Origin of the sequence: Nocardioides scoriae (genome assembly GCF_900104965.1) — a bacterium.
In the GTDB taxonomy this organism is placed as follows: Bacteria; Actinomycetota; Actinomycetes; order Propionibacteriales; family Nocardioidaceae; genus Marmoricola; species Marmoricola scoriae.
The window spans coordinates 1534944-1592614 of sequence record NZ_LT629757.1 but is presented as its reverse complement, the minus strand read 5'-3'; the positions used below and the strand labels follow the sequence as shown (position 1 = coordinate 1592614).

Here is a 57671-nt window from a genome sequence, read left to right as displayed (position 1 = left end):
GGGGTCGCCCCGGCGGTCCGGGACGCCCCCCGGCCCGACGCCCCGACCGCCCAGCAGCCCGCGCAGCCCCAGGCCCCGGCCGCGAGCCCCACCGCCCCGGCGCCCGCGCCGCGGACCTCGGGACGCAGCGTGCAGCCGGATGCCCAGGAGGAGGAGCAGCCGGCGCGGCTCGTGGCCCGCTCGGCGCCCCAGCCGGTCAAGGGCTACGCCACCGTCGGCGTGACCTGGAAGCACGGCGTGGAGTACGACGAGGACCAGATCTCCGTGCAGGTCCGCACCGAGACCGACGGCCGCTGGTCGGGCTGGACGACGGCGGAGTACCACGACGAGCACGGCCCCGACGGGGCCGAGGCCGAGACCGCGCGCGACCGCCCGGGGACCGACGCGGTCGTGGTCGGCGACGTCGACCAGGTCCAGATGCGGGCCTCCACCACCGACGGCTCGACGCCGCCCGACCTCGAGCTGGCCGTCATCGACCCGGGCACCGGCCCCACGACCGAGGCCGGGCCCGCGATCGACACCGCGACCCTCCCCGACCCCGCGGGGACCACCGGGGACCAGGGCGGCGCCCGCCCGACGCCGGCGACCACCTCGGGCGACACCGCGACCACCTCGAGCAGCGACACCGTCGCGCTGAGCGCCATGAAGGTCAGCACCAAGCCCACGATCTACTCCCGCGCCCAGTGGGGCGCCAACGAGAGCCTGCGCGACGGCTCGCCCAGCTACGGCACCGTCAAGGCCGGGTTCATCCACCACACGGTCAACGCCAACACCTACACCGAGGCCCAGGTGCCGTCCCTGCTGCGCGGCATCTACGCGTACCACACGCAGTCCCGCGGCTGGAGCGACATCGGCTACAACTTCCTCGTCGACCGCTTCGGCCGGATCTGGGAGGGCCGCTACGGCGGGGTCGGCAAGGCCGTCGTCGGGGCCCACACCCTGGGCTACAACGAGGTCTCCTTCGCGATGTCGGCGATCGGCAACTACGACGTCGTGGCGCCGCCCCAGGCCGTCCTCGACGCGTACGCCGCGCTGTTCGCGTGGAAGCTGTCGTCCTACGACATCCGCGCCGACAGCACCAGGCTCTACGTCAAGGACCGCTACCTGCAGGCCATCAACGGCCACCGCGACGTCGGCCAGACCGCCTGCCCGGGCAAGTACCTCTACGCCAAGATCCCCGCGATCCGCGCGGCGGCGCAGAAGCTGCAGACGGCGGCCCAGAACGGCAACCCGGCGCCGACCCCGACCCCCACCCCCACCCCGACGCCGCCGAGCGACAACGGCGCGGTGTTCACCTCGCCGACGCAGAAGCCGCGCGCCTGGGCCAAGCAGCCCGCCGACATCGACCTGCCGGCCGCCCGCGTGCTCACGACCGGCCGCTTCCCCGACCTGGTGACCCAGAAGACCAACGGCACCGTCCAGGTGCTGCCCACGGCCGGCCAGACCGACTTCACGGGCAGCGTCAGCACCACCGCCAACTGGAAGCGCTTCGACCTGGTGGTCGCCGTGGGCGACGTCACCGGCGACAAGCGCGGCGACGTGCTCGCCCGGGCCGTCTCCGACGGCACCACCCGGGTGTACGCCGGCGACGGCACCGGCAAGGTGGCCACCACGGGCACCGCCCCCACCACGGCGTTCGCCCCGGCCCGCACGGTCATCGCCGCGGGGGACTGGGACCGTGACGGCCGCAACGACGTCATCTCGGTCGGCAGCGCCGGCAAGCTGCGCCTGTTCACCGGTCGGGGCGACGGCACCTTCACGCGGTCCACGCTGCTGAGCAGCGCGTGGTCGTCGTACACCTCGACGGCCGCCGTGGGCGACGTCAACGGCGACGGTCGCGTCGACCTGGCCGCCCGCCGCTCCGACGGCTACCTCTACCTGGTGCCGGCCACCTCCAGGGGCACGCTGGGCACCCCGGTGCGCGACCGGGCCCTCAACACCGGCTTCGACACCTTCGCCGGCAGCGCCGCCGACCTGACCGGAGACGCGGTCGGGGACCTGGTGCTCCGCTCGGCCTCGACCCGGGAGACCAAGATCGTGGCCGGTCTGCCGGGCTCGAAGCCGGCCCTGAGCACCTCCTCGATGGGGCCCTACGACGCCGCCGCCTCGCTGGTCGACCTCTCCGTCGCCCCGATGACGGGCACCCGCGGCGACCTGGTCGGCCTCAACGCGGCCCGCACCGCCCTCGTCGTGGTGCCCAACAACGGCCGCCTCAACCTGTGGGAGACCATGGCCACCACGCTGCGCATCAGCGGCGTCAGCCAGGTGCTCTCGGTCGGCGACTGGAACGACGACGGCCACGCCGACCTGGTCACCCGCGAGGACGACGGCGACCGGCTCGTGCTGCGCCGGGGCAACGGCAAGGGCGGCTTCGGCTCGCCGACGACGATGGCCGACGGCTGGAAGCCGGTCGTGCGCCTGGCCGCCGTCGGCGACGTCACCGGCGACGGCGACCCGGACCTGGCGGGCAAGACCCGCACCGGCGACATGGTCGTCTACCCGGGCAACGGCAAGGCCGGCTTCGAGGCGCCGCGCACCGCTCCGGCGACGCTGCGGACCTTCAACCAGATCGGCTCGGGCAGCTGGGCGCCGGCGGCCAAGGGCTCGCGCTACAACGGCCCCGGCGGCGGCTTCGTCCCGGCCGCCGGTGGCGCCGGGGTCGACCTGTCGAAGTTCGCCTGGGTGATCGGACCGGGTGACGTCGACGGCGACGGCCGCGCCGACCTGGTCGTGCGCGACAAGCTCGGCAAGGTCTGGGTGCTGCCCGGCACCGGCCGTGGAGTCGGCACCAAGCGGCTGATGGGCGAGGGCTTCACCGACCACGTCCGCGCGGACTGACCCGCAGCGGGCACCCCCGCCGGCACTCGCGGGCACCCGTCGGCGCGGGTGGCCGGGGCGGGGCTCAGGCCCGCAGCACCAGGCTGGCCTGCTCCTGCTCGGCCCGGTGCTCCCAGCCCTCGGCGTCGGGGTGGCGGACCAGCACGAGCGAGCCGCCGGCCAGCAGCGGGGCGAGGAGCAGCGGGACGCCGCGCCCGCTCGCGGGGTGGCGGTCGGTCAGCACCCGGGTCCGGCCCGCCAGGGCCGCCTCGGCGGCCGCCTCGACGAGCAGGGCGTGGCCGGGTGCGCCGTCGGCGTCGACCCACGCCGGGGTGTCGGGCGTGACCGGGTCGAGCCCGAGGAAGACGTCGCTCTGGCCGGGCCAGGCGGTGCCGTGGTCGACGACCCCGGGCGGCAGCGGCTCGGCGAAGGGCGTGGCGAAGGGGCGCAGCGAGCAGGCCAGCACGGTGCCGCCGGCCGCGGCGTACGACGCGACGGAGTCGGGCCCGCAGACCACCGCGTCGTGCCCCTGGTCGGGGTCGGTCGTGACGGCGACGCCGGCGCTCCAGGCGGCCCCCAGCAGCACCGGCACCAGCCAGTGGGCGGGCAGGTCGACGAGCAGCAGGTCGCCCGCCGCGAGGTCGAGCTCCTCGACCAGCAGGTTGGCGTTCTTGGCCAGCCAGTTGGCGTAGGTGGTGGCGGACAGCTCGGTGCGCTCGCTGCTGGCGTCGTCGTAGAACGTGACGAGCGGACCACCGGGGTCCTCGGCGAGGCGGCGTGCGAGCAGGTCGGGGATCGTGGTGGTCATCACCGCGAACGGTAGTCGGGTCGGGGGCGTGCCCCGTGGCAGGATGCCCGCGTGAGCGCACCCGTGCCGTCCAGCCCGCCTGCCGGGGACCCGCTCGGACGCCTGTGGGCGGTGGTCCCGGCCGGTGGCGCGGGCACCCGGCTGTGGCCGCTGTCGCGCGCCGGCAACCCCAAGTTCCTGCTCGACCTCACCGGCTCGGGGCGCAGCCTGCTGCAGTCGACCGTCGACCGGCTGGTGCCGCTGGTGGGGGAGCGCGTCGTGGTGGTCACGGGCGCGGTCCACGAGCGCGCCGTGCGCCGCCAGCTCCCGGCCGTCGACCGGGTGCTGGCCGAGCCGGCCCCCCGCGACTCGATGGCCGCCATCGGCTGGGCCGCGGCCGTGCTCGAGCGCGAGGACCCCGAGGCGCTGATCGGCTCGTTCGCCGCCGACCACGTCATCCTCCAGGAGGAGGAGTTCCGGGCCTGCGTGCGCGAGGCCGCGGAGGTCGCCGCCACCGGCCTGGTCGTCACCATCGGCATCGAGCCGACCGGCCCCTCCACCGCCTTCGGCTACGTCCGCGGCGAGGAGGCCGTCGAGGGGTTCCCCACGGCCAGGCGGGTGGGCGAGTTCGTCGAGAAGCCCGACGCCGAGCGGGCGGCGGCGTACGTCGCGAGCGGTGACTACCGCTGGAACGCCGGCATGTTCATCGTCCGGGCCGCCACGCTGCTCGACCTGCTGGCCGAGCAGCACCCCGACCTGGCCGCCGGGCTGCGCGAGGTGGCCGCCGACCCGTCGACGCTGGAGCGGCGCTGGCCCGGCCTGACCCGGATCGCGATCGACCACGCGGTGGCCGAGCCGGCCGCCGCCGCCGGTCGCGTCGCGATGGTGCCGGGCCCCTTCGCGTGGGAGGACCTCGGCGACTTCGCGGCCCTGGGCGCCATGACGCCGCGGTCGACCCCGGGCGTCACCGTCCTCGGCGACGAGGCGCTCGTGCAGGCCCCCGGCAGCACCGGCCTCGTGGTGCCGGCCGCCGGTCGCACGGTAGCGGTGGTGGGGCTGCAGGACGTCGTCGTGGTCGACACCGGCGACGCCGTGCTGGTCACGACGTACGCGCACGCGCAGGAGGTCAAGGCCGTGGTCGAGGAGCTCAAGCGGGCCGGGCGCACCGACCTGACCTGAGCCCGCCCCCTACGGCGCGTTCGGCTCCGGGGCGTCCGTGGCGGGGAAGTCCTCCATGAACTTCTCCAGGACGGCTCCGCTGGGCTGGCCGCAGTACTGCGTGACGCCCTTCTGGTCCTCGGGGCCGGTCCAGTGCGTCAGCGCGACGTGCTTGCCGCTGGGGAAGTCGCCGCCGTCCTCGGAGGTCCACGGGGCCACGATCAGCTTGTCGGTCGGGCCGTCGAACTTCTTCCCGATCGCGCGCAGCTGCTGGTAGGCCTCGGTGCCCGGCTCGACGGTGTCGTCGTACCAGACCAGGGTGTGGCCGTGCTCCAGGCTGTGGACCAGCCGCTCCTTCTCGGGGCGGTCCTCGGTCGTGTAGAACGACCGGATCTCCGAGCCCTGGAGGAAGTTGCCCCAGTGGGGTCCCGAGGCGGGGGGCGCGTCCGGGTAGTCGATCGGCTTGCCGATCGTCAGGTGCTCGTTGTTGCCGGTGGCGGCCTTCTCCTCGACGGGGTCGCAGGAGGCCGCGGAGGCGGAGACGCCGAGCTCGGCGAGCGGGGCGCCGGCGGCCGCGGCCTGCTGGCGCTGGTCGCGGACGTAGTAGAAGACCGCGGACCCGAGCAGGCCGACGACCACCAGCAGGCAGACGCCGAGGATGCCGAAGCTGCGCATCCGCTCCTTGCGCTGCTGCTCCTTGCGGAGCTGCTCGGCCCTGGCACGGCGCTCGTTGTCACGGACGTTCTTCTTGGCCACTCTTCCGCCTTCGCTCGGGTGTGGTCGAGGTGCGCAGTCTACGGAGCGGTCGGTGAGAACCAGACGGAGTCCCCGGGTCCGTCCCCGGGTCCGCCCCCGGTGTCGCTGAAGGGACCCCACGCGTGGGCGTGCGCCACCAGCCGGGCGCGCTCCAGGGCGACCACCTGGTCGCGCACCCCGGAGCCGTGCGGCAGGTCCACCCGCACGACCGGGGTGCCGAGGCCGTCGGTGGCAGGGCCGTCGGTGGCGCGGGCGTCGATGCCGCAGGAGGCGAGCGCCTCGACCAGCTCCTCGGGGGCGGCCGGGGCGCCGAAGCACGCCTGCTCGCGCCCGCGCACGGCGGCCACGACGGCCTCCCGGGCGCCGAGGGCGAACATGTCCTGCTCGCGGGGTCGCAGCAGCGGCCGGGCGCCGGGGCCGTGCTCGCCGGCCGGCAGCACGCGGGCGCCCAGGCCCCGCACCACGGTGACGGGGCGGCCGCCGAGCTTGCCGGTGACCAGCTCGGCGAGGGAGGCGACCTCGTCGGCGACCGCGGGGGCCGTGACGACCAGCGGGTTGCCGTAGCCGTCGGTGCGCCCCGAGAGGTCCTCCAGCGGCAGCAGGCCCGCGAGGCCGAGGGCGAGGTCGGTCTGGCCGGTGCGCCAGGCGCGGCCGGCCGTGTCGGTGACCACCACGGCGACGTTGGTGCCGCGCTCGCGCGCGAGGTCCTCGCGCAGCCGGCGGGCCGACCCGTCGGGGTCGAGCGGCAGCAGCACCACGTGGTCGGCCGCGACGTTCGAGGCGTCGACCCCGGCGGCGGCCATCACCAGGCCGAGGCGGTTCTCCACGATCCGCGTCGGGCCGCGCCTCGCGACGACCCGCACGGTCTCCTCGGTGATCGCCTCGTCGCGGTCCTGCCGGCGCACGCGTCCCTCGGCCTTGCTCACCACCTTGCTGGTCACCACGACGACGTCGCCGTCGTCGAGCTCGACGCCCGCCAGCAGGTCGGGCAGCGGCGTGCCCTCGCCGACCTCGCCGATGCCCTCGACCGGCCAGGCCCGCAGGCCCTGGCTCACGCGTCGGTGCCGGCGCGCCCGGCTGCGGTCCCGGTGGCGACCTGGCTCGCGAGGCCCAGGGCCTCGCCGACGAGGTCGGCCGTGGCGTCGGCGTCGGTCATCCACAGCGGCACCGCGCGGGCGGCGATGCCGGCGGCCTCGATGCGGGGCAGGGCGGGGGCGTCGACCTCGTCGACCAGCCACCCGTCCAGCACGCCGGGGCGACCGGGCTCGGCGGGTCGCGACCGCGCGCCGTAGTGCTCCGCGACCCCTGCCGCCGACACCTCGACGCCGACGACGCCGAGGAGCTGGCGGGCCATGCCGCGCACGTGGTCCTTGCCGATGATCCCCGAGACCCCGACGACGGGGGCCGGCGTCGAGGCCAGCGCCTCGCGGATGCCGGGCACGCCGAGGATGGTGCCGACCGAGACGACCGGGTTGGACGGAGGCACGAGCACCACGTCGGCCTGCGCGATCGCGTCGAGCACGCCGGGGGCGGGGGTGGCGTCCTCGATGCCGATCGGCACGACCGCGTGGGCGGGCACCTCGGCGTGGTGGCGCACCCAGTACTCCTGGAAGTGCACCGCCCGCTGCTCCCCGGTGTCGGGGTCGTCGACCACCACGTGGGTCTCGACGCGGTCGTCGGTCATGGGCAGCAGCTCCACGCCGGGCTCCCAGCGGCGGCACAGCGCGGTCGTGACGGCCGAGAGCGGGTAGCCGGCGTCGAGCATCTGGGTGCGGACGAGGTGGGTGGCCAGGTCGCGGTCGCCGAGGCCGAACCACGCCGGCCCCACGCCGTACGCCGCCAGCTCGTCGCGGGCGTTCCAGGTCTCGTCGCGGCGGCCCCAGCCGCGCTCGACGTCGATGCCGTCGCCGAGGGTGTACATCACGGTGTCGAGGTCGGGGCAGACCTTGAGGCCGTGCAGCCACCAGTCGTCGGCGGTGTTGGTCACGACGCTGATGCGGGGGCTCGCGCCGTGGCGCGCGGCGAGGTGGAGCAGGCCCTGCAGGAAGCGGGCGCCGCCGACCCCGCCGGAGAGCACGGTGACGTGGGTGGGGAAGGTGTCGGGAAAATCGAGACCGGATCGGCGCGGGCGTTCCGCTCCAGAGGCGGGCGTGTCGGGCGAAGAGGACATGTCCACAGTGTGTACCAGTAGGGCCCTCTACCACTGTTCCGCTTGACGGCACGTGCGCGACAGGCATGTAATCACACCAGTGTGGTTATCAACTCGGTCCGTCAGGATCGCAGGGTCGAAGGGGCGGAAACGTGCGCGAACTGTATGTGCTGGACGGCGACGGAGTCGGTGAGGACGCCGGGTGGCAGGAGCGGGGTCTGTGCGCTCAGACCGACCCCGAGGCCTTCTTCCCGGAGAAGGGCGGGTCCACGCGTGAGGCCAAGAAGGTCTGCCTCACCTGCGAGGTCCGCCAGGAGTGCCTGGAGTACGCCCTGGGCAACGACGAGCGTTTCGGCATCTGGGGCGGCCTGTCGGAGCGCGAGCGGCGCAAGCTGAAGAAGCGCGCGGTCTGATCCCACGCCCCGTGGCGGCGGGGCAGGGGAGGAGCGGCGTCGGCCGGGCTCAGGGCTCGTAGTCGGGGTGGACGTCCTCGGGCGGCACGCCGAGGTAGTCGGCGAGCTGCTCGACCACGACGGTGAGCACCAGCGCCTCGAGCTCGACCAGCGTCTCGACGCGGTGCTCGAGCGGACGGCGGTAGAGCACCAGCCGCGGCGGCGTGGCGGCGGTGCCGCCGACGAACGACGTGAGCGGCACCCGCGGTGCGACCCAGCTCGGCGGCACGACCGGCGCGTCCTCGACGGCGAGCTCGACGCGGGACAGCTCCTCGGTCCAGCGCGACTCCACGTCGGCCATCACCGAGACCGCCACCCGGTCGAAGCGCTCGCGACGGCTCAGGGCGGCCGGCACCGGTCCCCGAGGAGCGCCCGGGCCGTACGCCGGTCCCCGCATCCCGCGTCCGCGCCGGTCCCGTGTCGTCACGACCGCGAGCCTAAGGGCGCCGAGGTCCGCCACCGGGTAGCGTCGCCGCCGTGGGTCTCCTCCGTCGTTGTTCGCGCACCGCGTGCGGTCGTCCCGCCACCACCACGCTGACCTACGTGTACGCCGACCAGACCGCCGTCGTCGGCCCGCTGGCGACCTACGCCGAGCCGCACGCCTACGACCTGTGCGACGCCCACAGCGAGCGCCTCTCGGCGCCCAGGGGCTGGGAGGTGCTGCGGCTGCAGCGCGACGACCGGCCCGGTCCGAGCTCCGACGACCTGCTCGCCCTGGCCGACGCCGTGCGCGAGGCGGCCCAGCCCCGGCCGGCCGCGCCGGTCGAGACGGCCCCCTCGCCGCAGCGCGAGGGCGTGCGCCGCGGCCACCTGCGCTCGCTGCGTCCCGAGGCCTGAGCGTCGGGGGTCCGGCCCGACGCCGATAGGCTCGGGCCATGTCGAGCCAGCCGCCCGTCCCGTCCCCGCCGTCCTCGCAGCAGCCGGGGGGCGCCGCGCGCCCGACCCGGACGGTCGCCGAGCTCGACCGGGTCTTCAAGGCCTACGACGTGCGTGGCCTCGTGCCCGAGGAGGTCGACGAGGACCTCGCCCGCGCGGTCGGCAACGCCTTCGTCACCGTGCTCGGCACCGACGCGGTCGTGGTGGGTCACGACATGCGGCCCTCCTCGCCCGGGATGGCACGCGCCTTCGCCGAGGGGGCGGCCCTCGCCGGGGCCGACGTCACGCTCATCGGCCTGGCCAGCACCGACCAGCTCTACTTCGCCTCGGGCCACCTCGACCGGCCGGGCGCGATGTTCACCGCCAGCCACAACCCGGCGCAGTACAACGGCATCAAGCTCTGCAAGGCCGAGGCCGCGCCCGTCGGCCGCGAGACCGGCCTGGTGGAGATCCGCGACCTCGTCGCCGCGGGCGACCTGCAGCAGGCGGCGACGCCCGGCACGGTCGACGAGCAGGACCTGCTGACGGCGTACGCCGACCACGTGCTGGCGCTCGCGCCGGTGCGCGGACGTCGCCTGAAGGTGGTCGTGGACGCCGGCAACGGCATGGCCGGGCTCACGGCCCCCGCCGTGCTGGACCGCCTCGACGTCGAGGTGCTGCCGCTCTACTTCGAGCTCGACGGCAGCTTCCCCAACCACGAGGCCAACCCGATCGAGCCGGACAACCTGCGCGACCTGCAGGCGGCGGTGCGCGAGTCCGGCGCCGACATCGGCCTGGCCTTCGACGGCGACGCCGACCGCTGCTTCCTGGTCGACGAGCGCGGCGAGCTGGTCAGCCCCAGCACCCTCACGGCGCTGATCGCCAGCCGCGAGCTCGCCAAGGAGCCGGGCGCCACGATCATCCACAACCTCATCACCTCGCGCGGGGTGCCCGAGATCGTCGAGGAGCTCGGCGGCGTGCCGGTGCGCACCCGGGTCGGGCACTCCTACATCAAGGCGGAGATGGCCCGCACCGGCGCCATCTTCGGCGGCGAGCACTCCGGCCACTTCTACTTCCGCGACTTCTGGCGCGCCGACTCCGGGATGCTCGCCGGGCTGCACGCCCTCGCGGCGCTGGCCGAGGCCGACGGGCCGCTCTCGCAGGTGCTGGCCCCGTGGGCCCGCCACGTCGCGAGCGGCGAGATCAACTCCACGGTCGCCGACCAGGCGGCCGTCGTCGCCGAGATCGAGCAGACCTGGGGAGCGCTCCCGGGGACCTCGGTCGACCACCTCGACGGCCTCAGCGTCGTCCACGACGACTGGTGGTTCAATGTGCGCGCGTCCAACACCGAGCCGCTGCTGCGGCTCAACGCCGAGGGACGCGACCAGGCCACCATGGAGCGGCTGCGGGACGACGTCCTCGCCGTGATCAGGAGATGAGCATGAACCTCGACCCCCGCCTGCTCGACGTGGTCGTCTGCCCGGCCTGCCGGTCCTCGCTGGCGGCCGACGAGGCCGCCTCGGAGCTCGTCTGTGCCGGCTGCGGCCGGGCCTACCCGGTCCGCGACGACATCCCGGTGCTGCTGGTCGACGAGGCCCGCACCCCCTCCTGACCCACCCACGCGATCCCGAGGACCGGCTGTGACCTTCGACGACGGACTGCTCGACGACGACCAGGCGCTGGCCCGGGTGGACGCCCGCCTGCGGCACCTGGCCGAGGGCGGTGCCCGCGTGCGCCGCGAGGCCGCCGCGGCCGAGGAGGCGCTCGCCGAGGCGCTCTCCTCGCTCTCGGAGAGCCAGCCCCGCGCCGTCGTGGCGGCCGGGCCCGACTCCCGGCTGCTGCGGGCCGTGCTGGAGCCGGTGTGCCCGGTGCCCTTCGTGGCCTGGCCCGCCCCCGGCCTCCCCGGCTGGACCGGCAGCCTCGACCTGGTGGTCGTGCTGGCGCCGGTCGGCGACGACCCCGGCACGGCGGCCGCGGTCGCCGAGGCGGTGCGTCGCGGGGCCCAGGTGGTGGTCGCCGCCCCGACCGGCTCGCTGGTGGCCGACCACGCGGCGGGCCGCTACTCGGTGCACCTGCCGACCCAGACCACCGACCAGCTCGCCGTCGCCGTCTCGGTGCTCGACCTGCTCGACCGGGTGCACCTGGGTCCCCAGACCGACCCGGGCGTGGTGGCCGACGCCCTCGACGAGGTCGCCGTGGCGTGCAGCCCGCACCGCGACCTGGCCACCAACCCGGCCAAGATCCTGGCCATCGGCATCGCCGAAGCCGACCCGGTGCTGTGGGGCGGCACCGTCCTGGCCGCGCGCGCCGCGCGTCGCGTCGCGGAGTCGGTGCGCCGGGCCACCGGCCGCACCGCCCTGGCCGCCGACGCGGAGCAGCTGCTCGCCGTCCTCGAGGCGGCGGCGCCCGCCGACGTCTTCGCCGACCCCTTCGCCGACCCGACCCACGAGCCCCGGCCGGCCCTCGTCCTGCTGGACGACGGGTCGCAGGACCCCGCCGTCGCGGCCACCCGCGACACCCTGGTCCGCGCCGCCCAGGACCACGGGGTCCGCGTCGAGCGGATCACCTCCGAGGCCCCCAGCGACGTCGCGCGGTACGCCGCGATGCTCTCGACCGGCACCTACGCCGCGACCTACCTCCAGGTGGGCCTCGACGGCTGAGCGGGTCTACGCTCCGGTCATGTCGACCGAAGGCGGCACCAAGGCCGTCCTGGCGGCGCTGCTGGCCAACACCGGCATCGCCCTGACCAAGTTCCTGGCCTGGGCCCTGACCCAGTCCTCCTCGATGCTGGCGGAGGCGATCCACTCGGTCGCCGACTCCGGCAACCAGCTGCTCCTGCTGCTCGGCGGGCGCAAGGCCCGCAAGCACGCGGACGCCGAGCACCCCTTCGGCTACGGCCGCGAGCGCTACGTCTACGGCTTCATCGTCGCGGTCGTGCTGTTCAGCGTCGGCGGCCTGTTCGCGCTCTACGAGGCCTACCACAAGTGGCACGAGGTGCAGCAGGACCCGGGCGACCTGGGCCAGCTCGACGGCCGGTGGTGGTGGGTGCCGCTCGTGGTGCTCGGCGTGGCCATCGTGATGGAGGGCTTCAGCCTGCGCACCGCCGTGCGCGAGGCCAACCACGCCCGGGGGGAGGCGACCCTGGTCCAGTTCGTGCGACGGGCCAAGGCCCCGGAGCTGCCCGTCATCCTGCTCGAGGACTTCGCCGCCATCACGGGCCTGAGCTTCGCGCTGCTGGGGGTCGGCCTGACCCTGGTGACCCGCAACCCCGTCTTCGACGTCCTCGGGACCGCGCTCATCGGCCTGCTGCTCGTCGTGGTGGCCGTGGTGCTGGCGCTGGAGACCAAGAGCCTGCTGCTGGGGGAGGCGGCCAGCCCCGAGGCCCAGCGCACCATCCGACGGGCCCTGGAGGAGACCGACGGCATCGACGGCGTCATCCACATGAAGACGCTGCACCTGGGGCCCGACGAGCTGCTGGTGGCGGTGAAGATCGCGGTCACGGCCAGCGACACGGCGGCCGAGGTCGCCGACGCCATCGACCGGGCCGAGGCCGCGGTGCGCGCCGCGGAGCCGACGGCCCGTGCGATCTACCTCGAGCCGGACCTGCGGCGTCCGGCTTTGGGCTCCGACACCGGGGTTGCGTAGACTCCTGCCTGCGCCTTTCGCACGAGATCGTGGTCTGACGCCTCGACGGGTCGCCCCACCCCGCCCGCAGTGCTGCTGCGGGCCGCGTCACCCGACGCGGGCGGTCGTCCGAGACCCGACCCACACCCTCTCCTGACAAGGACCCCCCATGGACTTCAAGGTCGCCGACCTGACCCTGGCCGACTACGGCCGGACCGAGATCGAGCTCGCCGAGCACGAGATGCCCGGCCTGATGGCGATGCGCGAGCGCTACGGCAAGGACAAGCCCCTCGCCGGCGCCAAGATCGCGGGATCGCTGCACATGACGATCCAGACCGCCGTGCTCATCGAGACCCTCGTGGACCTCGGCGCGGAGGTCCGCTGGGCCTCCTGCAACATCTTCTCCACCCAGGACCACGCCGCGGCCGCGGTCGTCGTGGGCCGCGACGGCACCCCCGACGCCCCCGCCGGCGTCCCGGTCTTCGCCTGGAAGGGCGAGTCGCTGGAGGAATACTGGTGGTGCACCCAGCAGATCCTCGACTGGTCCTCGCAGGGCGCCGACGAGCTGCCCAACATGATCCTCGACGACGGTGGCGACGCCACCCTGCTGCTGCACCTCGGCGTCCAGGCCGAGAAGACCGGCCAGGCACCCGACCCCGCCACCGCCGGCAGCAACGAGCAGCGGATCATCTTCGAGGTCCTCGGCGCGCAGCTCGCGAAGAGCACCGACCACTGGGGCCCGATCGCCAACTCGGTCAAGGGCGTCACCGAGGAGACGACCACCGGGGTGCACCGTCTCTACGAGATGATGCGCGACGGCAAGCTGCTCTTCCCGGCGATCAACGTCAACGACTCGGTCACCAAGTCCAAGTTCGACAACAAGTACGGCTGCCGCCACTCGCTCATCGACGGCATCAACCGCGCCACCGACGTCCTCATCGGCGGCAAGGTCGCGGTCGTGGCCGGCTACGGCGACGTCGGCAAGGGCTGCGCCGAGTCGCTGCGCGGCCAGGGCGCGCGCGTGATCGTCACCGAGATCGACCCCATCTGCGCGCTCCAGGCGGCGATGGACGGCTACCAGGTCGACACCCTCGAGAACGCCCTGCCGCACGCCGACATCATCATCACCTCGACCGGCAACAAGGACGTCGTGACGCTCGAGCACATGCGGGCGATGAAGCACAACGCGATCGTCGGCAACATCGGTCACTTCGACAACGAGATCGACATGGCCGGCCTCGAGGCCGACGGCGTCGCGCAGCGCAAGAACGTCAAGCCGCAGGTCGACCTGTGGACGTTCCCCGACGGCAAGGCGATCATCATCCTGTCCGAGGGGCGCCTGATGAACCTCGGCAACGCGACCGGCCACCCGTCGTTCGTGATGTCGAACTCGTTCACCAACCAGGTCCTCGCGCAGATCGAGATCTTCACCAGGACCGAGGACTACCCGGTCGGCGTCTACGTGCTGCCCAAGCACCTCGACGAGGAGGTCGCGCGGCTCCACCTCGGTGCGCTGGGGGTCAACCTCACCACGCTCACCGACGACCAGGCCGCCTACCTGGGGATCCCCGCCGAGGGTCCCTACAAGTCCGAGCAGTACCGCTACTGACGTCGTGGCGCAGCACGAGGTGGTCGAGCGCCCCCGGGTCCTCGTCGTCGACGACGACGCGGCCCTGGCGGAGATGCTGACCCTCGTGCTGCGCACCGAGGGGTTCGTGAGCGAGGTCGTCACCCGTGGCGACCTCGCGCTCGACGCGTTCCGGTCCTTCCGCCCCGACGTGGTGCTGCTGGACCTGATGCTGCCGGGCAAGGACGGCGTCGACGTCTGCCGCGAGATCCGCGCCGAGTCCGGCGTCCCGATCGTGATGCTCACCGCCCGCAGCGACACCGTCGACGTCGTCGTGGGGCTGGAGTCCGGCGCCGACGACTACGTCGCCAAGCCGTTCAAGCCCAAGGAGCTCGTGGCGCGGATCCGCGCCCGGGTCCGCCGCTTCGAGGTGCCGGCGCCCGCGACCCTGCAGATCGGCGACCTGTCCATCGACGTGGTCGGCCACGAGGTCACCCGGGCGGGCGCCCCCATCGGGCTGACGCCCCTGGAGTTCGACCTGCTGGTCTGCCTGGCCCAGAACCCCCGCAAGGTCTTCACCCGCGAGGTGCTGCTCGAGCAGGTGTGGGGCTACCGCCACGCCGCCGACACCCGCCTGGTCAACGTGCACGTGCAGCGCCTGCGCGCCAAGATCGAGAGCGACCCCGAGAACCCCACCATCGTGGTGACGGTGCGCGGCGTCGGCTACAAGGCAGGCTCGACCGATGACCCCGCCGGCGAGGCCTGAGACCCGGCTCGACCGGGCGCTCGCGGCCGGTCGGCGCCTGCCCCGCGCCACCCTGGGGTTCTGGCGCCGCTCGCTGCGCACCCGCGTCGTCACCGCCATCGTGGTGCTCAGCGCCCTGGTGGTCGGCTCCGTCGGGGTGATGGTGACCCGCCAGATCTCCGACGGCCTGGTCCAGGGCCGCGTCGACTCGTCGGTGGCCGAGGCCCGCACCGAGACCGCCATCGTGCGCGAGCGGCTCGGCTCCGCGGGAGGCAACGACTTCGACCCCGAGACCCAGCTGCGGCTGCTGGTCGAGACGCTGGTGGCCCGCGGCGACGCCAAGGGCTTCGAGGTCGTGGTCGAGGGCCCGGTCGGCGACGGGGCGGCGCCGTCGGGCGTGCGGACCACGCCGGAGGTCGACCCGGTCAGCGTGCCGGAGTCGCTCGGGTCGGTCGTCGAGCAGGGCCGCGACGAGCTGGCCTGGACCTTCACCCGGATCCGCTACCTCGGGCTGGACGCGCCCGAGTCGCAGCCCGGCGTCGTGGTCGGCTCGACCGTGGTGCTGCCCTCGGACGGCGGCAGCTACGCGCTCTACTACCTGTTCCCGATGGGGGAGGAGCAGCAGACCCTGACGCTGCTGCGCCAGGTGCTCCTCGTGGCGGGGCTGGTGCTGCTGCTGCTCATCGCCGGGGTGGCGCTGCTGGTCACCCGGCAGGTGATCACGCCCGTGCGGCTCGCGCGGCGCGTGGCCGAGCGGATCGCCTCGGGCCGGCTCGAGGAGCGGATGCAGGTCAGCGGCGAGGACGACATCGCCCGCCTGGCGACCTCGTTCAACCAGATGGCCGAGGCCCTGCAGTCGCAGATCCGCAAGCTGGTCGAGCTCTCCCGGGTGCAGCGCACCTTCGTCTCCGACGTGTCCCACGAGCTGCGCACCCCGCTGACGACCGTGCGGATGGCCGGCGACATCATCCACGACGCCCGCCACGACTTCGACCCCGTGACGGCCCGGGCCGCCGAGCTGCTCCAGGGCGAGCTCGACCGCTTCGAGAACCTGCTCGCCGACCTGCTCGAGATCAGCCGCTTCGACGCCGGGGCGGCCGTACTCGAGGTCGAGGACGTCAACCTCGGCGACATCGCCCACCGCGTCGTCGGGGCGACCAGCCCGATGGCCCGCCAGCGCGGGGTCCCCCTCGAGGTGGTCGACGAGGGCGTGTTCATGGTCGAGGCCGACGTGCGCCGGGTCGAGCGGATCGTGCGCAACCTGGTCACCAACGCCATCGACCACGCGGACGCCGAGGGCGTGCAGCTGCGGCTGGCCACCGACGGCACCACCACGGCGCTGACCGTGCGCGACCACGGCGTGGGCCTGGAGCCCGGGCAGTCGGCCATGGTCTTCAACCGGTTCTGGCGCGCCGACCCCGCCCGCGCCCGCACCACCGGCGGCACCGGCCTCGGCCTGGCGATCGCGCTCGAGGACGCCCGCCTCCACGGGGGCTGGCTGCAGGCCTGGGGCACGCCCGGCGGCGGTGCCCACTTCCGGCTGACGCTGCCCCGGCGCGCCGGTGACGCCGTCACCCACAGCCCGCTGCCCCTGGTGCCCGACGACCTGCGGATCTCGCCCCGGCGCGCGCCCGTGGCCCCGGGGAGCCCGACCGTCCCCGCGACGGGACCCGCGACCGGTCCTGCGACCGGTCCCGCGACCGGCCCCGGCGCCGCCGACCCGGCCGCCGCCGGCCCGTCCCCGCGGAGGCCGACGTGACCCGCCGCGGCCCGGTCCTGCTGACGGTGCTGGTCGCCGTGCTGCTGCTCCTCGCCGGCTGCTCGACGCTGCCCGAGTCGGGGCCGGTGCGACGCCAGGCCGCCGACCGGCCCGACCAGCGCCTGGACGCGCCGTACTTCAACCCGCCGGGGCCCGCCGAGGACGGCTCGCCCGCGGCGATCGTCTCGGGCTTCCTGGTGGCGATGCAGGCCAACCCGCTGTCCACCAAGGTGGCCCGGGAGTTCCTCTCCGAACGGGCCTCGGCGTCGTGGCGGCCCAACCGCGGGACCATGGTCTACGAGGCCTCCACGGTGACCCCGTCCGCCGGCGGCGCCGACGTGCGCCTGTCCGACGTGCGCCGGCTGGACTCGCGCGGCGGGTGGCGCAACGACCCGCCGGGCCGCTCCACCACCCTGGGCCTCGACCTGGTCTCCGAGGGCGGCCAGTGGCGCATCGACAACCCGGTCGACGCGCTGGTCGTGCCCACGTCGTTCTTCAACCGCAGCTTCGAGCGCTTCGACCTCTACTTCTTCGACCAGACCGGTCGCACCCTGCTGCCGGACCCCGTCTTCATCCCGCGGGGGGAGCAGTCGGCCACCAACCTGGTGCGCGGCGTGCTCGCCGGCCCGGGCCCGGCCCTGTCCGAGGTCACCCGCTCCGCCTTCCCGCGCGGCACCGGTCTCGACCTGTCGGTCGTGGTCACCGAGAGCGGCGTGGCCGAGGTGCCGCTGACCCGCGACGTGCTGCGGGCACCCCCCGAGGACCTCGAGCGGGCCGTCGACCAGCTGGCCTGGACGCTGCGGCAGGTGCCGGGCATCGAGCGGGTCCGGCTGACCGTCGGCGGGGCCGCGGTGCCGCTGCCGGGCGGCAGCATCGACGCCTCGGTGCTCAGCGGCGACGACTACGACGCCGCGGGCACCACGGAGCCCGTGCTGCACGGGCTGCGCAACGGCCGCGTCGTGGAGTTCTCCACCGGGTCGGCGCGCTCGGTGCCGGGTCCGCTGGGCAAGCCCGGCTACGCGATGCGCTCCCTGGCCGTCAGCGAGGCCCCGGCACAGGTCTCGGCCGTCTCGGCGGACGGCACGACCGTGTTCCAGGCGCTGCTCGACGGCGCCACCGACGACACCCCGGTCACCCGGGTGGTCGACGGCACCGACCTGCTGCGGCCGTCGTACGACCTGTTCGGCGACCTGTGGATCGTCGATCGGAGCCGCAGCGGCGCGCGGGTGCTGGTGGTCTCCTCGGGCCGGGCCCGGGCGCTGGACGTGCCCGGCGTCAGCGGTCGCGACGTCGTGGCCGCCACCGTGTCGCGCGACGGCACCCGGCTCGCGGTCGTCCTCGGCGGGGACCGGCCCGGCGAGGTGCGGGTCGTCGACGTGCTGCGCACCGACGAGGGCCAGGTCGCCGGCACCGGTCGGACGCGGGTGTTCCGGGCGAGCACCGACGGCGCGGCCGTCGTCGACGTCGGGTGGCGCGACCCCGGCACCCTGGCCGTCCTGACCCGTCCCTCGCGCGAGACCAGCCGGGTCGCCTTCCTCTCCTCCGACGGCTCGCCCGTCGAGCCGGGGCTGGTGGAGCCGAGCCTGTTCCGCGGTGTCGGCACCGCCCTGGCCGTCTCGCCGCAGCTGGAGGTGCCGCTGCGGCTCGTCGACTCCCGGCAGCAGCTGTTCACGCTCAGCGACACCGGCACCTGGCCGCTGACCAGCAGCAAGATCTCGGCCGCCGACTACGCGCCCTAGCCGCCCGCACCACCGTCGTGCCTGCCGCCCCGGCCGTCCACAGCCCCGGGCGGACCGGCTGGTGCGGCCCGGTGCCGCGCCCCACCCTGGTGGGGTGCGCGACGCCTGGCTCGACCTGGTCCAGGGCGGCTGCTGCGTGGGCTGCGGCCACCCGGGCCGCTCGCTGTGCCGGACCTGTCGCGACGCCCTGCCCGACGTCGCGCGCGCGGTGCGCCCGACCCCTTGCCCCGACGGGCTGGCGCCCTGCCTCGCCGCGGGGGAGTACGCCGACCTGCTGCGCGCGCTGGTGGTCGCCCACAAGGAGCGCTCGGTCTACGCCCTGGTCGACCCGCTGGCGCACTGCCTGGCCACGGCGCTGGAGCCGGTCGTGGCGACCGGCGCGACCGGGCCTGCCACCACCGTGCTGGTCCCGGTGCCCTCGACCCCTTCCGTGGTCCGCGCCCGCGGCCACGACCCGGTGCTGCGGATGGCCCGGCTGGCGTCGCGGCGGCTGCGACGGCGCACGGGCGCGGCCGTCGAGGTCCACCGGCTGCTGGTGCAGCGGCTCCCGGTCGCCGACCAGGCCGGCCTGGGGTCGGCCGAGCGGGCGCGCAACCGCGACGGGTCGATGGCGGTCCGGGCCTCCGCCCGGGCCCGGTTGGCCGCCCGCCGCACGCCCGTGACGGTGGTGCTGGTCGACGACGTGCTCACCACGGGCACCACCGCCCGAGAGGCGCAGCGGGCCCTCGAGGAGGGGGGAGTGCCGGTCCGGGCGGTGGCGGTCGTGGCCGCCACGCGCCGGCGTCGGGCGCCGCGGCCGGGCCCCGCGTGAGCCCCCTCCCGCCCGTCCGCCCACCTCCGGGACGACCCGCCGGACCACCCGCCGGACCACCCGCCGGACCACCCGCCGGACCACCCGCGCGTGCCCTACCGAAATGTGGACAGGACGGCTAGCGTCGGTGCATGGAGCCCAGGCGGACACTCCGACTCGTCGCAGTGGTCCGCCCGGGGGCTCCGCTCGTCCCCCCTGGGGCGGGTGTCATCGGGTAACCGACTCATCGAGGCGCACGCCGCCCGCTGGTCGGCTTGCGCCCGAGGACAGGAGGTCAGCGTGGATGTCGTGGTCAGCAGTCGTCACTGCGAGGTGTCGGACCGGTTTCGCGAGCACGTCGAGGACAAGTTGTCGCGCCTGGAGAAGCACGACCACCGGATCATCCGGGTGGACGTGCTCCTCGAGAAGGAGGTGCGGGCCCGCGAGCCCGAGCGCGCCGTCCGGATCGAGCTGACGGCCCGGTCCAAGGGGCCCATCGTGCGCGCCGAGGCCTGTGCCGAGGACAAGATGGCCGCCCTCGACCTGGCCCTGGACAAGATGGCCTCGCAGATGCGCAAGGCCGCCGACCGCCGCAAGGTCCACCGCGGGCAGCACAGCCCCGAGTCGCTGCGCCACGCGATGTCGCGCAGCCTGCCGCCCGAGGCGGAGGAGGTCGAGGACGACGCCACCGGCACCCGCAAGGTCGGGCCCGTGACGGTCACCGGCGACGGGCCGCTGGTGGTGCGGGAGAAGTCCCACGCGGCCTCGCCGATGACCCTGGAGACGGCGCTCTACGAGATGGAGCTCGTGGGCCACGACTTCTACCTGTTCGTCGACAAGGAGTCGGAGCAGCCCTCGGTGGTCTACCGCCGCCGGGGCTACGACTACGGCGTGATCGCCCTCGAGGTGAGCTAGCAGCACCGCTGAGGAGGCGGCGTGGTCCTGCGGGACCACGCCGCCTCGCTGCGCACGGGGTGCCGGTGGCGCCCGGCTCTGCCATGATGGGACACATGGGACAGGGGCCGGCCGGCGAGCAGGAGCGCGACGAGCCGATCCGGGTGGTCGTGGTCGACGACCAGGAGCTCTTCCGCCGCGGCCTGACGATGCTGCTCGGCGTCGAGGACGGCATCGAGGTCGTCGGCGAGGCCGGTGACGGCATCGCCGCCACCGACATCGTGGTCAGCAGCGCCCCCGACGTGGTGCTGCTCGACGTCCGGATGCCCAAGCGCTCGGGGCTGCAGGCCTGCATGAAGATCAAGGAGCTGGTCCCGACCGTCAAGATCATCATGCTCACGGTCAGCGACGAGGAGGGCGACCTCTACGAGTCGGTCAAGAACGGCGCCTCGGGCTACCTGCTCAAGGACTCCTCCATCGACGAGGTCGCCCAGGCCGTGCGCGTGGTCGCCGAGGGCCAGTCGCTCATCAGCCCCTCGATGGCGGTCAAGCTGATCGACGAGTTCAAGGAGATGTCGCGCGCCGAGCGCGACCAGGTGCCCACCCCGCGCCTGACCGACCGCGAGCTCGAGGTGCTGCGCCTGGTGGCCCAGGGCCTCAACAACCGCGACGCGGCACGACAGCTGTTCATCAGCGAGAACACCGTGAAGAACCACGTGCGCAACATCTTGGAGAAGCTCCAGCTCCACTCGCGCATGGAGGCCGTCATGTACGCCGTGCGCGAGAAGCTGCTCGACATCACGTGAGGCGCGGCGCCGAGCTCAGCCGCCCGCAGGCCCGTCGGATCGCGCTCGCGGCCCAGGGCTTCCGGGACCCGCGCCACTCCGTGCCGACGCTGCGCACCTTCTCCCGCACGCTGGCCCGCACGGGGGTGCTCCAGGTCGACTCGGTCAACGTGCTCCAGCGCGCCCACTACGTGCCGCTGTTCTCCCGGATGGGTCCCTACGACACCACCCTGCTGACCCGGGCCGCCGAGCAGCGCCCGCGCCGGGTGGTGGAGTACTGGGCCCACGTCCAGGCGTTCATGCCCGTCGAGCTGTGGCCGGTGATGCAGCACCGGATGGAGGAGTTCCGGGCCAGCCCCCGGTGGGGGGAGTGGCAGCGCCGCAACCACGAGGTCGTGGCCCGGGTGCTGCGCGAGGTCGGTGACCGGGGGGCCGCGACCGCCCGGCAGCTCGACGACGGCGCGCCCCGCAGCCGCGAGCACTGGGGGTGGAACTGGTCCGAGGCCCGCAAGGCGCTCGACTACCTGTTCGTCTCGGGCCAGCTCGCCATCGCCGGCCGCACGTCGCAGTTCGAGCCGGTCTACGACCTGCCCGAGCGGGTGCTGCCGGCCCACGTGCTGGCGCTGCCGGTGCCCTCGCGCGAGGACGCCGTGGTCGAGCTGGTCCGGCGGGCGGCGCGCAGCCACGGGGTGGCCACGCTGCGCTGCCTCACCGACTACTACCGGTTGCAGCTGCAGCGGGGGGCCGGCCAGGCGGCGGCCAGACGCGCCGTCGACGTGCTCGTCGAGTCCGGCGAGCTGGAGCCGGTGACGATCGAGGGCTGGGGGCGGCCGGCGTACCTCCACCACGAGGCGGCGCTGCCCCGCGCGGTGCGTGCCCGCGCGCTGCTCAGCCCCTTCGACCCGGTGGTGTGGGAGCGCGAGCGCACCGAGCGGCTCTTCGACTTCAGCTACCGCATCGAGATCTACGTGCCGGCCGACCAGCGCCGCTACGGCTACTACGTGCTGCCGTTCCTGCTCGACGACCGGATCGTGGCGCGCGTCGACCTCAAGGCCGACCGGGCGGGCCGGCGGCTGCTGGTGCAGGCGGCCTTCGCCGAGCCCGGCGCGCCGTCGGACACCGCGCCCGAGCTGGCCGCCGAGCTGCGCGACCTGGCCCGCTGGCTCGACCTCGACGACGTGGTCGTGCGCGAGCGCGGCGACCTCGCCGGGCCGCTCGCGGCGGAGCTCGCGCTCGGCCCCGCCTGAGCGTCGCCCCCACCCCGGCGCCGGGCGCCGACGCACCCGATGTGCCGGTTGCGAAACTCAACGGCGCGCCCGGCCGTTACGATGGACGACGGGCTCGGGCCGCGTGGGCGGCGCCGGTCCCACCACCCCCGCGTCCACCCATGGGAGAAGTCCGCGTGTCGATCATCGACAAGGTCCTGCGCATCGGCGAAGGCAAGATCCTGCGACAGCTGGAGGCCATCGCCAAGGCCGTCAACGCCATCGAGGACGACTTCGTCGCGATGTCCGACGACGAGCTGCGCGGGATGACCGAGGAGTTCAAGAAGCGGCTCGAGGACGGCGAGACCCTCGACGACCTGATGCCGGAGGCCTTCGCCACCGTCCGCGAGGCCGCGAAGCGGGTCCTCGGCCAGCGCCACTTCGACGTCCAGATCATGGGCGGCGCGGCGCTGCACCTCGGCAACATCGCCGAGATGAAGACCGGTGAGGGCAAGACCCTGGTCTCGACGCTGCCGGCGTACCTCAACGCGCTGGCCGGCAAGGGCGTCCACGTCGTCACGGTCAACGACTACCTCGCCAAGTACCACGCCGAGTGGATGGGCCGCGTCCACCACTTCCTGGGCCTCACCACCGGTGTCATCACCCCGGACATGCGCCCCGACGAGCGCCGCGAGGCCTACGCCCGCGACATCACCTACGCCACCAACAACGAGCTCGGGTTCGACTACCTGCGCGACAACATGGCGACCTCGCTGGACAACTGCGTCCAGCGCGCGCCGTTCTTCGCCGTCGTGGACGAGGTCGACTCGATCCTCATCGACGAGGCCCGCACGCCGCTCATCATCTCGGGTCCCACGCAGGACGAGGTGCACTGGTACGCCGAGTTCGCCAAGCTCTCGCGCAGGCTGACCATCGACGTCGACTACGAGGTCGACGAGAAGAAGCGCACCGTCTCCATCCTCGAGCCGGGCATCACCAAGGTCGAGGACTACCTCGGCATCGAGAACCTCTACGAGTCGGCCAACACGCCGCTCATCTCGTTCCTCAACAACTCGATCAAGGCCAAGGAGCTGTTCCGCAACGACAAGGAGTACGTCGTCATCCAGGACGAGGTCCTCATCGTCGACGAGCACACCGGTCGCATCCTGTCCGGCCGGCGCTACAACGACGGCCTGCACCAGGCCATCGAGGCCAAGGAGGGCGTGACCGTCCGCGAGGAGTACCAGACCCTCGCCACGATCACGCTGCAGAACTACTTCCGGCTCTACGAGAAGCTCTCCGGCATGACCGGCACGGCCATGACCGAGGCCAGCGAGTTCGACAAGATCTACAAGCTCGGCGTGGTGCCGATCCGCACCAACAAGCCGATGGAGCGCATCGACCAGAAGGACCTCGTCTACCGCACCGAGGAGGCGAAGTTCGCCGCCGTCGTGGAGGACATCGCCGAGCGCCACGCCACCGGCCAGCCGATCCTGGTGGGCACCACCTCGGTCGAGAAGTCCGAGCTGCTGGGTCGCGAGCTGAAGAAGCGCGGCGTCCCGCACTCGGTCCTCAACGCCAAGCAGCACGCCGACGAGGCCAAGGTCGTCGCCATGGCCGGGCACCGCGGTGCGGTCACCGTGGCGACCAACATGGCCGGTCGCGGCACCGACATCATGCTCGGCGGCTCGGTGGAGTTCCTCGCCGACCAGGAGCTGCGCGAGAAGGGCCTCGACCCGGTCGAGGACATCGAGGCCTACGACGCGGCCTGGCCCGAGGCCGTGGAGCGGATCACCGCCCAGGTCAAGGCCGAGCACGACGAGGTCAAGGAGCTAGGCGGCCTCTACGTCCTGGGCACCGAGCGCCACGAGTCGCGCCGCATCGACAACCAGCTGCGCGGTCGCTCCGGCCGCCAGGGCGACCCGGGGGAGTCCCGGTTCTACCTCTCCCTCGGCGACGACCTGATGCGGCTGTTCAAGTCCGACTGGGTCGAGCGGGTGCTGATCGCCCTCAAGGTCCCCGACGACGTGCCGATCGAGAACAAGTCGGTCACCAAGTCCATCGCCTCGGCGCAGGCGCAGGTCGAGGGCCAGAACTTCGAGTCCCGCAAGAACGTCCTCAAGTACGACGACGTGATGAGCCGCCAGCGCGAGGTCATCTACGCCGAGCGGCGTGCGGTGCTCGAGGGCACCGACCTGTCCGAGCACGTGCGCGGCATGGTCGACGAGGTGGTCGCGGCGTACGTCACCGCGGCGACCGAGAGCTTCCCCGAGGAGTGGGACCTCGACGCGCTGTGGACCGCGCTGCGCACCATCTACCCCGTCGGCCTCAAGGTCGCCGAGCTCGAGCGCGAGGCCGGGGGCCGTGACGGCCTCGACCGCGACGTGCTGGTCTCGGACCTGCAGGCCGACGCGCAGAAGGCCTACGACGCCCGCGAGGCGTCCATCGGCAGCGACAACATGCGCGAGCTGGAGCGCCAGGTGCTGCTCTCGGTGCTGGACCGCAAGTGGCGCGAGCACCTCTACGAGATGGACTACCTGCGCGAGGGCATCGGGCTGCGTGCCTACTCCCAGCGCGACCCGCTCGTGGAGTACCAGCGCGAGGGCTTCGACATGTTCAACGCGATGAAGGAGGGGATCCGCGAGGAGACCGTCGGCTTCGTGTTCAACCTCGAGGTGCAGGTCGACGAGCCCGCGGCCGACGAGGAGGGCGAGGTCGTCGACGCCGAGACCGGCGAGGCCCGCCCGGTCCACGCCACCGACGAGCACACCCCGCACCTGCGGGCCAAGGGTCTCGGCGAGCCGCAGCAGCCGGCCCACCTGACGTACTCCGCGCCCACCGAGGACGGCGACGTCGAGGTCCGCGGTGAGACGGTGCCCCAGGAGGAGGACCCCTACCTGGGGATGAGCCGCAACGCCGAGTGCCCCTGCGGGTCGGGCAAGAAGTACAAGAAGTGCCACGGCGCCCCCAACGGCCCCACCGGCCAGGTGGCGCGCGCCAACGGCTGAGGCCGTCGCGAGCACGACGGGCCGCCCGGTGACCTGGTCACCGGGCGGCCTCGTGCGTGGGGAGCGGCGTCAGGAGCGGGTGGGCAGCTTCTCGGCGGCGGAGCGGGTGAGCGCGTCGGCCAGCAGGCCCAGGCCGATGCCGAGCATCCAGACGTCCTTGCTGATGCCCAGGCCGTCGGGGGTGGGCCACACGCTGCCCGGCTTGGTGAGGCCGGGGGTGCGCAGGTAGGTCGCCAGCAGGCTGCCCGAGAACCCCGTCAGGGCGGCGCCGGCCACGCCCGTCGACACGGTGGGGGACAGCAGCGCGGCGCCCAGGGCGATCTCGCCGACCGAGAGGGTCCGCAGGAACTCGGTGGGCCTGAGCCCCTTCAGCACCGGGAAGGTGCCGGAGGCCATGCCGTGCAGCGCCTGGGCGGTGGCCTCGTCGCCCCGCCACTTCTCGAGGCCGGAGTGCAGGATGAAGGCGCCCGTCGCGAGGCGGGTCGGCAGGTTGCGCAGCTTCACGGGTCGCTCCTGGAGCAATCGGGGATGGTGGCACCGACCCTACGGCTCAGCCGAACTCCAGGGCGGTGCAGCACCACCGGCCGTCGCGCAGCTCGAGCCGCACCGCCAGGGCGCTGGACCGCTCGCCGCGCCGGACGTGGACGCTCATCTCGGCGGCTCCCGGCGCCGGGCAGCTGACGTGGACGCTGCGCACCTGGCTGCGCAGGCGTCGCACGCGGCGGTCGCCGGGCACGGTCCGGGCGACCAGGGCGGCCCGGCGCTGGAGGTCGGCGTACACAGTCGGGCTGGTCCAGCGCAGCAGCTGGCTGGGCCCGCGGTCGCCGCCGACGACCTCGACGACCGCGTGGGCGAACCGGTGGGCCAGGACGTCGAGCTCGGTGCGGCCGCCGGCGACGAGCCGGAGCAGGGGCGCGGGTCCGGGGTCGGCCGGGGAGAAGTCGAGCGCCAGCGTGCCCTGGAGGCTGGCCACCGGGGCGGCACGGCGCACGTGAGCGGTCCGGGGTCGGGGGGACCGCGGGGCGCGGTGGGGGGTGACGGTCATGACGTCTCTCCTCGTGACGGGGTGGTGGGGTGGTGGGGACGGGGGGAATGAGGTCCGGCCTCCGGCCAGCGGAGCAGCTGCCCCGGCCGGAGCAGGTCGGGGTCGGGGCCGACGACGCTGCGGTTGGCGTGGTGCAGCGCCCGCACGGCCCCGACGAGCCGGGCGGCGTCGGCCGCCGGCAGCCGCTCGTGGGCCAGGGACCACAGGGAGTCACCGGGGCGGACGACGAGCACCGGGCCGTCCGGGGCCCGGGCGGGCCCGAGGTCCGCGGGGCGGGTGTCCGGGCGGTGGGCGTCGAGGGGGCGGGCGTCGAGGGGTCGGGCGGGGACGGGCAGCCACGAGCCGCGGACCGGACCCGAGCGCGTGTCGGTGGTGCGGACGCCCCGCCCCGGGTCGGGCGGGGCGCCGGCGCTGGCCGGCGGGCCGGGCAGCCCGGGTGCCAGCACGGCCACGCCGACGGCGGCGAGCAGCCCGCGGCGCAGCACGGGTGGGCAGCCCACCCACCGCAGGGCGGGCAGATGGCCGCGGCTGGTGGCCTCGACCAGGGCGGCGAGCACCAGCACGACCACCCACGCCACGCACGCGGCAAGGACGACCTCGGCCGCCTGCTGGACCAGGGCGTCGAAGCGGGTGGTGGTCGGGTCTACCGGTGGCTGCTGGGAGTGGTTCACGGTGTGATGCCTTCGTTTGCTTGCGTTTGCATCAGACAACGCCCAGGATCGTGAGGTGTCAACCACGGTGTCCACACCCTGAGGACGCCGGTTTCACCCGGAGGGGGAGCGGGCATGGCTCGTGGACGCGGATCGGGCCGCGGTGATCGGGCGGCCCACGGACGGGGGTCACCATGAGCTGGGAGAGCGCGCTGCTCGACGTCTTCGAGGACCTCGAGCAGCAGGCGGCGGGCCTCCGGCTCGGCGAGCGCGACCTCGAGGTCGCCGACCTGGCCCGCAGCGAGTACGCCCGCGTCGCGCTGGCCGAGCGCTGCCACGCCTCCCGCGGCCGCCGGGTCAGCCTGCGGCTCGTCGGCGGGACCCGCCTGGAGGCGGAGCTGGTGCGGGTGGGCGGCGACTGGCTGCTGCTGGACGACGGGCCCTCGCAGTGGCTCGTGCCGCAGCGCGCGGTCGCCGTCGCGGGTGGTCTCTCCCCGCGCGCCGACGCGCAGGAGGCCTGGTCAGTGGTGGATCGGCTGCCGCTGAGGTCGCTGCTGCGGCGCCTGGGGGAGTCCGGCGAGGCGTGCGTCGTGCACCTGCGTGACGACCACCGGGTCGAGGGCCTCGTGGGTCGCGTGGGCCAGGACTTCCTCGAGGTGCTGGTCGGCGAGGCGGGGGCGCGCGGGGTCCAGGTCGTCGCCGTGGACCAGGTCGCAGCCGTCCGCGGGAGGCTCGGATGAGCCGGGGGTCACTCGGGGGAGACCGAGGACCCCTCGACGAACGGGTGCTCCCTGACGAACTGCTCGGCGTCGGCGTACGCGCGCTGGATGTAGGCCTCGAGCTCGCTGGCCTCCACGCGCCACTGGCCCCGGCCGCCGATCTTGATGGCCCGCAGGTCGTTGCGCCGGACCAGGGCGTAGACCTGCGCCCCGGAGATGTTGAGGATCTCGGCGACGTCGGCCAGCTGCAGGAACCGCGGCGTTGCGCTCATGTGCCTCAGTGTGCCACCGGTGACGTGCGGTGGCGATCGTTCGCCACGCCCGGGCTGTGGACGGCCGCGCGCGACCCGGTCCGCGGGCCCGCCCGTCCCGTCAGCCCCTGCCCCCTGGGAGGAACCGTCCGATGAGCTCCACCACCGTCCGCGGCCGCGCCGACCACGCGCCCACCCCCGACGTGCCCGTCCCGCCCGCCGCCGCCCGCAGCCGGCGCCCCGGGTGGCGCAACCCGCGCCTGGTCCTCGGGCTGCTCCTCGTGGCCGCCTCGGTGGTCGCCGGCGCCCGGGTGGTGGGGGCGGCCGACGACTCGGTCCCCGTCTGGGCCCTGGCCCGCGACCTGCCGGCCGGCGCCACCGTCGCCGACGGCGACCTGGAGCAGCGCCGGGTGCGCTTCCCCGACGCTGCCTCGGCTGCCGGCTACCTGTCCGGCGAGCAGCCCGTCCCGGCCGGCACGGTGCTCAACCGCCCGGTCGCGGCCGGCGACCTGCTGCCGCGCGCCGCCGTGGCGCCCGAGGCGGGCTCGGACCTGCTAGAGGTGCCGATCAGCGTGGTCTCCGACGACCTCCCGGCCACCGTGGAGCAGGGGTCGGTGGTCGACGTGTGGGTGACGCCGCAGGTCGCCGCCGTCGAGGACGCCAGCCGGGTCCGTGCCGAGCGGGTGCTCGCCGACGTCACCGTCGTGGCCGTCCCCGGCGTCGCCGACACCCTGGCCCCGCAGACCACCCGCCAGGTCATCGTCGGGGTCCCGAGCGACCGCGCGGCCGACCTGCCGGCTGCCCTCGGGGGGATCTCCGAGGGCCGCGTCGTCATCGCGCGGAAGGGCTGAGCATGCTGACGGAGCGGGTCCCGGCCCTCGTGGCCGCCGGTGGCGCGGAGTGGGAGGCCCGGGCACTGCGGTCCCTGGAGGCCGACGGCATTGTGGTGGTCAAGCGCTGCGTCGACCTCGCCGACCTGCTGGGCAGTGCCAGCACCCAGACCGCCGGGGTGGCGGTCGTCGACGGTGAGCTGCCCGGGCTCGACGCCGACGCGGTGATGCGGCTGCTGCGCGACGACGTGCGGTGCGTGGCCGTCGGGGGCGAGACCGAGCAGCTGCTGCGCCTCGGCGTGGTGCACGTGCATCCCTCCGGGGAGGCCGACGGGCTGGGAGCGGCCGTGCGTGCGGCCGCCAGCCACGACCTCGTGCTCGACCCGGAGCCCGAGGTCACCGGCGGTCTCGAGGTCAGGGGCGTCGCCGGCCGCGTCGTGGCCGTCCACGGTCCCGCGGGTGCGCCGGGACGCACCACGCTGGCGATCGCCCTGGCCGCCGAGCACGCGCGGCGGGGCAGCCCGGCCGTGCTGCTGGACGCAGATCCCCACGGCGGCACGGTCGCCCAGCACCTGGGCGTCCTCGACGAGGTGAGCGGCCTGCTGGCCGCCGCGCGGCTGGTCAACGCGGGCGCCCTCGACGCCGCGGGGTTCGCCCGCTGCCGGCGGGTCGTCTCGGACCACCTCGAGGTGCTCACCGGCCTGCCGCGCCCCGACCGCTGGGTGGAGGCGCGGCCGGGCGTGCTCGACGCCGTCCTCGAGCGCGCCGCGGAGGTGGGCGACGTCGTGGTCGACACCGGGTTCAGCCTCGAGGACGAGACCGAGCTCGGGCGCAGCCTCTCGCGCAACCAGCTCACCCTGGACGCCGTGGCGGCGGCCGACCACGTCGTCGCCGTGGGCTCCGCCGAGCCGCCGGGCCTGGCCCGGCTCGCCCGCACGCTGGTGGAGCTGCGCGACCTCGCGCCCGTGCCGGTGACGGTGGTCGTCAACCGGATGCGCGACTCCCTGGGGTGGAGCCGGCGCGACATCGTCGGCATGGTCGAGGGCTACGTGCGACCGGCCGGCGTGGTGTTCGTGCCCGAGGACCGCGCCACGACCGACCGGGCCCTGGTCACGGGCCGCTCGGTGGTCGAGCTCGGGGACTCCCCGCTGCGCCAGGCGGTCGCGGAGCTCCGTGCCCTGGTGCTGCCCGACCCGCCGGCCGCGGCGGGGTCCGGGAGCAGGGTCAGGAGGCCATCAGCAGGTAGAGGCCGGTGGCGGTGTAGACGACCATGACGACCAGCATCGCGAGCTGGCCGGTCACGTGGTGCCGCGCGGGCAGCAGCGACAGCGCCCGGTCGTGGGCCGCGACCACGCCCACGACGTGGCCGAGCACGATGGCCAGCACCTTCACCACCGCCAGCAGGGTGGGGTGGAAGGACAGCCAGTAGCTGACCGACCAGTCGGCGGTGCCGAGCAGGTCGTCGCCCCGCACCAGCGGGTCGCTCAGCTGCATCAGCGTGGTCTGGCCCTGCTCGACGAAGTAGGTCAGGTAGTGCGCCGTCAGGTAGCCCACCGCGATCGGCACCACGGAGTGCGCGAGCAGCAGCGGCAGCTCGCGACGGCTCGCCACCCGGGCGGAGCCGCGGCCGGTGCGGGCTCCGGTCTCGACGCCGGTGAGCCGCGCCGCCACGGTGAAGCTGCCGCCCACCACCAGGCAGAACACCAGCAGGGCTGCGGTGTCGACCGGCACCGCGGGCAGGCCGGAGTCGGCCACCAGCCGCTGCCAGAACAGGGTGTCCTTGTAGCTGTCGAACGCCGTCGACCCGAACAGCACCGCCACGACGGCGAGCAGGCCCGGTCGCGGCACGACGGTGGCCAGGTTCGACAGCGGGCTGCGCACCACGAGCCGGCCGGCGTCGTCACGGCCCCAGGGCGACAGGTGCGCGAGCAGGTCGGACCAGACCTCGAAGGGGTCGGCGCGCGAGAGCCAGGTGTCCCCGAAGACGAGGGCACCGACGACCATGGCGGCCAGGTAGACCGCCAGCCACACCCGCACCGAGCCGACGTACGCGCTCTGCGGGTTGACCAGCTCCTGCCACACGAAGGCGAACAGCCCCAGCGCGGCGGGCCACAGGCCCAGCCGCTCGGGGTACGCCGCCAGGCCGCGGGCCGGGTCGCCGCCGGTCAGCCGGGCCAGCAGCAGGTTGAGCGTGCGGACCGGGCTGACCGCCCGGGCCGCACGGCCGAGCAGCAGGGAGGCCGGCACGACGCCGACCCACACCAGCACGTAGAACGTGCCGAGCACCGGGTTGGTGACCAGGTCCGGCCCGGCGACCAGCGGCCAGACGAGGTAGCCGAAGAACAGCAGGCCCAGCACGCGCCAGGTCCAGGCCCAGGCCGCACCGTCGACCACGCGGGCCAGCGCGGCCGGGGCCGGGCGGGAGGGGGCGCCGCCGACGTAGCGGGGCCGGCGCCAGGCCAGCGCGAGGACGCAGAAGGAGACCACCAGGGCCGCGGTGGCACCGGCGACCGCCAGGGGGAGCGGCAGCGGCAGGTTCTGCGCGCCGCCCAGTCCGTGCAGGGGCAGCGGGACGAGCAGGCCCGGCACGGGCTCAGCTCACCTCGACGCGCACGACGAGCTGGTCCAGGGTGTGCGACTCGATGTCGACCACCCCGGGGCGGTCGAGGGTGAGGGTCTTCTCGGTGGTGCCGGCCTCGTAGGCCAGCTCCTGCTCGGGCGTGCTGTGGATGTGCAGCTCGCCGGGCGCGTCGGCCTCGACCCGGAGCGTGAACGGCTCGCCGACGCCGACCTCCACCTGCTTGCCCGCCGGGGTGACCTGGCCGTCGGCGAAGCGGATGTCGATGACCGTGCCGGCCTCGGTCGACGCGCTGGGCGAGCTCTCGGCCGAGCCCGCCGAGGCGCTCGGGGACGCGCTGGCCGACGCGCTGGCCGACGGGCTGGGGGAGGAGGCCGCGTCGTCGGTCGTGCCGCTGCCGTCCGGGGAGCCGCACGCGGTGACGAGCAGCAGGACGGCGGCGAGCGGGACGGCCGGTCGCGCCAGGCGGCGCAGGACGCGGTGCATGGATCCTCCACGTGGGACGGGGGCGAGACGGGACGTGTGGCGCCACGGGGCGCTCTGCCACAATCCCATGTGCCCGGTCGCCACCCAAGGCGACGGCCGGCTCCCCGGCGCAGGTGAGACCGAAGCCACACGGGCGTCCCGAGCGAGGAGCGACGATGAGCGAGCGGCTCAGGGCCAGCGACCTGGCCCTCCTGGCGCAGGAGACGGCCCAGACCCCGCTCCACAACGCGACGCTGGAGATCTTCGACCCGGGCGAGGCGGGCCTGGACTACGACGCCCTGCTGGCCCACATCGACGACCGGATCGCGTTCGTCCCCCGCTACCGCCAGCGCGTGCGCCGCGTGCCGGGCCGGTTCGCCAACCCGGTGTGGGTCGACGACGACCGCTTCGACCTCGCCTACCACGTGCGCCGCTCGGCGCTGCCGCGTCCGGGCAGCCTGGACCAGCTGCGCGAGCTGACCGCGCGGATCATGTCGCGGCGCCTGGACACCGACCGCCCGCTGTGGGAGGTCTACTTCGTCGAGGGCCTCGAGGGCGGCCGGGTCGCGGTGCTGTCGAAGTCCCACCAGGTGCTGGTCGACGGCATCTCGACGGTCGACCTCGGCCAGGTGCTCCTCGACGTGGACCCCGACCCCCGCCAGCTGGTGCAGGAGGGCTACGTCCCACCGGGAGAGCCCACCCAGGCCGCGCTCCTGCTGGGAGCGCTGAGCGAGTCGGTCCGCGACCCCCGGGTCGCGGCGGCCACGGTGCGCAGCAACGCCGAGGCCGTGGCCCGCACCCTGGGCAGCGGCCTGACCCGCGCGGGCGTCGTCGCCGACGGGCTGACCGGCGGCCTGAGCACGAGCCTCGCGAGCGGGCTCACCGGAGGGCTCGCCGGCAGCCTGGGCGCGGCCCTGCCCGGGGGCCTCGGTGGCCGGCCGCTGCCCGAGTCACCCTTCAACGTCGAGCCGTCGGCGCAGCGGCGGCTGGTGTGCGTGCGCACCTCGCTCAAGGACTACCGCAAGGTGCGGCGGGTCCACGGCGGCACCGTCAACGACGTCGTCCTGGCCACCCTCGCCGGTGCCGTGCGCGCCTGGCTGATGACCCGCGCCGAGCCGGTCGGCGCCGGTCGCCGGCTCCGCGCGCTGGTGCCGATGAGCGTCATCGACGAGGACCTCGAGCCCACCTCGCTGGGCTCCCAGGTGGTCGGCCACCTCGTCGACCTGCCGATCGGGGAGGGCTCGCCCGTCGTCCGCCTGCACCAGGTCTCCTACGCCCTGAGGGCCCACAGCGAGACCGGCCGGGCCGTGGCCGCCGACCGGATCGCCGGCGTGGCGGGCTTCGCGCCCACCACCTTCCACGCCCTCGGGTCGCGGGTGGCCTTCGCGGAGGCCCGCGGCCACGTCAACCTGGTGGTGACCAACGTGCCCGGCCCGCAGTTCCCGATGTTCCTGGCCGGGGCGGAGATGGTCGAGACCTACCCGGTGCCGCCGCTGCTCCCGGGGTTCTCGCTCGCCGTCGGGGTCACGTCGTACGACGGGGCCGTCTACTACGGCATCAGCGCCGACCGCGACGCGCTGCCCGACATCGAGGTCCTCGGCCAGTGCGTGCGCGAGGCCCTCGACGAGCTCGTCGACTCCGCCAGCGAGGACCGCCCGCGGGCGCCCCGAGGGCGACGCCGCCCGGAGCGGGACCGGTGAGCGCCGCGCGCGTCTACCTGGCGCTGACCCCCCGGCTGCTGCGGCGGTGCCACGACGCCGGCGAGGTGCCGGCCTCGACCGACCGGGTGGTGGCGACGGGCGACGCCGAGGACGAGGAGTACGCCGCGCTCCAGGACGCCGCGGACCTCGCCGCCGGCCTGCTCGGGGGGCGCCCGGGGCGCCGGGTCGTGCTCGTCGCCGAGGTCGGCGACCCCCGTGCCGCCGTGCCGATGCGCCGGGTGGTGGCCGTCCACGCCGACGACGCCGACGTGGACCCCGCCGACGACGACCCGCCGGAGCTCGGCTGGTGGGCCACCCAGGAGATCCCCGACCTGCTCGCCCTGCTGGACGCCTGAGGGGCGTCGCGTGCGACGATCCGTCGCATGGACGCCATCACCTCGCCTCCGCAGCCGGTCAACGAGCCCACGCTCGACTACGCGCCCGGCAGCCCCGAGCGCACCTCCGTGGAGGCGGCGCTGGCCCACCTCGGTGCCGCGCCGCGCGACCTGCCCGCCACCATCGCGGGCGAGAAGGTGATGGGTGGCGGCGAGGAGATCCAGGTCGTCCAGCCCCACGCGCACGCCAAGGTGCTCGGCGTGCTGAAGAACTCCACCGCCGCCGACGCCCGGGCGGCCGTGCAGGCCGCCGCCGACGCGGCCCCGGCCTGGCGCGCGATGTCCTTCGACGACCGCGCCGCCATCCTGCTCAAGGCCGCCGACCTGCTGGCGGGTCCCTGGCGCGCGACCCTCAACGCGGCGACCATGCTGGGCCAGTCCAAGACGGCCTGGCAGGCCGAGATCGACGCGGCCTGCGAGCTGATCGACTTCTGGCGCTTCAACGTGCACTACGCCCGCCAGATCCTCGAGGAGCAGCCCCCGGCCAACAGCCGCGGCGTGTGGAACCGCACCGACCACCGGCCGCTCGAGGGCTTCGTCTACGCCATCACGCCGTTCAACTTCACCGCCATCGCGGGCAACCTGCCGACCGCCCCGGCCCTGATGGGCAACACGGTGGTCTGGAAGCCCTCGCCGACCCAGCAGCTCGCGGCGTCCCTGACCATGGAGCTGCTCGAGGAGGCCGGCCTGCCCCCGGGCGTCATCAACATGCTCCCCGGCGACGGCCTCGCCGTCTCCGAGGTGGCGCTGGCCCACCCCGACCTCGCCGGCATCCACTTCACCGGCTCGACCCCGACGTTCCAGTCGCTGTGGGGCACGGTCGGCCAGAACCTCACCGGCTACCGCTCCTACCCGCGGATCGTGGGGGAGACCGGCGGCAAGGACTTCATCGTGGCCCACCCCTCGGCCGACGTGGACGTGCTCCGGGTGGCGATGATCCGGGGCGCCTTCGAGTTCCAGGGCCAGAAGTGCTCGGCCGCGTCGCGGGCCTACGTGCCGCGCAGCGTGTGGGGCCGCCTCAAGGACCAGCTGGTCGCGGACACCGAGAACCTCACCATGGGCGACGTCACCGACCTGTCGCACTTCATGGGGGCCGTCATCGACGACCGCGCCTTCGCCAAGCACGACCGGGCGATCGCCCGGGCGAAGCGCTCCAGCAAGCTCGAGGTCCTCGCGGGGGGCCAGACCGACGACTCGGTCGGGTACTTCGTGCGGCCGACGCTGGTGGAGGCCTCCGACCCCGACGACGCGATGTTCTCCGAGGAGTACTTCGGCCCGATCCTCGCCGTCCACGTCTACGACGACGACCGGTTCGAGACCGTGGTCGACCAGATGGAGTCCGTGGCGCCGTACGCCCTCACCGGCGCGGTCATCAGCCAGGACCGGCAGGCGGTCGCGTGGGCCAGCGAGCGGCTGCGCTTCGCCGCGGGCAACTTCTACGTCAACGACAAGCCGACGGGTGCGGTCGTGGGGCAGCAGCCGTTCGGCGGCGCCCGCGCGTCGGGCACCAACGACAAGGCCGGCGCCCCGGCGAACCTGATGCGCTGGACCTCGCCCCGGTCGATCAAGGAGACCTTCGACCCGCCGAAGGACCACCGCTACCCCCACATGGGGTGAGGGCCCTGGACCCGCAGCTCGTGCTCCCGGCGCACCTGGGCCCGCTCCACCCCGCGGAGCAGGGCCTGGTGCTGGTGCTCGCCTTCGGACCGTTCGTGCTGCTCGGCGTGACGGTCTGGCTCAGCCGCAGGCGCGACGCGGCCGAGCCGACCGACGACGTGGATCAGGACGCGAGGTAGTCGCGCCCCACCTTGTTCTCGGCGCGCAGCGCCTTGGCGAGCATGTCGGCGATGAGGCCCTCGATCTTGCCGCCGACGAGCGGGATGTTGACCTTGACGTCGAGGTTGACGGTCTCGGTGACGCCCTGGGGGTCCTCGGTGAGCAGGGCGGTGCCCTTCATCTCACCGGGCTTGCCGGGGATCGAGACGTGGATGTCGCCCTTGACGGGGGAGAGCCAGTCCTCGGTCTGCACGATGTTGATCTCGTCGCCGACGAACTTCTGGGCGAACCCGGGGATCCCCTTGGCCGGCTGCACCTGGTCGATGGTCACCGCCATCCGCTCGCCCTGGCGGTCGACGGTGACGCTGCGGCGCAGCACCTGCTGGTGGTCGCACACCCGCTCCCGGAAGGCCGGGTCGGCCAGCATCTCGTGCACCTGCTCCAGGGTCGCGCCGTCGTAGCGCAGCTCCTCGGTGACCTTCTTCATCCACGCTCTCCTCTCAGCCAGGCCGTGCCGACCTGCTGCTCGGTGTCCATGCTGGCGGCGACCAGCTCGCCGACGAAGGATGCCAGGCGCCCGCCCAGGAGAGGGACCCGGACGTCCACCTCGACCTCCAGCGTCTGCGTCGTACCCGTGCCGACCGCCTCCAGGCGCACCGTCCCGGTGACCGAGACCGGCTTGCCGGGGGCGTCCACCACGGTGCCGCCCGTGTCGTCGGACCACTCCTCCAGGCGGACCAGCCGGACCGTCTCGCCGACGAAGCGGCGGGCCGCCTCCGGCACGCCGCGCGCGGGCTGCAGCTCGTCGACGCGCACGGACATGCCCTCCCCGTTGGGCAGGACCGAGACGTCGGCGGTCAGCACCCCCTGGGCGCGGGAGGAGCGCCGTCGGAACTCCGGGTCGGCGAGCATGGCGTGGACCTGCGCGGGCGTGGCCTCGGCGTAGGTGATGGTGTGGGCGAGCTGCACCCCGCGAATCATGGCACCCGGGATGGCGTCCGGCGGCCCGGCCGTGGTGACGCAGGTCACCACGTCCTAACCTCGGAGGGTGACGGCGTTGGAAGCAAGCAAGTCCGAGCTCCTGTCCACGGTCTGCGACCTGGCGCGGGACAAGCCCCCGGCCCTCGCGGAGGGTGTCGACCTGGACACGCTGCTGCAGCTGTTCTACCGCCACGTCGCCCCCGAGGACCTGCTCGAGCGCGAGCCCCAGGACCTCTTCGGCGCCGTCGTGGCGCAGCTGCGGCTCGCCCAGGACCGGCCGCAGGGCACCGCCGCGGTCAAGGTCTTCACGCCCAGCGCCTCGGTCAACGGCTGGTCCGCCGGCGGCCACACGGTCGTGGAGGTGGTCACCGACGACATGCCGTTCCTCGTCGACTCGGTCTCGATGGTGCTGACCCAGGAGCAGCACGATCTGCACCTGGTGGTCCACCCGCAGCTGGTGGTGCGCCGCGACCTGGCCGGCCGGCTCCACGGCGTGCTCGACGAGCACAGCCGGACCGAGGAGCACGACGTCGCCCGCGAGTCGTGGATGCACCTCGAGATCGACCGGGTGCCCGACGAGGAGCTGCCGGCCATCACCGAGCGGCTGCAGAAGGTGCTGCTCGACGTCCGCGACGCCGTCGAGGACTGGACCCGGATGCACGCCCAGGTCGGGGCGGTGGTGACCGAGCTGGAGGAGCACCCGCCGCCGCTGCCGGCCGAGGAGATCGAGCAGGGCGCCTCGCTGCTGCGCTGGCTGGCCGAGGACCACTTCACCTTCCTCGGCTACCGCGAGTACGCCCTGGAGGAGCACGCCGGGGGCGACACCCTGGTGGCCGTGCCCGGCACCGGCTTCGGGATCCTGCGGGCCGACCCCGGAGCACCGCGACCGCTCCCGGAGCAGGTGGCCGCCCACGCCCGCGACCCCCAGCTGCTGGTGCTGGCCAAGGCCAACTCGCGCGCGACCGTGCACCGACCGGTCTTCCTCGACTACGTCGGCGTCAAGAAGTTCGACGCCGACGGTCAGGTCTGCGGCGAGCGCCGCTTCCTCGGCCTGTTCTCCTCGGCCGCCTACACCGAGTCGGTGCGCCGCATCCCGGTGCTGCGCGAGAAGGCCGCCGCCGTCATCGAGGCCCTCGCCCTGGACCCGATGAGCCACGCCGGCAAGGCGCTCATGGACGTCCTGGAGACCTACCCGCGCGACGAGCTGTTCCAGACCTCGGTGGAGGAGCTGGTGCCGATCGCCTCCCAGGTGGTGCACACCCGCGAGCGCCGCCAGCTCAAGCTGTTCGTGCGGCGCGACCGCTACGGCCGGTTCCTGTCGTGCCTGGTCTACCTGCCGCGCGACCGCTACAACACCTCGGTCCGCGAGCGGATCGCGGCCATCCTGCGCCGCCAGCTGGGCGGCGACAGCGTGGAGTACACCGCCCACGTCGGGGAGTCCTTCTCGGCCCGGCTGCACTTCGTGGTGCGCCCGGCCCCCGGCGAGCTGGTGGCCGAGCCCGACGTGCCCGACCTGGAGCGCCGCTGCGCCGAGGCGGCCCGGTCCTGGCGCGACGACTTCACCAGCGCGGTCGTCTCGGCGTACGGCGAGGAGCAGGGCAGCCGCCACGTCCGCACCTACGCCTCGAGCTTCCCCGAGGCCTACAAGGAGGACTACCCGCCCGCCAGCGGCGCGGTCGACCTGGGCCGCCTGGAGGCCATCACCGGCGAGGAGGGGATCGCGCTCTCGCTCTACGAGGACGTCACCGCCGCCCCCGGCGAGGCACGCCTGAAGGTCTACCGGATCGGGCCGCCGCTCTCGCTCTCGCACGTGCTGCCCGTGCTGTCGACGATGGGGGTCGAGGTCGTCGACGAGCGGCCCTACGAGCTCGTCGGCCTGCCCCGGGCCTCGCACATCTACGACTTCGGGCTGCGCTACCCGCGCCCGCTGCCCGACGACTCGCGCGAGCGCTTCCAGGACACGGTGCTGGCGGTGTGGGACGGCCTCAACGAGAGCGACGGGTTCAACGCGCTGGTGCTGGCCGCCGGGCTGACCTGGCGCCAGGCGATGCTGCTGCGCGCCTACGCCAAGCACCTGCGCCAGGGCGGCACGCCGTTCGCGCAGGACTACATCGAGGGCGCGCTGCTCGGCAACGTCGAGCTCACCCGCACCCTGGTGCAGCTGTTCGAGGCCCGCTTCGACCCCGGCACCCGGCACCACATCGCCGCTGACAGCGAGGCCCGCCAGGCGCAGTGCGCCGAGCTCGAGGAGCGGGTGCTGCGGGGGCTCGACGAGGTCACCAGCCTCGACCAGGACCGGATCCTGCGGTCCTACCTGACGATGGTCAAGGCGACGCTGCGCACCAGCTACTTCGTCACCGGAACCGACGGCCGGCCCCTGGACCGGCTCTCGCTCAAGCTCGACCCGTCCCAGGTCCCCGACCTGCCCCAGCCCCGGCCGCGGTTCGAGATCTTCGTCTACTCGCCCCGCGTCGAGGGGGTGCACCTGCGCTTCGGCTCGGTCGCGCGCGGCGGGCTGCGCTGGTCGGACCGCCGCGACGACTTCCGCACCGAGATCCTCGGCCTGGTCAAGGCCCAGATGGTCAAGAACACCGTCATCGTCCCGGTCGGCGCGAAGGGCGGGTTCTTCGCCAAGCAGCTGCCCGACCCCTCGGACCGCGACGCGTGGCTGGCCGAGGGCGTCGCGGCGTACACCACCTTCATCTCGGGCCTGCTCGACGTGACCGACAACCTGGTCGAGACGCCGGCCGGACGCCAGGTGGTGCCGCCGGAGCGGGTGGTGCGCCACGACCACGACGACACCTACCTCGTGGTCGCCGCCGACAAGGGCACCGCGACCTTCAGCGACATCGCCAACGGCGTCTCGCAGCAGTACGGCTTCTGGCTGGGCGACGCCTTCGCCTCGGGCGGCTCGGTGGGCTACGACCACAAGGCGATGGGCATCACCGCCCGGGGCGCCTGGGTCTCGGTGCGGCGCCACTTCCGGGAGATGGGCGTCGACTGCCAGGCCGAGGACGTCACCGCGGTGGGCGTCGGCGACATGTCGGGCGACGTGTTCGGCAACGGCATGCTCTGCTCGGAGCACATCCGGCTGGTGGCCGCCTTCGACCACCGCGACATCTTCGTCGACCCCGACCCCGACGCGGCGACGTCGTACGCCGAGCGGCGGCGGCTGTTCGACCTGCCGCGCTCGTCGTGGCGCGACTACGACACCTCGCTGATCTCCCCGGGCGGCGGGGTCTGGTCGCGCTCGGCCAAGTCGATCCCCGTCGGCGCCGCCGTGCGCGAGGCGCTCGGCCTGCCCGAGGGCACCGCCCGCATGACCCCCGCCGAGCTGATGCGGGCGATCCTGCTGGCCCCGGTCGACCTGCTGTGGAACGGCGGCATCGGCACCTACGTGAAGTCCCGTGGCGAGACCCACGCCCAGGCCGGCGACAAGGCCAACGACGCCATCCGCGTCGACGGCCACGAGCTGCGGGTGCGCTGCGTCGGGGAGGGCGGCAACCTCGGCCTGACCCAGCTGGGCCGCATCGAGTACGCCCGCGACGGTGGCCCGGGCTCCGCGGGGGGTCGCATCAACACCGACTTCATCGACAACTCGGCCGGGGTCGACACCTCCGACCACGAGGTCAACATCAAGATCCTGCTCGACCGGGTGGTCGCCGAGGGCGACCTGACCGGCAAGCAGCGCAGCACCCTGCTGGCCTCGATGACCGACCAGGTGGCCGAGCTGGTGCTGGCCGACAACGAGGACCAGAACCTCGCCCTGGCCAACGCCCTGGCCCAGGCCCCCGCGCTGCTCCACGTGCACGAGGACTGGGTGCGCACCCTCGAGGGCGCCGGTGTCCTCGACCGCGAGCTGGAGGGCCTGCCCACCCGTCGGCAGGTGGCGCGGATGCGTGAGCGGGGTGAGGGCCTGAGCGCGCCCGAGCTGGCCGTGCTGCTGTCGTGGACCAAGATCGTGCTGGCCGAGGAGCTGCTCGACAGCGACCTGCCCGACGACCCGTTCCTGCGCTTGGAGCTGTTCGGCTACTTCCCGGCCGGCATGCGCCAGGGCTACCGCGGATCCATGGAGCACCACCAGCTGCGCCGGGAGATCGTGGTCACCCAGGTCGTCAACCAGCTGGTCAACAACGCCGGCATCACCTACGTCCACCGGCTCCGCGGCGAGACCGGCGCCGGTGCCGCCGAGCTGGCCAGGGCCAACCTGGTGGCGCGCGAGATCTTCGGCGCCGAGCGGCTCCGGGCCGGCATCGCGGCCGTCGACCACGACGTGGACGCCGCGGTGCAGACGCGGATGCGGCTCGAGGTCCGCACCCTGGTCGAGCGGGCCAGCCGCTGGCTGCTGGAGGGCCGGCGCATCGAGGAGGAGACCGAGGCGCTGGTCGACCGCTACGAGGTGGTGGTCGAGCAGGTGATGGAGGTGCTGCCCGACCTGCTGGTGGGCCTCGAGCGCGAGGCGTTCGAGACCCGGCGCGACGAGCTGCTGGCGGCCGGCGTGCCGGAGCCGCTGGCCGTGCGCGTGGCGGCCTGCCCCGCGGCGTACGTGCTGCTGGGGATCGTGGAGACCGCCCGCCGCGAGGAGCGCGAGCCCGTCGAGGTCGCCCGCACCCACTTCGAGGTGGGGGAGCGGCTCGGGCTGCCGTGGCTGGTGACGCAGGTCCTGGGCCTGCCGCGGCAGGACCGGTGGCAGTCGATGGCGCGGGCGGCGCTGCGCGACGACCTGCAGGCCGTGCACGCCCAGCTGACCGCCGCCGAGCTGCGGGGGACGCCGCCGTCGGGGCGCGACGTCGAGCAGGCCGTCGCCAGCCTGCGCACCATCACCGCCGACGACGAGCCGGACCTCGCCCGGCTCTCGGTCGCCCTGCGGGTGGTGCGGGGGCTGCTCTAGATTGCGGCGGTGACCGACACCGACTCCCCGGGCGCCCTCTCCCCGGACCCGACCGACGCCGACCTGGTGGACCTGAGCGCCACCGAGCTGGTCCGACGGACGACCGCTGGCGAGGTGACCGCCCGGCAGCTGGTCGAGGCCAGCCTGGCCCGGATCGCGGAGCGCGACCCGGCGCTCGACGCGTTCTCGGTGGTGCTGGCCGACGCGGCTCGCGCGGAGGCCGCCGAGCGCGACGCGGCCCGGGATCGCGGCGAGCCGTGCGGACCGCTCCACGGCGTCCCCGTGGCGGTCAAGGAGGAGCTCGACGTCGCGGGCTGCGTCACCACCTTCGGCGGGCGCGGCAACAGCACGCCGGTGCGCGCCGACGGCGAGGTCGTGCGCCGGCTGCGGGCCGCCGGCGCCGTGGTCGTGGGCAAGACCCGGATGCCGGAGTTCGGCCAGTGGCCCTTCACCGAGAGCGAGGCCGGCGGCCTCACCCGCAACCCGTGGGACCCGGGCCGCACCCCGGGCGGGTCCAGCGGCGGCACGGCGGTGGCCGTCGCGGCCGGCATGGTCCCGGTGGCCATCGGCGGCGACGGCGGCGGCTCCATCCGGATCCCGTCGGCCTGCTGCGGGCTCTACGGCCTCAAGCCGCAGCGCGGTCGGGTGACCACGGCCCCGCACCCCCACCTGTGGTGGGCGCTGGGCACGGTCGGCCCGCTGACGCGCACGGTGGCCGACGCCGCGCTGGTCTACGACGTGCTCCGGGGCAACGAGCCGGGCGACCTGTTCACGGCCCCGGACCCCGCGCGCAGCTTCGTCGAGGCGGCTGCCTCGACGCCCCGACGGCTCCGCATCGGGTGGAGCGAGAAGCCGCAGACCCCCTTCGCCCGGGTCGACCCCGCGCACGTCCGCGCCCTGGAGGAGACCGCCGCGCTGCTCACCGACCTCGGGCACGACGTACGCCGGTTCTCGCCGCGGTGGCCGGACGCGACCCTGGCGTTCGTCCCGCAGTTCTTCGCCGGCATGCGGGCCGAGGCCGACGAGGTCGAGCACCCGGAGCGGTTGGAGCGGCGCACCCGCCAGGCCTACCGGCTCGGGGGCTGGGTGCGTCCGGGCGTGGTGCGGTGGGCCGTGCGGGCCGGCGAGCGGCTGGCCGAGCGGGCCGACCGGTTGTTCGACCAGGACGGGTTCGACGTGCTGCTGACGCCGACCATCGCCGAGCGTCCGCGGGCGGTGGGGGCGCTCGACGGGGTGGGTCCGCTCCGGGCGGCCTGGCGCGCGCAGCCGATGATCGCGCACTGCGCTCTGTGGAACGTCACCGGTCATCCCGCGGCCGCGGTGCCCGCGGGCACGGGTCGGGACGGGCTGCCGCTGTCGGTGCAGCTCGTCGGACGACGCCACGACGAGGACGTGCTGCTGGGTCTCTCGGCGCAGCTGGAGGCGGCCCGCCCGTGGGCGGCGCCGGACCCGAGCCGCTGGGCCGGGGCCGCGGGCCGGGGATGAGTTCGGTGCGCTCGGCTTAGATGGTCCGGTGCCCGAAGGTGACAGCGTCTGGAAGCTCGCACGCCGGCTCGACCGGCAGCTGCTGGGTCGCAAGGTGGTCCGCTCCGACTTCCGCACCCCGCGGCTGGCGACCCGTGACCTGTCGGGCCGCACCATCACCGAGCACGCCACCCACGGCAAGCACCTGCTGACCCGGCTCGACGACGGGCTCACCCTGCACAGCCACCTGCTGATGGACGGTGCCTGGTCGGTGACGGGCCCGGGCAAGCGGCTCCCGGCGCGGATGATGCGCGAGGTCCGGCTGGTGCTCGAGACCGACGCGCGGACCACCGCCTGGGGACTGCGGCTGCACCAGCTCGAGATCGTGCGCACCCGCGACGAGCACCGGGTCGTCGGACACCTGGGGCCCGACCCGCTGCACGACGACTGGGACCCCGCGGAGGCCGTGCGCCGCCTGCTCACCGACCCCGCGCGCCCGCTGGTGGCCGCCCTGCTCGACCAGCGGCTGGTGGCCGGCCTGGGCAACCTGTGGGTCAACGAGCTGGCCTTCCTCACCGGCGTCAGCCCGTGGACGCCGGTGGGCGAGGTCGACCTGGCCCGGCTGGTGGACCGGGCGGCCCAGGCGCTGCACCGCTCGGCCACCGTGGAGGGCGCCTACCAGGTGACGACCGGCTCGACCGCTCGCGGCGAGACCCACTGGGTCTCGGGGCGGCAGCGCCGCCCGTGCCTGCGGTGCGGCACGACCGTGCAGATGGTCGAGGAGGTCGCCGGGGACCCCGAGCAGCGGCGCACGTGGTGGTGCCCGACCTGCCAGCCCGGTCCGGTGCCCACCACGAGGACGCAGACCCGGGCGGGCGGCCGGCGCTGACGCCGGCGCCGCGGCGGCGCCGGGGCTCAGCCCTCGGCGGGGCTCGCCGTGCGGACGCCCAGCGGCCGGGCGAACGCCACGACGTTGCTCTCGAACCCCGAGCCGTTCCAGTCGGTGCAGGTGATGAGCACCAGCCGGGTGCGTCGGCGGTCCTGGCCGAAGAGGCTCTGGGCCTGCTGGGCCAGCTCGGCCTTGGACAGGGTCTCGACCCTGGTGGTGCGGTAGACGACCGTGCCGCGGGGCGTGACGACCTTGACCCGCTGGCCGGGGCGCAGGTCGCCGAGCCGGTCCAGGACGCCGCCACCGGTGTGCACGGTGTGGCCGGTCAGCACGGTCTGGCCGCGGCCGGCGCCCGGACGCATGCTGCGCTGCCACCAGCCCATGCGGGTGGGGTCGGCGGGCGGGTCGAGGACACCCGAGGGGCTGACCTCGATGGGCGAGATCGGTGCCCGCACGTCGAGCGCCGGGACCACGAGCCGCGTGGGCTTCGACGGCGCCGAGAGCGGGCGGAAGTCCGCCGCCTCGGCCTCGCCGCCGGGCATCACCGCGCCGTAGCCGATGAGCCCGACCGCCAGCACCATCACGACGGCGCTGAGCTTGCCGACCAGGGAGTCGAGCAGTCCGGACACGGTCGCCGCCTCAGGACAGGTGGCGGCGGAGGCCGGCGATGCCGAGCCCGGCGACCACGAGCCCGACCAGGCCGGTCAGGGCCAGCGGAGCCAGCCCCTGCCAGCTCACGGTCTGCGCCTGCTGGGCGTGCGGAGCGCTCTCGACGCCGGCGGACACGGCCGTCGGGATCTTCGGCACGCCCTGGGGCTTCGGGGCGGCAGCGGGCGCCTCGACCTGCGGGGCGGATCCGGCCGGACCACAGTCGGCGTTGCCGATGCGGACGTCCGCGAGGCTCGCGCCGACCGCGGAGGCGGCGGCGGGCAGCACGGAGGCGTGCAGGGCGGTGACCTCGATGGAGTCCGCCGTGGGGTTGCGCTGCTCGTTGAGGACGACGCTCAGCACGGCGTCACGCAGCGGGGCGAGCTGGCCGTCGAGGTTGTCGCGGACCCCGGCCACGATCTGGTCGCGGAAGGGCGCGATGGCCGTGGCCAGGGGACCGGTGGCGCCGTCGAGCCCATTGCGCAGCTGGGTGGTGGCCGCGTCGAGCACGAGCGCGACGACCTGGCTCAGGTCGGTGGTGACCTCCGTGTTCGGGCCGGGGTCGGCCGGCAGGTCGACCACCTGGAGCTGCCGCCCGCCGCCGCTGAGCACGAGGGAGGCGTTGGCGATGCTGGCCGAGCCGCTGGGGGAGCCGCCCTCGACCCGGCAGCGACCCTCGATGGCGTCGAAGCGCAGGGCCAGACCCAGCGGACCCACCGCCTCGTCGACCGAGCCCAGCGCCTGGGCGAGGATCGCGTCGAGCTGGGCGCGACCACCGCTGACGGCCTCGAGGAGGGGGGTGAGCTCGGCCGGGAGGGGCAGCTGCGCCGGGGGCTCGAGCCCCAGGCCGGCGAGGCTGATGTCGCTCAGCGACCCGGTGACGGTGTCGCCGGGCGTCAGGCAGGACCCGTCGCCGATCTGGACGACGCCGCCGCCGTTGCCGGCGACGCCGGCGCAGGCCGCGGAGAAGCCGTCACCGGCGGTCGCCTGCTGGGTGAGCACCCCGAGGTCGACGAACTGCTGGGGGAACGGGGAGGTGGGCTGGGTCTGCCCGGTGCGGGTCTCGGTGTCGCCGTCGTACGTCGCCCCGGCGGTGCCCGTGCCCTGGTCGTTGCCGGCGATCGAGACGGTGGCGGCGTTGGCCTCCGCGCGCGAGAGCACGGTGGCGGCTCCGGCGGGCGCAGCGGCGAGCGTCGTGAGCGCGAGCGCGCCGGCGGCCGCGGCCAGGCGCGTACGGGTGCTGGTCATGCTGGTGGTCCCTCCCCACGGGCACGCCGGCGTTCGGCGTACGCACCGGTAACGGGCGGGAGGGACCGGGGTTACGCCCTCAGCTGGCCTTCTTGGCCGCCGTCTTCCGGGTCGACGTCTTCTTCGCGGCCGTCTTCTTGGCAGCTGTCTTCTTCGCCGGGGTCTTCCTGGCGGCGGTCTTCCTGGCCGGGGCCTTGCGGGCCGCGCCCTTGCTCTCGGACGAGGACTCGTCGCCCTCGTCGTCGCCCGCGTCGTCGGTGGGGGCCTCGCCGCGGGCGGTGCGGGCGGCGTCGACCGAGCGCTGCAGGGCGGCCAGCAGGTCGACGACCTCGCCGGAGGACTTGCGGGTCTCGGGCGTGCGCTTGACCTCGCCGCCCTCGATCTTGGCCGTCACCAGCGCCTCGAGGGCCTCGCGGTAGTCGTCCTCGTAGTCGTCGGCGTCGAAGTCCCCGGCCAGGGTCTCGACCAGCATCTTGGCCATCTTCACCTCGGCGGGCTTGGCCTCGCTGGTGTCGACGGAGCCGAAGTCGGCCTTGCGGATCTCGTCGGGCCACATCATCGTCTGCATCACGATCACGTCGTCGCGCACCCGCAGCACCGCCAGCGACATCCGGTTGCGCAGCGAGACCGTCACCAGCGCCATCCGGTCGGCGGCCTCGAGGGCCTCGCGCAGCAGCGCGTAGGGCTTCGCGCCGGACTTCTCGGGCTCGAGGTAGTAGGACTTCTCGAACAGCATCGGGTCGATCTGCTCGCTCGGCACGAACTTCTCGACGCTGATCTCGCGGCTGCTGCTGGCCGGGAGGTCGGCCATGTCCTCGTCGGTGAGGATGACCATCTCGCCGTCCTCGGTCTGGTAGCCCTTGGCGATGTCGGCGTACTCCACCTCCTCGCCGTCGAGGCTGCAGACGCGCTGGTACTTGATGCGGCCGCCGTCCTTGGCGTGCACCTGGCGGAAGGTGACGTCCTTGCTCTCGGTGGCGGAGTAGAGCTTCACCGGGACGCTGACCAGCCCGAAGGAGACCGCGCCCTTCCAGATCGCACGCATGGGTCCAGGATGCCCGGCGCCGGCGGAGAGCACCAGCGGCCCGCGCCTCCCGGCCCGTGCTGCCAGGATGGGCGGGTGCTGCCGATGCTCGCGACCAGGGGGGACCACGTGCCCGCGGGGTCCGACTGGGCCCACGAGGTGAAGTGGGACGGGATGCGGGTGCTGGTCGAGGTCGACGGGCCCGTGGTCCGGGTCCGCTCCCGCAACGAGAACGACGTCAGCGTCTCCTTCCCCGAGCTCCAGGAGCTCGCCGCGCTCGCCCTGCCGCGGGTGGTCCTCGACGGCGAGGTGGTGGCGCTCGGCGAGGGCGTCCCGTCCTTCGGGGCGCTCGCCGACCGGATGCACGTGCGCGACGCCGCCCGGGCGCGACGGCTGGCCGAGCGCAACCCGGTGACGCTGCTCGCCTTCGACCTGCTCCACCTGGGCGAGGACGACCTCACCTCGCGGCCCTGGACCGAGCGGCGCCGGCTGCTGGAGGAGCTGGGCCTCGACGACGTCGCCTGGCAGGTCCCCCCGACGTACGCCGACGGGCAGCTGCTGCTCGACGCCGCGGAGCAGCAGGGCCTGGAGGGCATCGTCAGCAAGCGCCGCAGCGCGCGCTACCGGGCGGGGCAGCGCAGCCGCGACTGGCTGAAGTTCCCGATCCGCCCGACCGGGTCCTACGTCGTCGGCGGCTTCCGCTGGGAGACCGGGTCCGACCACCGCCTCGGCGCGGTGCTGGTGGGGGAGCCGACCGCCGACGGCCTGGTCTTCCGGGGCCGGGTCGGCAGCGGCGTCAGCGGTCGGGCCGGCGCCGTGCTCGGCGAGCTGCTGGCCCCCCTGGTGGCGGCCGCGCCGCCCTTCAGCGAGCCGCTGCCGCGGCTGGATGCTGCCGGCACGGTGTGGGTCGAGCCCCGCGTCGTGGTGGACGTGCAGTTCCTCACCCGCACCCGTGACGGCCGGCTGCGGCAGCCGGCGTACCGCGGGGTGCGGCACGACCTGGCGCCCGAGGACCTGGCCCCCGGGCAGGAGGGGGCCTGATGGCCGCGAAGCCGGAGCGCACCGAGACCCGCGTCGAGGTCGACGGGCACGTGCTGACCCTCGTCAACCTCGAGAAGGTGATGTACCCCCGCACCGGCACCACCAAGGCGGAGGTCCTGCACTACTACGCCCAGGTCGCGCCGGTGATGCTGCCGCACCTCGCCGACCGCGCGGTCACCCGGATCCGCTGGCCGCACGGCACCGGCGACGCCAGCTTCTTCGAGAAGAACGCCCCCTCCGGCACGCCGTCGTGGGTGCGCACCGTGGCGGTCCCGACCACCGGGTCCCGCAGGCGCGCCTCGGGGGAGGAGCCCGAGGAGACCGAGCTGCACTTCCCGGTCGTCGACTCGCTGGCCACCCTGACCTGGCTGGTCAACCTGGCCGCGCTGGAGCTGCACGTGCACCAGTGGACGGTCACCCGCACCGGCCGGCCCCGCCACCCCGACCGGCTCGTCATCGACCTCGACCCGGGCGAGCCCGCCGGGCTGATGGAGTGCGCCCAGGTGGCGCTGCTGGTCCGCGACCGGCTGGCCGAGGAGGGCCTGAGGACGGTCCCGGTGACCAGCGGCTCCAAGGGCCTGCACCTGTACGCCGGCCTCGACGGCCGCCGCACCCACGAGCAGGTGCGCGACCACGCCAAGCAGGTCGCCGAGGAGCTCGAGGCCTCCCACCGGTCGCTGGTCACCAGCCAGATGACCAAGGCGCGCCGCGGCGGCAAGGTGTTCCTCGACTGGTCGCAGAACACCGGCTCCAAGACCACGATCGCGCCGTACTCCCTGCGCGGGCGCGACGCCCCCACCGTCGCCGCCCCGCGGACCTGGGAGGAGGTCGAGGCCGGCGCCGAGGACGTGCTGGGCCTGGAGCACCTGCGGTACGACGAGGTGCTGGCCCGGATCGCCGAGCACGGCGACCTGTTCGACCTGTGAGCTAGCGGGGTCCGGGAGGCTGGCCCGCCCGGTCGCTCGGCACCAGCCGCATCTGGGGCCGCGGCTCCGGGGCCCCGTGGGTGAACGCGTCGGCCGGGTCGCGCCGCCACTCCTCGGCGGTCCCCAGCAGGCCCTCGGTGCGACGGTTGACGGCGTCGCGGCGCTCGCCCTCCACGGGGTACGACGGCAGCGGGGCGTCGGCCGGCCGCCCGTCGGCGTCGATGCCGACCCAGCGGGAGTAGGGCGTGGTGCCGGGCAGCACGGTCTCGTAGCCCGCGCGGAACGACGCGAGCACGTCGGAGAACGCCGCCCCGGCGGTGCGGAAGCGCAGCCAGCGGTGGCTGTCCCAGCCCGCGGCGGGCACCACCCCCGGCTGGTCGCCGGCGTAGCGCTCGACGAGCAGTCCGGCGGCGCCGGCGCCCCGCTGGGACAGCGCCAGCACGACGCTCTCGGGCATGTCGAGGTTGAGCCCGCCCTCGGTCTCGTCGTGGAGCACGGTGACGATGCGGTCGCGGTAGCCCGGCATCGCCAGCTGCGCCTCGTCGACCCAGGTGCGGGCGGTCTCCACGATGCTGCCGAAGAAGGTCAGCAGCAGGCCCAGCCCGCTGCCCTCCCAGACCGTCTGGCGCCGCGGCACCTGCTCGTCGTCGGCGGGGAGGTCGCTGTTGGCGCGCTCGTCGGGGCTCTTGGGCCGGTCGGGCGGGAACTCCGCCAGGTTGATCGCGAAGGTGGGGCGGCGGGGGATCGCGGCGTCGAAGAAGTGGAGCGGCAGGTTGGCGCAGATGCCGCCGTCGGAGAACCAGTTGACCACCGCCTCGCGGGGCGGCAGGTCGGCCAGCGCGTCCTCCGGTGCGCAGCCCGGGTCGGCGTCGTAGCGGGCCAGGGTGCGCTCCCGGCAGGTCCGGTTGACCACGCGCTGCTCGTCGTAGGCGTGCAGCGGCACCGCCGCGATCAGCCCGGGGAAGCTGAGGCTCATCCGCACCGCGACCACCACCGGCAGGTCGGCCGGGGCGGGGAAGGGCAGCAGCCGGGGCTCCTGGCCGCCGGCGCGCAGCCGGTCGACCGCGCGGACCCAGTCGTCGCGGTCCAGGGGCGTGCGGGGCGTCGGGTCGGCGTGCTCCATCCGGTCGACCACGGCGGCGGGGAACAGCGTCCGGAAGTGGGCGGGCTCCCACCAGTAGTCGTCGTCGGCCAGCGGCATCGTCAGCGGCTGGCGGCGGGTGAGGTTGGTCGTCATCAGCTGCAGCCGGACCCCGACGGTCTCGAGGTCGCCGAAGGTGACGGGCGGGTCGTCGACAGTGCGGCCGGCCAGGTCCTGGAAGGTCTCGTGCAGCCACGGGGTCAGCGCCGGGGTGCGGGCGCCGGGCGGCGTCGCCCCCGAGGACAGCCCGAACCCGACCTCGGGCAGGTCGGCCACGTCGCGCAGCGCCCCCCACGCCGTGCCGGCGACCAGCCCGACGACCGCCAGCAGCAGCCCGGCCACCAGGCAGGCCCACGCGCCGGCGCCGCCGAGGACGAACCCCAGGACCACGAGCAGCAGGCCCGGGGCCGCGCCGAGGGCGGCGCGGGGGAGCCACGCCCGGAGCGCGGCCACGGCCATGGCCCGGCCGCGGGCCCGGCCCGAGGTGCCGAGCCCGGCCGTGACCAGGCCGAACAGGCGGCGCATCCGCGGCTGGGGGGCGAACAGCGTGAACAGCCGGCTCCGGCCGGGGGCGACGGTCTCGGTCAGCAGCCGCGGGAGCGCGGTCAGCTTCTCGAACCCGCCCGAGGTGCGGCCGAGCTCCGCGCAGGCGGCCGCGGCCGCGGCGATCGCCCCGGCCGACGCCCCGCCGACCGAGCGCAGCCGGTAGACCCGCGAGAGCTCCGTCACGGCCAGCGGGTAGACGACGCCGCTGGTGATGCCGCCCTTCATGACGAGGTCGCACTCCAGCGGCGGGCCGGGCGGCCCCGGTGCGGGGGGCGGCGCGCCGTTGGTCGCGCTGCGTGACTCGGTCTGCGGCTCGCTCATGGGCGGTCCCTTCCGTCACCGACATCCTGGACGAGCCCGCCGACACCCGCCAGATACCTGTCAGGGGGCGGTGCCACGCTGACGTAGGCTTGATCTCTTCCTCGAGTCCGTCGATGAAAGGGCTGATCGCGCTCCATGTCCGCCTCCCGGGACGGGTTCGTCCACCTCCACGTCCACACCGAGTACTCCATGCTCGACGGCGCGGCCCGACTCACCGACATGATGCAGCGCACGGCCGAGCTCGGCATGGACTCCATCGCCATGACCGACCACGGCAACGTCTTCGGTGCCTACGACTTCTGGTCCAAGGCCCGCGCCGAGGGGATCCGCCCGATCATCGGCATGGAGGCCTACGCCACGCCCAACACCCCGCGCAACGAGCGCAAGCGGGTGCGGTGGAACGACGGCGGCGACGACGACGTCTCGGGGTCGGGCGCCTACACCCACATGACCCTGCTGGCCGAGACGACCGAGGGCATGCACAACCTGTTCCGGCTCTCCTCGCAGGCCTACATCGACGGGTTCTTCTACAAGCCCCGCATCGACCGCGAGCTGCTGGCCCGCCACGGCAAGGGCATCATCGGCACCACCGGCTGCCCCTCGGGCGAGGTCCAGACCTGGCTGCGCATCGGGCAGTACGAGAACGCCCGCCAGGCGGCCTCGGAGTTCCAGGACATCCTCGGCCGGGACAACTACTTCCTCGAGCTGATGGACCACGGCCTCGACATCGAGACCCGGGTGCGCGACGGCCTGCTGCGCCTGTCCAAGGACCTCGGCATCCCGCCGATCGCGACCAACGACTCCCACTACGTGCGCCAGGAGGACGCGGGCGCCCACGAGCACCTGCTCTGCGTCTCCTCGGGCAGCACGATGAGCGACCCGAAGCGGTTCCGGTTCAACGGCGACGGCTACTACATCAAGTCGCCGGCCGAGATGCGCCACCTGTGGCGCGACCTGCCCGAGGCCTGCGACAACACCCTGCTGATCGCCCAGCGCTGCGAGGTGGAGTTCAACGAGGACGCCAACTACATGCCGGCGTTCCCCTGCCCCGAGGGCGAGGACGAGACCTCCTGGATGATCAAGGAGGTCGAGAAGGGCCTGCGCTACCGCTACCCCCAGGGCATCCCCGACGACGTCCGCGCCCGCGCCGACTTCGAGGTCGGCGTCATCACGCAGATGGGCTTCCCGGGCTACTTCCTCGTCGTGGCCGACTTCATCAACTGGGCCAAGGACAACGGCATCCGCGTGGGTCCGGGCCGCGGCTCCGGCGCGGGCTCGATGGTGGCCTACGCGATGCGGATCACCGACCTGGACCCGCTGGTCCACGGCCTGATCTTCGAGCGGTTCCTCAACCCCGACCGCGTCTCCATGCCCGACTTCGACATCGACTTCGACGAGCGCCGCCGCGGCGAGGTGATCCGCTACGTCACCGAGCGCTACGGCAGCGAGCGGGTCTCGATGATCGTCACCTACGGCACCATCAAGGCCAAGCAGGCGGTCAAGGACTCCTCGCGGATCCTCGGCTACCCCTTCGCCATGGGCGACCGGGTCACCAAGGCGATGCCGGCCGCGGTGATGGGCAAGGACATCCCGCTCAAGCAGCTCTTCGACCCGGCCCACAAGCGCTACAGCGAGGGCGGTGACTTCCGCTCGCTCTACGAGGGCGACCAGGACGTCCGCACGGTCGTGGACACCGCGATCGGCATCGAGGGCCTCAAGCGGCAGTGGGGCGTGCACGCCGCCGGCGTCATCATGTCGAGCGAGCCGATCCAGAACGTCATCCCGGTCCTCAAGCGCGAGGCCGACGGCGCGATCATCACGCAGTTCGACTACCCGACCTGCGAGAAGCTCGGCCTCATCAAGATGGACTTCCTGGGCCTGCGCAACCTGACGGTCCTCGACGACGCGCTCATCAACATCGAGAACAACCGCGGCGAGAAGGTGGTCCTCGAGGACCTCGAGCTGACCGACCCCGCGACGTACGCCCTGCTCCAGCGCGGCGACACCCTGGGCGTCTTCCAGCTCGACGGCGGCCCGATGCGGGCGCTGCTGCGCAGCATGCAGCCCGACGTGTTCGAGGACATCTCGGCCGTCGGTGCCCTCTACCGACCCGGCCCGATGGGCGCGGACTCCCACAACAAGTACGCCCGCCGCAAGACCGGCCGCGAGCCGGTGGTCGCGATCCACCCCGAGCTCGAGGAGCCGCTGGCCGACGTCCTGGGCGAGACCTACGGGCTGATCGTCTACCAGGAGCAGGTGATGGCGATCGCGCAGAAGCTCGCCGGCTACTCCCTGGGCCAGGCCGACATCCTGCGGCGCGCGATGGGCAAGAAGAAGAAGGAGGAGCTGGACAAGCAGTTCGCCGGCTTCTCCGCGGGCATGCAGGAGCGCGGCTACTCCGCGGCCGCGGTCAAGACGCTGTGGGACATCCTGCTGCCCTTCTCCGACTACGCGTTCAACAAGGCCCACTCCGCGGCGTACGGCGTGGTGTCCTACTGGACCGCCTTCCTCAAGGCCAACTACCCGGCCGAGTACATGGCCGCGCTCCTGACCTCGGTCAAGGACGACAAGGACAAGATGGCGATCTACCTCAACGAGTGCCGTCGCATGAAGATCCGGGTGCTGCCGCCCGACGTCAACGAGTCCCAGGCCAACTTCACCCCGGTCGGCTCCGACATCCGCTTCGGCCTCACCGCGGTGCGCAACGTCGGGTGGAACGTCGTCGAGCAGATCATCGCCAGCCGTCGCGAGCAGGGCCGCTTCACCGACTTCGCCGACTTCATGAGCAAGGTGCCGGCCCAGGTCTGCAACAAGCGGCTCATCGAGTCCCTGGTCAAGGCCGGCGCCTACGACGAGATGAAGCACGGCCGGCGCGCGCTGCTCGCGGTCCACGAGCAGGCCGTCGACCAGTACGTCGACATCAAGCGCAACGAGGCCATCGGGCAGGACTCGCTCTTCGGCGGGCTCGACGACGACGACGCCGGCGGCTTCGGGGTCACCGTGACCGTCCCCGACATCCCCGAGTGGGACAAGCAGACCCTGCTCGGCCACGAGCGCGAGATGCTCGGCCTCTACGTCTCCGACCACCCGCTGACCGGGCTCGAGCACGTCCTGGCCACCGCCGCCGACTGCACCATCGGCCAGCTCGTCACCGACGAGGACCGGCCCGACGGGGCCTTCGCGACCATCTGCGGGCTCATCACCACGGTCACCCGCAAGATCACCAAGACCGGCAACGCGTGGGCGATCGTCACCGTCGAGGACCTCGAGGGCGCCATCGACGTGCTGTTCTTCCCCAGCGACTACCAGCTCGCCGCGACCCTGCTCGTCGAGGACACCGTGGTCGCGATCCAGGGCCGGCTCGACAAGAGCAAGGACCAGCCCGAGCTGCGCGGCAAGACGGTGTCGGTGCCGGCCATGGAGGACCGCAGCGTCGGTCCCGTGACGCTGACCATGCCCTCCACGCGCTGCACCCCGCCCGTGGTGGAGCAGCTCAAGGAGGTGCTGCGCACCCACCCCGGCACCACGGAGGTCCGGCTCAAGCTGGTCACCCGGCGCGGCACCCAGCTGCTCCGGCTCGACGACCGGCTGCGCGTGCACGCCTCGCCCGCGCTCTACGGCGACCTCAAGCACCTGCTCGGCCCGGGGTGTCTGGGATGACCGACGAGGGGACGCGCCGCTCGGCCGGCGCGGTGGCCGACGTGCTCGTCACGCTCGTGTGGTTCGCGCTGGTCGGCGTGCTCGGGGCCGTCGCGTGGTGGCAGCTGACCCCGCTGCCCGAGGCGACCAGGACCGCCCAGGGAGCCGCGCTGACCGCGGTCGCGCTGACCGGCGAGGTGGCCGTGGACGGCTGGTACGTCCTGGTCGCGCTGGTCGGCGGTCTGCTCAGCGCCCTGGTGCTGATGGCCTGGCGCCGCCGCGACCCGCTGCTGATGGTGGTGCTGGTGACCGCCGGCGCCGTGGTGGCGGCGCTCGTCACCTCCCGGCTCGGGCGGGTGCTGGGCCCGGCCGATCCCGAGCAGGTCCTCAGCGGTCGCGCCGAGGGGGCCCAGGCACCGATCCAGCTGGTGCTTCACGCGACCGGGGCGTTCTGGGTCTGGCCGCTCGCCGCCGCGCTCGGCGCCCTGGTCCACCTGTTCGTGCTGCGCCGGGACTGAGCCCGCACTACCCTTCTCCCAGTCGTCGAGAGCCTCGGGGGAAGCCATGTCCGACCACGCCACCGCCCTGCCGGTCCCACCCGCACCGGAGCCCGCGCACCGCCGCGGCCGCAAGGGCCTGGTGGCCGCCGCGGTCGCCGGTGTCGCGGTCCTCGCCGTCGCCGGGGGCGGGTACGCCGCCTGGCAGGCCTTCTCGGGCAGCGGCCCCCGTCCCGCCGACGTGCTGCCCCAGGAGACCTTCGCCCTGGTCAGCATCGACCTGGACCCCGCGGGGGGCCAGAAGCTCGAGGCGCTCAGGACGCTGCGCAAGTTCCCCTCGATCCGCGAGGACGCCGGCCTCGACGAGGACACCGACCCCGTCCAGGCGATCTTCGAGCAGGTGCAGCAGGAGGGCACCTGCCAGGACCTCGACTACGCCCAGGACGTGGAGCCGTGGATCGGCCAGCGCGCGGGCCTCGGCGGCGTCACGCTCGACAAGACCCCGGTGCCGGTCGCCGTGGTCCAGGTCAGCGACCCCGGCAAGGCCAGGACCGGCGTCGAGAAGCTGCTGGCCTGCGGCGACGCGGAGGACCAGGCCGCCTACGTGCTGACCGACGACTACCTGGTGCTCTCCGACACCGAGGCGCACGCGCGGACGATCGTGGACGCGGGCGAGAAGTCCCCGCTGACCGAGGACCAGACCTTCCAGGAGTGGCGCGACGAGGTCGGTGGCGAGGGCATCGTCGAGATGTACGCCGCCCCCGAGGCGGCGGCGTACCTCGAGGACACGGTGGCCACCTACGGCCGCGAGATCCTGGGCCAGGACCCGACCGCCGCGGGCGGCGAGGAGCTGACCCAGGCGCTGGAGGACTTCGAGGGTGCGGCGGCCGCGCTGCGCTTCGCCGACGGCGGCGTCGAGCTGTCGTTTGCCGGCGGCGGCCCCGAGGGCGGGTCCGACCAGGTCGGCGAGCACGTCGCGGCGCTGCCGGCCGACACGGCCGCGGTCCTGGCCTTCGCCGTGCCGGAGCAGCTGCGCACCGCGCTCCAGGACAGCGCCGGCGACGGCGGCGCCTCGCCCGAGGGTCCGTTCGGGTTCGTCGCCCAGGCGCTCGCCGGGATCGGCCTGAGCTATCCCGACGACGTGCTGACGGTGCTGGGCGACTCGGTCAGCCTCTCGGTCGGCGGGGACGCCCCGGCCTCCACCGACGACGTCACGCCCGCCTCCGTGCCGGTCGGGCTGCTCGTGCACGGCGACGCCGACGCGATCTCCGAGGTGATCGCCAAGGTCGAGAAGGGGGCCGGCTTCTCGCTGTCCGACCTCCCGGCGTACGTCGAGCAGGGCGACGACGAGGTCGCGCTCTCCACCCAGCAGGAGTACGCCGACCAGCTCGTCGACACCGGCGAGCTCGGCGACGACGAGGTCTTCTCCTCGGTGGTCAGCGAGGCCGACGACGCCCAGGGCGTGTTCTTCCTGCGCCTCGACGACGAGTGGCGCGCGCTGCTCCAGGACGTCGCGAAGCGCGACGAGTCGGCCCGTCCGGTCGTGGAGGACCTCGACGTGCTCCGGGCCGTGGGCCTGAGCACCTGGGTCGACGGCGACACCGGCCACCTCGAGCTCAAGGTCGCCACCCGCTGACCCCGCGCGGCGGGTGGGGCCTCAGGCCCGGCCCACCGCCGCCACCACGGCCCCGCACTGCGCCACCAGGTCGGCCGGGGCGAGACCGAGGTCCAGCCCGCGGCGGCCACCGCTGACGTAGACGTGGTCGTGGTCGAGGGCGGAGGCGTCCACCACGGTGGGCAGCCGCCGGCGCTGGCCCAGCGGCGAGATGCCCCCGACGACGTAGCCCGTGGCCCGCTCGGCCGCGGCGGGGTCGGCCATCACGGCGCGCTTGGCGCCGACCGCGGCGGCCAGCGCCTTGAGGTCGAGCTGCCCGGCCACGGGGACCACCGCCACCACGAGCCGGCCGTCGGCCTCGCACAGCAGCGTCTTGAGCACGGTCACGGGGTCCAGGCCGAGCGCCGTCGCCGCCTCGAGACCGTACGACGCGGCAGCCGGGTCGTGGTCGTAGGCGTGCGCGCTGAACTCCACCCCGGCCCGCTCCAGGGCGAGGGTGGCCGGGGTGCCGCCGGGGGCTCGTCTGCGCGCCACCGCTGGTCCTAGTTGGGCGACCAGCGGGTGCGGGCGACCTCGGTCGCCGGCAGCGAGGGCAGCGCCCGCATGGCGCGCATCTCCTCGTGCAGGGTGCGGCGCAGCATCGTCAGGCGCACCGTCGCGGTCTCGGCCTCGAGCAGCGCCTGGCGCTGGGGGAGGGTGAGCAGGCAGGTGCTGGCCAGCGCGTAGGACAGGTACGCCGGGTCGTGCGGCATCGCGCCCGCCAGGACCGGCCCGCCGCGGAGCTCGGAGAGCTGCAGGCGGTACTTCTCGAAGGCCGCCAGGGTGCGCTCGGCCTCCAGCACGGCGTCGGCCTCGTCGTCGTCGGTCAGCAGCTCGACCTCGCCGCGCAGGAACGGACCGCTGGAGTCGTGCTCGAGCACGCGCAGCCGCTGCCGGCCGATCACCTCGATGTCGAAGCGGCCGTCGTCGTACGCCTCGGCCTCGGTGAGCTGCACCAGCGTCCCGACCCGGTGCACCGACTGCGAGCCGTGGTGGCCCACCTCGTAGCCCTCCCGGATCGCCACGATCCCGAAGACCCGGTCGAAGCCGGTCTCGACGGCGAGCAGCTCGCGCACCAGCGCGCGGTAGCGCTCCTCGAAGATGTGCAGCGGCGTGGCCACGCCCGGGAACAGGACCGCGTTCAGCGGGAACAGCGGCACCGACGTCACGTGCCCAACCTACCCACCTGGCGCGACGGGCGCGGGGCACTAGCGTGGTGACCTCGTCCCGGGGCCCTCCCGGTGCCACCCCACCTGTTGGAG

51 protein-coding genes (1 of these 51 only partly in view) are annotated in these 57671 nt (G+C 74.1%); 32 read left to right on the top strand and 19 right to left on the bottom strand.

What is annotated here, in order from left to right:
• Positions 1-2838, top strand: partial view of an FG-GAP-like repeat-containing protein gene (locus BLU55_RS07600; protein WP_157682781.1) — the 3' portion only. It extends 237 nt beyond the left edge of the window; 2838 of the gene's 3075 nt are visible here — the last part of the coding sequence; its start codon lies off the left edge, out of view; the stop codon is at positions 2836-2838.
• 64 nt (positions 2839-2902) lie between these two features.
• Here BLU55_RS07600 and BLU55_RS07595 read toward each other — a convergent pair whose 3' ends face one another.
• Positions 2903-3625, bottom strand: coding sequence for a TIGR03089 family protein (locus BLU55_RS07595; RefSeq protein ID WP_091727958.1), 723 nt, complete (start codon positions 3623-3625; stop codon positions 2903-2905).
• Between the two features lie 51 nt (positions 3626-3676).
• Here BLU55_RS07595 and BLU55_RS07590 point away from each other — a divergent pair, with 51 nt between their 5' ends.
• Complete coding sequence (locus tag BLU55_RS07590) at positions 3677-4783, top strand: mannose-1-phosphate guanylyltransferase (protein ID WP_231917103.1); 1107 nt, start codon at positions 3677-3679, stop codon at positions 4781-4783.
• A 9-nt stretch (positions 4784-4792) separates the two neighbouring features.
• Here BLU55_RS07590 and BLU55_RS07585 read toward each other — a convergent pair whose 3' ends face one another.
• The 3 genes from BLU55_RS07585 to cofD are packed head-to-tail and all read right to left on the bottom strand — an operon-like array spanning position 4793 to position 7688.
• A complete protein-coding gene (locus tag BLU55_RS07585) occupies positions 4793-5518 on the bottom strand; it encodes a DUF3105 domain-containing protein (RefSeq protein ID WP_091727955.1) in 726 nt (241 codons plus the stop codon).
• 38 nt (positions 5519-5556) lie between these two features.
• The gene (gene cofE, locus BLU55_RS07580; protein ID WP_172833884.1) at positions 5557-6573 is read right to left on the bottom strand and encodes a coenzyme F420-0:L-glutamate ligase; all 1017 of its coding nucleotides are present in this window, start codon (positions 6571-6573) and stop codon (positions 5557-5559) included.
• Positions 6570-7688 carry a 2-phospho-L-lactate transferase gene (cofD, locus tag BLU55_RS07575; protein ID WP_091733589.1) on the bottom strand — a complete coding sequence of 373 codons (1119 nt, stop codon included), beginning with the start codon at positions 7686-7688 and terminating at the stop codon, positions 6570-6572. The genes cofE and cofD overlap by 4 nt, the downstream gene beginning before the upstream one ends.
• A gap of 131 nt (positions 7689-7819) precedes the next feature.
• Here cofD and BLU55_RS07570 point away from each other — a divergent pair, with 131 nt between their 5' ends.
• Positions 7820-8080, top strand: a complete 261-nt coding sequence (locus tag BLU55_RS07570; RefSeq protein WP_091727953.1) for a WhiB family transcriptional regulator — start codon at positions 7820-7822, stop codon at positions 8078-8080.
• 49 nt (positions 8081-8129) lie between these two features.
• Here BLU55_RS07570 and BLU55_RS07565 read toward each other — a convergent pair whose 3' ends face one another.
• Positions 8130-8546 (bottom strand): metallopeptidase family protein, encoded by a 417-nt coding sequence (locus BLU55_RS07565; RefSeq protein WP_231917102.1) that lies wholly within the window; start codon positions 8544-8546, stop codon positions 8130-8132.
• Between the two features lie 50 nt (positions 8547-8596).
• On the opposite strand from BLU55_RS07565, the gene BLU55_RS07560 reads away from it, so the two are divergent.
• The 14 genes from BLU55_RS07560 (at position 8597) to secA (ending at position 25090) form a co-directional block, all read left to right on the top strand.
• Entirely contained in the window at positions 8597-8956 is a 360-nt protein-coding gene (locus BLU55_RS07560; RefSeq protein WP_091727948.1) for a DUF3499 domain-containing protein, read from the top strand.
• A gap of 38 nt (positions 8957-8994) precedes the next feature.
• Complete coding sequence (locus BLU55_RS07555; RefSeq protein WP_091727945.1) at positions 8995-10413, top strand: phosphomannomutase/phosphoglucomutase; 1419 nt, start codon at positions 8995-8997, stop codon at positions 10411-10413.
• 2 nt (positions 10414-10415) lie between these two features.
• Positions 10416-10586 (top strand): Trm112 family protein, encoded by a 171-nt coding sequence (locus tag BLU55_RS07550; protein WP_157682780.1) that lies wholly within the window; start codon positions 10416-10418, stop codon positions 10584-10586.
• A 28-nt stretch (positions 10587-10614) separates the two neighbouring features.
• Positions 10615-11634 carry an SIS domain-containing protein gene (locus BLU55_RS07545; protein WP_091727939.1) on the top strand — a complete coding sequence of 340 codons (1020 nt, stop codon included), beginning with the start codon at positions 10615-10617 and terminating at the stop codon, positions 11632-11634.
• A gap of 19 nt (positions 11635-11653) precedes the next feature.
• On the top strand, positions 11654-12619 hold the full coding sequence (locus BLU55_RS07540) for a cation diffusion facilitator family transporter (RefSeq protein WP_091727936.1): 966 nt from the start codon (positions 11654-11656) through the stop codon (positions 12617-12619).
• Between the two features lie 148 nt (positions 12620-12767).
• Positions 12768-14207, top strand: a complete 1440-nt coding sequence (ahcY, locus tag BLU55_RS07535; RefSeq protein ID WP_091727934.1) for an adenosylhomocysteinase — start codon at positions 12768-12770, stop codon at positions 14205-14207.
• 4 nt (positions 14208-14211) lie between these two features.
• On the top strand, positions 14212-14931 hold the full coding sequence (gene mtrA / locus BLU55_RS07530; protein ID WP_091727931.1) for an MtrAB system response regulator MtrA: 720 nt from the start codon (positions 14212-14214) through the stop codon (positions 14929-14931).
• Entirely contained in the window at positions 14909-16669 is a 1761-nt protein-coding gene (gene mtrB, locus BLU55_RS07525) for an MtrAB system histidine kinase MtrB (RefSeq protein ID WP_091727929.1), read from the top strand. Before mtrA ends, mtrB begins: the two co-directional genes overlap by 23 nt.
• Positions 16666-18408 carry an LpqB family beta-propeller domain-containing protein gene (locus tag BLU55_RS07520; RefSeq protein WP_091727925.1) on the top strand — a complete coding sequence of 581 codons (1743 nt, stop codon included), beginning with the start codon at positions 16666-16668 and terminating at the stop codon, positions 18406-18408. Before mtrB ends, BLU55_RS07520 begins: the two co-directional genes overlap by 4 nt.
• Positions 18409-18502: 94 nt before the next feature.
• Positions 18503-19219, top strand: a complete 717-nt coding sequence (locus BLU55_RS07515; protein ID WP_091727922.1) for a ComF family protein — start codon at positions 18503-18505, stop codon at positions 19217-19219.
• Positions 19220-19498: 279 nt separating this feature from the next.
• Positions 19499-20113 carry a ribosome hibernation-promoting factor, HPF/YfiA family gene (gene hpf, locus BLU55_RS07510; RefSeq protein ID WP_091727919.1) on the top strand — a complete coding sequence of 205 codons (615 nt, stop codon included), beginning with the start codon at positions 19499-19501 and terminating at the stop codon, positions 20111-20113.
• Positions 20114-20208: 95 nt separating this feature from the next.
• Complete coding sequence (locus tag BLU55_RS07505; RefSeq protein ID WP_231917101.1) at positions 20209-20898, top strand: response regulator; 690 nt, start codon at positions 20209-20211, stop codon at positions 20896-20898.
• Positions 20895-22124, top strand: coding sequence for a winged helix-turn-helix domain-containing protein (locus BLU55_RS07500; protein ID WP_091727914.1), 1230 nt, complete (start codon positions 20895-20897; stop codon positions 22122-22124). The genes BLU55_RS07505 and BLU55_RS07500 overlap by 4 nt, the downstream gene beginning before the upstream one ends.
• Before the next feature lie 155 nt (positions 22125-22279).
• Positions 22280-25090, top strand: coding sequence for a preprotein translocase subunit SecA (gene secA, locus BLU55_RS07495; RefSeq protein ID WP_197681125.1), 2811 nt, complete (start codon positions 22280-22282; stop codon positions 25088-25090).
• 69 nt (positions 25091-25159) lie between these two features.
• On the opposite strand, the gene BLU55_RS07490 is transcribed toward secA, so the two are convergent.
• Genes BLU55_RS07490 through BLU55_RS19730 form a run of 3 tightly spaced genes read right to left on the bottom strand, consistent with a single transcriptional unit; the run spans position 25160 to position 26806 of the window.
• Positions 25160-25594 (bottom strand): hypothetical protein, encoded by a 435-nt coding sequence (locus tag BLU55_RS07490; protein WP_091727909.1) that lies wholly within the window; start codon positions 25592-25594, stop codon positions 25160-25162.
• 46 nt (positions 25595-25640) lie between these two features.
• Positions 25641-26135, bottom strand: coding sequence for an Rv3235 family protein (locus tag BLU55_RS07485; protein ID WP_091727906.1), 495 nt, complete (start codon positions 26133-26135; stop codon positions 25641-25643).
• Complete coding sequence (locus BLU55_RS19730; RefSeq protein WP_091727903.1) at positions 26132-26806, bottom strand: LysM peptidoglycan-binding domain-containing protein; 675 nt, start codon at positions 26804-26806, stop codon at positions 26132-26134. Before BLU55_RS19730 ends, BLU55_RS07485 begins: the two co-directional genes overlap by 4 nt.
• A 173-nt stretch (positions 26807-26979) precedes the next feature.
• Between BLU55_RS19730 and BLU55_RS07475 the strand changes: the two genes are divergently transcribed.
• Positions 26980-27525: a hypothetical protein gene (locus tag BLU55_RS07475; protein WP_091727900.1), complete on the top strand. Its 546-nt coding sequence runs from the start codon at positions 26980-26982 to the stop codon at positions 27523-27525.
• Between the two features lie 8 nt (positions 27526-27533).
• Here BLU55_RS07475 and BLU55_RS07470 read toward each other — a convergent pair whose 3' ends face one another.
• Positions 27534-27776, bottom strand: a complete 243-nt coding sequence (locus BLU55_RS07470) for a helix-turn-helix transcriptional regulator (RefSeq protein WP_091727897.1) — start codon at positions 27774-27776, stop codon at positions 27534-27536.
• A gap of 131 nt (positions 27777-27907) precedes the next feature.
• Between BLU55_RS07470 and BLU55_RS07465 the strand changes: the two genes are divergently transcribed.
• Together BLU55_RS07465 and BLU55_RS07460 are read left to right on the top strand one after the other, a co-directional pair.
• Positions 27908-28606, top strand: a complete 699-nt coding sequence (locus BLU55_RS07465) for a CpaB family protein (RefSeq protein ID WP_091727894.1) — start codon at positions 27908-27910, stop codon at positions 28604-28606.
• Positions 28607-28608: 2 nt separating this feature from the next.
• Positions 28609-29859, top strand: a complete 1251-nt coding sequence (locus BLU55_RS07460; protein ID WP_091727890.1) for an AAA family ATPase — start codon at positions 28609-28611, stop codon at positions 29857-29859.
• Here the strand turns inward: BLU55_RS07460 and BLU55_RS07455 are convergent.
• Positions 29810-31174: a hypothetical protein gene (locus BLU55_RS07455; protein WP_231917100.1), complete on the bottom strand. Its 1365-nt coding sequence runs from the start codon at positions 31172-31174 to the stop codon at positions 29810-29812. The genes BLU55_RS07460 and BLU55_RS07455 overlap by 50 nt on opposite strands.
• A gap of 4 nt (positions 31175-31178) precedes the next feature.
• Complete coding sequence (locus BLU55_RS07450) at positions 31179-31649, bottom strand: hypothetical protein (protein ID WP_091727888.1); 471 nt, start codon at positions 31647-31649, stop codon at positions 31179-31181.
• A 155-nt stretch (positions 31650-31804) separates the two neighbouring features.
• Between BLU55_RS07450 and BLU55_RS07445 the strand changes: the two genes are divergently transcribed.
• Genes BLU55_RS07445 through BLU55_RS07430 form a run of 4 tightly spaced genes read left to right on the top strand, consistent with a single transcriptional unit; the run spans position 31805 to position 35519 of the window.
• Complete coding sequence (locus BLU55_RS07445) at positions 31805-33328, top strand: WS/DGAT/MGAT family O-acyltransferase (protein ID WP_091727885.1); 1524 nt, start codon at positions 31805-31807, stop codon at positions 33326-33328.
• A complete protein-coding gene (locus tag BLU55_RS07440; protein ID WP_231917099.1) occupies positions 33325-33684 on the top strand; it encodes a DUF6912 family protein in 360 nt (119 codons plus the stop codon). The genes BLU55_RS07445 and BLU55_RS07440 overlap by 4 nt, the downstream gene beginning before the upstream one ends.
• 27 nt (positions 33685-33711) lie before the next feature.
• Entirely contained in the window at positions 33712-35340 is a 1629-nt protein-coding gene (gene pruA / locus BLU55_RS07435; RefSeq protein WP_091727882.1) for an L-glutamate gamma-semialdehyde dehydrogenase, read from the top strand.
• Positions 35337-35519 carry a hypothetical protein gene (locus BLU55_RS07430; RefSeq protein WP_091727879.1) on the top strand — a complete coding sequence of 61 codons (183 nt, stop codon included), beginning with the start codon at positions 35337-35339 and terminating at the stop codon, positions 35517-35519. Before pruA ends, BLU55_RS07430 begins: the two co-directional genes overlap by 4 nt.
• Here BLU55_RS07430 and BLU55_RS07425 read toward each other — a convergent pair.
• Both BLU55_RS07425 and BLU55_RS07420 read right to left on the bottom strand, forming a co-directional pair.
• A complete protein-coding gene (locus BLU55_RS07425; protein ID WP_091727877.1) occupies positions 35504-35986 on the bottom strand; it encodes a DUF2505 domain-containing protein in 483 nt (160 codons plus the stop codon). The two genes, BLU55_RS07430 and BLU55_RS07425, sit on opposite strands and share 16 nt — an antisense overlap.
• The gene (locus tag BLU55_RS07420; RefSeq protein WP_157682779.1) at positions 35983-36468 is read right to left on the bottom strand and encodes a DUF2505 domain-containing protein; all 486 of its coding nucleotides are present in this window, start codon (positions 36466-36468) and stop codon (positions 35983-35985) included. The genes BLU55_RS07425 and BLU55_RS07420 overlap by 4 nt, the downstream gene beginning before the upstream one ends.
• A gap of 79 nt (positions 36469-36547) precedes the next feature.
• Here BLU55_RS07420 and BLU55_RS07415 point away from each other — a divergent pair, with 79 nt between their 5' ends.
• The 3 genes from BLU55_RS07415 to BLU55_RS07405 are packed head-to-tail and all read left to right on the top strand — an operon-like array spanning position 36548 to position 43724.
• Entirely contained in the window at positions 36548-41371 is a 4824-nt protein-coding gene (locus BLU55_RS07415; RefSeq protein ID WP_091727871.1) for an NAD-glutamate dehydrogenase, read from the top strand.
• Between the two features lie 9 nt (positions 41372-41380).
• Positions 41381-42856: an amidase gene (locus BLU55_RS07410; protein WP_231917097.1), complete on the top strand. Its 1476-nt coding sequence runs from the start codon at positions 41381-41383 to the stop codon at positions 42854-42856.
• Positions 42857-42884: 28 nt separating this feature from the next.
• A complete protein-coding gene (locus BLU55_RS07405; RefSeq protein ID WP_091727868.1) occupies positions 42885-43724 on the top strand; it encodes a DNA-formamidopyrimidine glycosylase family protein in 840 nt (279 codons plus the stop codon).
• A gap of 26 nt (positions 43725-43750) precedes the next feature.
• Here BLU55_RS07405 and BLU55_RS07400 read toward each other — a convergent pair whose 3' ends face one another.
• The 3 genes from BLU55_RS07400 to ku form a co-directional block, all read right to left on the bottom strand.
• Positions 43751-44353 carry a class F sortase gene (locus BLU55_RS07400; RefSeq protein WP_231917096.1) on the bottom strand — a complete coding sequence of 201 codons (603 nt, stop codon included), beginning with the start codon at positions 44351-44353 and terminating at the stop codon, positions 43751-43753.
• A gap of 10 nt (positions 44354-44363) precedes the next feature.
• Complete coding sequence (locus tag BLU55_RS07395) at positions 44364-45620, bottom strand: hypothetical protein (RefSeq protein ID WP_091727865.1); 1257 nt, start codon at positions 45618-45620, stop codon at positions 44364-44366.
• A 79-nt stretch (positions 45621-45699) separates the two neighbouring features.
• Positions 45700-46665, bottom strand: a complete 966-nt coding sequence (gene ku, locus BLU55_RS07390; RefSeq protein ID WP_091727862.1) for a non-homologous end joining protein Ku — start codon at positions 46663-46665, stop codon at positions 45700-45702.
• An 84-nt stretch (positions 46666-46749) separates the two neighbouring features.
• Here ku and ligD (BLU55_RS07385) point away from each other — a divergent pair, with 84 nt between their 5' ends.
• Positions 46750-47685, top strand: a complete 936-nt coding sequence (ligD, locus tag BLU55_RS07385; protein WP_091733579.1) for a non-homologous end-joining DNA ligase — start codon at positions 46750-46752, stop codon at positions 47683-47685.
• The gene (gene ligD, locus BLU55_RS07380) at positions 47685-48611 is read left to right on the top strand and encodes a non-homologous end-joining DNA ligase (protein ID WP_091727859.1); all 927 of its coding nucleotides are present in this window, start codon (positions 47685-47687) and stop codon (positions 48609-48611) included. The genes ligD (BLU55_RS07385) and ligD (BLU55_RS07380) overlap by 1 nt, the downstream gene beginning before the upstream one ends.
• A gap of 1 nt (position 48612) precedes the next feature.
• Here ligD (BLU55_RS07380) and BLU55_RS07375 read toward each other — a convergent pair whose 3' ends face one another.
• Positions 48613-50619, bottom strand: a complete 2007-nt coding sequence (locus BLU55_RS07375) for a patatin-like phospholipase family protein (protein ID WP_091727857.1) — start codon at positions 50617-50619, stop codon at positions 48613-48615.
• 135 nt (positions 50620-50754) lie between these two features.
• On the opposite strand from BLU55_RS07375, the gene dnaE reads away from it, so the two are divergent.
• From dnaE to BLU55_RS07360, 3 genes are read left to right on the top strand one after another with little or no spacing between them, the layout of a single operon-like run.
• Positions 50755-54279: a DNA polymerase III subunit alpha gene (dnaE, locus tag BLU55_RS07370; RefSeq protein ID WP_091727854.1), complete on the top strand. Its 3525-nt coding sequence runs from the start codon at positions 50755-50757 to the stop codon at positions 54277-54279.
• Positions 54276-54776, top strand: a complete 501-nt coding sequence (locus tag BLU55_RS07365; protein WP_091727851.1) for a hypothetical protein — start codon at positions 54276-54278, stop codon at positions 54774-54776. Before dnaE ends, BLU55_RS07365 begins: the two co-directional genes overlap by 4 nt.
• A gap of 46 nt (positions 54777-54822) precedes the next feature.
• Complete coding sequence (locus BLU55_RS07360; protein WP_091727848.1) at positions 54823-56391, top strand: DUF3352 domain-containing protein; 1569 nt, start codon at positions 54823-54825, stop codon at positions 56389-56391.
• 21 nt (positions 56392-56412) lie between these two features.
• On the opposite strand, the gene ybaK is transcribed toward BLU55_RS07360, so the two are convergent.
• Both ybaK and BLU55_RS07350 read right to left on the bottom strand, forming a co-directional pair.
• Positions 56413-56904: a Cys-tRNA(Pro) deacylase gene (gene ybaK, locus BLU55_RS07355; RefSeq protein WP_091727845.1), complete on the bottom strand. Its 492-nt coding sequence runs from the start codon at positions 56902-56904 to the stop codon at positions 56413-56415.
• Positions 56905-56912: 8 nt separating this feature from the next.
• Positions 56913-57578, bottom strand: a complete 666-nt coding sequence (locus BLU55_RS07350; protein WP_091727840.1) for an LON peptidase substrate-binding domain-containing protein — start codon at positions 57576-57578, stop codon at positions 56913-56915.
• Positions 57579-57671: the final 93 nt, after the last annotated feature.

Bases quoted from the DNA above. Each gene is read 5' to 3' on its own strand.
- BLU55_RS07365 (WP_091727851.1), top strand. From the start codon at position 54,276: ATGACCGACGAGGGGACGCGCCGCTCGGCCGGCGCGGTGGCCGACGTG.
- ligD (WP_091727859.1), top strand. From the start codon at position 47,685: ATGGCCGCGAAGCCGGAGCGCACCGAGACCCGCGTCGAGGTCGACGGG.
- cofD (WP_091733589.1), bottom strand. From the start codon at position 7,688: ATGTCCTCTTCGCCCGACACGCCCGCCTCTGGAGCGGAACGCCCGCGC.
- pruA (WP_091727882.1), top strand. From the start codon at position 33,712: ATGGACGCCATCACCTCGCCTCCGCAGCCGGTCAACGAGCCCACGCTC.
- BLU55_RS07470 (WP_091727897.1), bottom strand. From the start codon at position 27,776: ATGAGCGCAACGCCGCGGTTCCTGCAGCTGGCCGACGTCGCCGAGATC.
- BLU55_RS07550 (WP_157682780.1), top strand. From the start codon at position 10,416: ATGAACCTCGACCCCCGCCTGCTCGACGTGGTCGTCTGCCCGGCCTGC.
- BLU55_RS07460 (WP_091727890.1), top strand. From the start codon at position 28,609: ATGCTGACGGAGCGGGTCCCGGCCCTCGTGGCCGCCGGTGGCGCGGAG.
- BLU55_RS07475 (WP_091727900.1), top strand. From the start codon at position 26,980: ATGAGCTGGGAGAGCGCGCTGCTCGACGTCTTCGAGGACCTCGAGCAG.
- ligD (WP_091733579.1), top strand. From the start codon at position 46,750: ATGCTCGCGACCAGGGGGGACCACGTGCCCGCGGGGTCCGACTGGGCC.
- BLU55_RS07505 (WP_231917101.1), top strand. From the start codon at position 20,209: ATGGGACAGGGGCCGGCCGGCGAGCAGGAGCGCGACGAGCCGATCCGG.
- BLU55_RS07595 (WP_091727958.1), bottom strand. From the start codon at position 3,625: ATGACCACCACGATCCCCGACCTGCTCGCACGCCGCCTCGCCGAGGAC.
- BLU55_RS07445 (WP_091727885.1), top strand. From the start codon at position 31,805: ATGAGCGAGCGGCTCAGGGCCAGCGACCTGGCCCTCCTGGCGCAGGAG.
- BLU55_RS07555 (WP_091727945.1), top strand. From the start codon at position 8,995: ATGTCGAGCCAGCCGCCCGTCCCGTCCCCGCCGTCCTCGCAGCAGCCG.
- dnaE (WP_091727854.1), top strand. From the start codon at position 50,755: ATGTCCGCCTCCCGGGACGGGTTCGTCCACCTCCACGTCCACACCGAG.
- BLU55_RS07450 (WP_091727888.1), bottom strand. From the start codon at position 31,649: ATGCACCGCGTCCTGCGCCGCCTGGCGCGACCGGCCGTCCCGCTCGCC.
- mtrB (WP_091727929.1), top strand. From the start codon at position 14,909: ATGACCCCGCCGGCGAGGCCTGAGACCCGGCTCGACCGGGCGCTCGCG.
- ku (WP_091727862.1), bottom strand. From the start codon at position 46,665: ATGCGTGCGATCTGGAAGGGCGCGGTCTCCTTCGGGCTGGTCAGCGTC.
- BLU55_RS07465 (WP_091727894.1), top strand. From the start codon at position 27,908: ATGAGCTCCACCACCGTCCGCGGCCGCGCCGACCACGCGCCCACCCCC.
- ahcY (WP_091727934.1), top strand. From the start codon at position 12,768: ATGGACTTCAAGGTCGCCGACCTGACCCTGGCCGACTACGGCCGGACC.
- BLU55_RS07360 (WP_091727848.1), top strand. From the start codon at position 54,823: ATGTCCGACCACGCCACCGCCCTGCCGGTCCCACCCGCACCGGAGCCC.
- BLU55_RS07375 (WP_091727857.1), bottom strand. From the start codon at position 50,619: ATGAGCGAGCCGCAGACCGAGTCACGCAGCGCGACCAACGGCGCGCCG.
- BLU55_RS07395 (WP_091727865.1), bottom strand. From the start codon at position 45,620: ATGACCAGCACCCGTACGCGCCTGGCCGCGGCCGCCGGCGCGCTCGCG.
- BLU55_RS07485 (WP_091727906.1), bottom strand. From the start codon at position 26,135: ATGACCGTCACCCCCCACCGCGCCCCGCGGTCCCCCCGACCCCGGACC.
- BLU55_RS07540 (WP_091727936.1), top strand. From the start codon at position 11,654: ATGTCGACCGAAGGCGGCACCAAGGCCGTCCTGGCGGCGCTGCTGGCC.
- BLU55_RS07425 (WP_091727877.1), bottom strand. From the start codon at position 35,986: ATGAAGAAGGTCACCGAGGAGCTGCGCTACGACGGCGCGACCCTGGAG.